Source organism: Amycolatopsis sp. NPDC003731 (assembly GCF_053586895.1).
This window is the reverse complement of record NZ_JBSFNC010000050.1, coordinates 1-56,130: the sequence shown is the minus strand read 5'-3', so window position 1 is coordinate 56,130 and position 56,130 is coordinate 1. Positions and strand designations below refer to the sequence as shown.

57 protein-coding genes and 1 pseudogene (1 of these 58 only partly in view) are annotated in these 56,130 nt (G+C 71.3%); 33 read left to right on the top strand and 25 right to left on the bottom strand.

Translation table 11 applies throughout. The features are described from left to right. Positions 1-211 carry the start of an NCS2 family permease gene (locus ACWDN5_RS22180; RefSeq protein WP_310969659.1) on the bottom strand. 1,259 nt of this gene lie to the left of the window's left edge, so 211 of the gene's 1,470 nt are visible here — the first part of the coding sequence; the start codon lies at positions 209-211; its stop codon lies beyond the left edge, outside the window. 82 nt (positions 212-293) lie between these two features. Here ACWDN5_RS22180 and ACWDN5_RS22175 point away from each other — a divergent pair, with 82 nt between their 5' ends. Then, complete coding sequence (locus ACWDN5_RS22175; protein ID WP_310969660.1) at positions 294-521, top strand: DUF2530 domain-containing protein; 228 nt, start codon at positions 294-296, stop codon at positions 519-521. Here ACWDN5_RS22175 and ACWDN5_RS22170 read toward each other — a convergent pair. Both ACWDN5_RS22170 and ACWDN5_RS22165 read right to left on the bottom strand, forming a co-directional pair. Beyond that, entirely contained in the window at positions 518-3,325 is a 2,808-nt protein-coding gene (locus ACWDN5_RS22170; RefSeq protein WP_449677610.1) for a sacsin N-terminal ATP-binding-like domain-containing protein, read from the bottom strand. The genes ACWDN5_RS22175 and ACWDN5_RS22170 overlap by 4 nt on opposite strands. Beyond that, the gene (locus ACWDN5_RS22165; protein WP_449677609.1) at positions 3,322-5,175 is read right to left on the bottom strand and encodes a DUF3027 domain-containing protein; all 1,854 of its coding nucleotides are present in this window, start codon (positions 5,173-5,175) and stop codon (positions 3,322-3,324) included. Before ACWDN5_RS22165 ends, ACWDN5_RS22170 begins: the two co-directional genes overlap by 4 nt. Positions 5,176-5,226: 51 nt before the next feature. Here ACWDN5_RS22165 and ACWDN5_RS22160 point away from each other — a divergent pair, with 51 nt between their 5' ends. The 3 genes from ACWDN5_RS22160 to ACWDN5_RS22150 are packed head-to-tail and all read left to right on the top strand — an operon-like array spanning position 5,227 to position 8,455. Beyond that, positions 5,227-5,994: a glutaminyl-peptide cyclotransferase gene (locus ACWDN5_RS22160; protein ID WP_449677608.1), complete on the top strand. Its 768-nt coding sequence runs from the start codon at positions 5,227-5,229 to the stop codon at positions 5,992-5,994. 50 nt (positions 5,995-6,044) lie between these two features. Beyond that, positions 6,045-7,967, top strand: coding sequence for an MFS transporter (locus tag ACWDN5_RS22155; RefSeq protein WP_449677607.1), 1,923 nt, complete (start codon positions 6,045-6,047; stop codon positions 7,965-7,967). Positions 7,968-7,978: 11 nt separating this feature from the next. Next, a complete protein-coding gene (locus ACWDN5_RS22150) occupies positions 7,979-8,455 on the top strand; it encodes a DUF2771 family protein (protein ID WP_449677606.1) in 477 nt (158 codons plus the stop codon). On the opposite strand, the gene ACWDN5_RS22145 is transcribed toward ACWDN5_RS22150, so the two are convergent. Beyond that, positions 8,452-8,838 carry a cold-shock protein gene (locus tag ACWDN5_RS22145; protein ID WP_013230216.1) on the bottom strand — a complete coding sequence of 129 codons (387 nt, stop codon included), beginning with the start codon at positions 8,836-8,838 and terminating at the stop codon, positions 8,452-8,454. The two genes, ACWDN5_RS22150 and ACWDN5_RS22145, sit on opposite strands and share 4 nt — an antisense overlap. 131 nt (positions 8,839-8,969) lie before the next feature. Between ACWDN5_RS22145 and ACWDN5_RS22140 the strand changes: the two genes are divergently transcribed. Further along, complete coding sequence (locus ACWDN5_RS22140) at positions 8,970-9,206, top strand: hypothetical protein (protein WP_176174588.1); 237 nt, start codon at positions 8,970-8,972, stop codon at positions 9,204-9,206. Here the strand turns inward: ACWDN5_RS22140 and ACWDN5_RS22135 are convergent. Further along, a pseudogene (locus ACWDN5_RS22135) lies at positions 9,206-9,820 on the bottom strand (HAD family hydrolase); the annotation flags it as partial. The gene ACWDN5_RS22140 and the pseudogene ACWDN5_RS22135 sit on opposite strands and share 1 nt — an antisense overlap. 95 nt (positions 9,821-9,915) lie before the next feature. Here ACWDN5_RS22135 and ACWDN5_RS22130 point away from each other — a divergent pair. After that, on the top strand, positions 9,916-10,515 hold the full coding sequence (locus tag ACWDN5_RS22130) for a TetR family transcriptional regulator (protein ID WP_449677605.1): 600 nt from the start codon (positions 9,916-9,918) through the stop codon (positions 10,513-10,515). Continuing rightward, positions 10,512-11,480, top strand: coding sequence for a R2-like ligand-binding oxidase (locus ACWDN5_RS22125; RefSeq protein WP_310968702.1), 969 nt, complete (start codon positions 10,512-10,514; stop codon positions 11,478-11,480). Before ACWDN5_RS22130 ends, ACWDN5_RS22125 begins: the two co-directional genes overlap by 4 nt. Positions 11,481-11,639: 159 nt before the next feature. On the opposite strand, the gene ACWDN5_RS22120 is transcribed toward ACWDN5_RS22125, so the two are convergent. Together ACWDN5_RS22120 and ACWDN5_RS22115 are read right to left on the bottom strand one after the other, a co-directional pair. After that, positions 11,640-12,779 (bottom strand): hypothetical protein, encoded by a 1,140-nt coding sequence (locus ACWDN5_RS22120; RefSeq protein ID WP_310968703.1) that lies wholly within the window; start codon positions 12,777-12,779, stop codon positions 11,640-11,642. 90 nt (positions 12,780-12,869) lie between these two features. After that, positions 12,870-14,528 (bottom strand): AMP-binding protein, encoded by a 1,659-nt coding sequence (locus ACWDN5_RS22115; RefSeq protein WP_449677604.1) that lies wholly within the window; start codon positions 14,526-14,528, stop codon positions 12,870-12,872. A gap of 102 nt (positions 14,529-14,630) precedes the next feature. Between ACWDN5_RS22115 and ACWDN5_RS22110 the strand changes: the two genes are divergently transcribed. From ACWDN5_RS22110 to ACWDN5_RS22045, 14 genes are all read left to right on the top strand, one after another. Then, positions 14,631-15,530: a hypothetical protein gene (locus tag ACWDN5_RS22110; RefSeq protein WP_449677603.1), complete on the top strand. Its 900-nt coding sequence runs from the start codon at positions 14,631-14,633 to the stop codon at positions 15,528-15,530. Positions 15,531-15,567: 37 nt separating this feature from the next. Continuing rightward, positions 15,568-16,122 carry a hypothetical protein gene (locus ACWDN5_RS22105; protein ID WP_449677602.1) on the top strand — a complete coding sequence of 185 codons (555 nt, stop codon included), beginning with the start codon at positions 15,568-15,570 and terminating at the stop codon, positions 16,120-16,122. Continuing rightward, positions 16,119-17,171 (top strand): AAA family ATPase, encoded by a 1,053-nt coding sequence (locus ACWDN5_RS22100; protein ID WP_449677601.1) that lies wholly within the window; start codon positions 16,119-16,121, stop codon positions 17,169-17,171. The genes ACWDN5_RS22105 and ACWDN5_RS22100 overlap by 4 nt, the downstream gene beginning before the upstream one ends. Next, positions 17,168-17,383 (top strand): DUF2997 domain-containing protein, encoded by a 216-nt coding sequence (locus ACWDN5_RS22095; RefSeq protein ID WP_449677600.1) that lies wholly within the window; start codon positions 17,168-17,170, stop codon positions 17,381-17,383. Before ACWDN5_RS22100 ends, ACWDN5_RS22095 begins: the two co-directional genes overlap by 4 nt. Continuing rightward, entirely contained in the window at positions 17,371-17,946 is a 576-nt protein-coding gene (locus tag ACWDN5_RS22090) for a 4Fe-4S single cluster domain-containing protein (protein WP_449677599.1), read from the top strand. The genes ACWDN5_RS22095 and ACWDN5_RS22090 overlap by 13 nt, the downstream gene beginning before the upstream one ends. Further along, entirely contained in the window at positions 17,943-18,386 is a 444-nt protein-coding gene (locus tag ACWDN5_RS22085; protein ID WP_310968708.1) for a hypothetical protein, read from the top strand. Before ACWDN5_RS22090 ends, ACWDN5_RS22085 begins: the two co-directional genes overlap by 4 nt. Next, a complete protein-coding gene (locus ACWDN5_RS22080; protein ID WP_449677598.1) occupies positions 18,383-19,567 on the top strand; it encodes a ComEA family DNA-binding protein in 1,185 nt (394 codons plus the stop codon). The genes ACWDN5_RS22085 and ACWDN5_RS22080 overlap by 4 nt, the downstream gene beginning before the upstream one ends. A gap of 23 nt (positions 19,568-19,590) precedes the next feature. Then, positions 19,591-20,304, top strand: coding sequence for an ESX secretion-associated protein EspG (locus ACWDN5_RS22075; RefSeq protein ID WP_449677597.1), 714 nt, complete (start codon positions 19,591-19,593; stop codon positions 20,302-20,304). 46 nt (positions 20,305-20,350) lie between these two features. Further along, positions 20,351-20,914 (top strand): DUF3558 family protein, encoded by a 564-nt coding sequence (locus tag ACWDN5_RS22070; protein WP_449677596.1) that lies wholly within the window; start codon positions 20,351-20,353, stop codon positions 20,912-20,914. A gap of 96 nt (positions 20,915-21,010) precedes the next feature. Next, complete coding sequence (locus ACWDN5_RS22065) at positions 21,011-21,493, top strand: hypothetical protein (RefSeq protein ID WP_449677595.1); 483 nt, start codon at positions 21,011-21,013, stop codon at positions 21,491-21,493. Positions 21,494-21,571: 78 nt separating this feature from the next. Next, complete coding sequence (locus tag ACWDN5_RS22060; RefSeq protein ID WP_449677594.1) at positions 21,572-22,081, top strand: DUF3558 family protein; 510 nt, start codon at positions 21,572-21,574, stop codon at positions 22,079-22,081. Between the two features lie 265 nt (positions 22,082-22,346). After that, positions 22,347-23,792 (top strand): hypothetical protein, encoded by a 1,446-nt coding sequence (locus ACWDN5_RS22055; protein WP_449677593.1) that lies wholly within the window; start codon positions 22,347-22,349, stop codon positions 23,790-23,792. A gap of 47 nt (positions 23,793-23,839) precedes the next feature. Next, a complete protein-coding gene (locus ACWDN5_RS22050) occupies positions 23,840-24,586 on the top strand; it encodes a PhzF family phenazine biosynthesis protein (protein WP_449677592.1) in 747 nt (248 codons plus the stop codon). Further along, positions 24,586-24,960, top strand: a complete 375-nt coding sequence (locus ACWDN5_RS22045; RefSeq protein ID WP_310968715.1) for a YccF domain-containing protein — start codon at positions 24,586-24,588, stop codon at positions 24,958-24,960. Before ACWDN5_RS22050 ends, ACWDN5_RS22045 begins: the two co-directional genes overlap by 1 nt. On the opposite strand, the gene ACWDN5_RS22040 is transcribed toward ACWDN5_RS22045, so the two are convergent. After that, positions 24,957-25,757, bottom strand: a complete 801-nt coding sequence (locus tag ACWDN5_RS22040) for a metallophosphoesterase family protein (RefSeq protein ID WP_449677591.1) — start codon at positions 25,755-25,757, stop codon at positions 24,957-24,959. The two genes, ACWDN5_RS22045 and ACWDN5_RS22040, sit on opposite strands and share 4 nt — an antisense overlap. Before the next feature lie 37 nt (positions 25,758-25,794). Beyond that, entirely contained in the window at positions 25,795-26,589 is a 795-nt protein-coding gene (locus ACWDN5_RS22035) for an HAD-IIA family hydrolase (protein WP_310968717.1), read from the bottom strand. 190 nt (positions 26,590-26,779) lie between these two features. Between ACWDN5_RS22035 and ACWDN5_RS22030 the strand changes: the two genes are divergently transcribed. Then, entirely contained in the window at positions 26,780-28,558 is a 1,779-nt protein-coding gene (locus ACWDN5_RS22030) for a multicopper oxidase family protein (protein ID WP_449677590.1), read from the top strand. A 10-nt stretch (positions 28,559-28,568) separates the two neighbouring features. Here ACWDN5_RS22030 and ACWDN5_RS22025 read toward each other — a convergent pair whose 3' ends face one another. The 5 genes from ACWDN5_RS22025 to ACWDN5_RS22005 all read right to left on the bottom strand — a co-directional run bounded on the left by ACWDN5_RS22025 (position 28,569) and on the right by ACWDN5_RS22005 (position 32,182). Then, entirely contained in the window at positions 28,569-29,636 is a 1,068-nt protein-coding gene (locus tag ACWDN5_RS22025; protein ID WP_310968719.1) for a sulfate/molybdate ABC transporter ATP-binding protein, read from the bottom strand. Next, on the bottom strand, positions 29,633-30,397 hold the full coding sequence (locus ACWDN5_RS22020; RefSeq protein WP_310969661.1) for an ABC transporter permease: 765 nt from the start codon (positions 30,395-30,397) through the stop codon (positions 29,633-29,635). The genes ACWDN5_RS22025 and ACWDN5_RS22020 overlap by 4 nt, the downstream gene beginning before the upstream one ends. 61 nt (positions 30,398-30,458) lie before the next feature. Further along, on the bottom strand, positions 30,459-31,268 hold the full coding sequence (gene modA / locus ACWDN5_RS22015; protein ID WP_449677589.1) for a molybdate ABC transporter substrate-binding protein: 810 nt from the start codon (positions 31,266-31,268) through the stop codon (positions 30,459-30,461). Next, positions 31,265-31,669 (bottom strand): TOBE domain-containing protein, encoded by a 405-nt coding sequence (locus ACWDN5_RS22010; RefSeq protein ID WP_310968721.1) that lies wholly within the window; start codon positions 31,667-31,669, stop codon positions 31,265-31,267. The genes modA and ACWDN5_RS22010 overlap by 4 nt, the downstream gene beginning before the upstream one ends. Positions 31,670-31,702: 33 nt before the next feature. Continuing rightward, the gene (locus ACWDN5_RS22005; RefSeq protein ID WP_449677588.1) at positions 31,703-32,182 is read right to left on the bottom strand and encodes a MarR family winged helix-turn-helix transcriptional regulator; all 480 of its coding nucleotides are present in this window, start codon (positions 32,180-32,182) and stop codon (positions 31,703-31,705) included. Positions 32,183-32,319: 137 nt separating this feature from the next. On the opposite strand from ACWDN5_RS22005, the gene moaA reads away from it, so the two are divergent. The 3 genes from moaA to ACWDN5_RS21990 all read left to right on the top strand — a co-directional run bounded on the left by moaA (position 32,320) and on the right by ACWDN5_RS21990 (position 35,197). Continuing rightward, on the top strand, positions 32,320-33,327 hold the full coding sequence (gene moaA, locus ACWDN5_RS22000) for a GTP 3',8-cyclase MoaA (RefSeq protein WP_310968723.1): 1,008 nt from the start codon (positions 32,320-32,322) through the stop codon (positions 33,325-33,327). 10 nt (positions 33,328-33,337) lie between these two features. Further along, the gene (locus ACWDN5_RS21995; protein WP_310968724.1) at positions 33,338-33,589 is read left to right on the top strand and encodes a MoaD/ThiS family protein; all 252 of its coding nucleotides are present in this window, start codon (positions 33,338-33,340) and stop codon (positions 33,587-33,589) included. Positions 33,590-34,561: 972 nt separating this feature from the next. Next, a complete protein-coding gene (locus tag ACWDN5_RS21990) occupies positions 34,562-35,197 on the top strand; it encodes a transglycosylase family protein (RefSeq protein ID WP_449677587.1) in 636 nt (211 codons plus the stop codon). A 393-nt stretch (positions 35,198-35,590) separates the two neighbouring features. On the opposite strand, the gene ACWDN5_RS21985 is transcribed toward ACWDN5_RS21990, so the two are convergent. Then, entirely contained in the window at positions 35,591-36,511 is a 921-nt protein-coding gene (locus ACWDN5_RS21985) for a molybdenum cofactor biosynthesis protein MoaE (RefSeq protein WP_449677586.1), read from the bottom strand. Beyond that, the gene (moaC, locus tag ACWDN5_RS21980) at positions 36,508-36,978 is read right to left on the bottom strand and encodes a cyclic pyranopterin monophosphate synthase MoaC (protein ID WP_310968727.1); all 471 of its coding nucleotides are present in this window, start codon (positions 36,976-36,978) and stop codon (positions 36,508-36,510) included. Before moaC ends, ACWDN5_RS21985 begins: the two co-directional genes overlap by 4 nt. A gap of 80 nt (positions 36,979-37,058) precedes the next feature. On the opposite strand from moaC, the gene ACWDN5_RS21975 reads away from it, so the two are divergent. Further along, entirely contained in the window at positions 37,059-37,325 is a 267-nt protein-coding gene (locus ACWDN5_RS21975; protein ID WP_310968728.1) for a type II toxin-antitoxin system Phd/YefM family antitoxin, read from the top strand. Beyond that, positions 37,313-37,723, top strand: coding sequence for a PIN domain-containing protein (locus ACWDN5_RS21970; RefSeq protein WP_449677585.1), 411 nt, complete (start codon positions 37,313-37,315; stop codon positions 37,721-37,723). Before ACWDN5_RS21975 ends, ACWDN5_RS21970 begins: the two co-directional genes overlap by 13 nt. Positions 37,724-38,386: 663 nt before the next feature. Here ACWDN5_RS21970 and ACWDN5_RS21965 read toward each other — a convergent pair. After that, positions 38,387-39,775, bottom strand: a complete 1,389-nt coding sequence (locus ACWDN5_RS21965; RefSeq protein WP_310968730.1) for an NAD-dependent malic enzyme — start codon at positions 39,773-39,775, stop codon at positions 38,387-38,389. A gap of 105 nt (positions 39,776-39,880) precedes the next feature. After that, complete coding sequence (locus tag ACWDN5_RS21960) at positions 39,881-40,060, bottom strand: hypothetical protein (RefSeq protein WP_176174556.1); 180 nt, start codon at positions 40,058-40,060, stop codon at positions 39,881-39,883. A gap of 89 nt (positions 40,061-40,149) precedes the next feature. Between ACWDN5_RS21960 and ACWDN5_RS21955 the strand changes: the two genes are divergently transcribed. Both ACWDN5_RS21955 and ACWDN5_RS21950 read left to right on the top strand, forming a co-directional pair. Further along, a complete protein-coding gene (locus ACWDN5_RS21955; protein WP_449677584.1) occupies positions 40,150-42,387 on the top strand; it encodes a helicase-associated domain-containing protein in 2,238 nt (745 codons plus the stop codon). Between the two features lie 56 nt (positions 42,388-42,443). Further along, the gene (locus tag ACWDN5_RS21950; RefSeq protein ID WP_449677583.1) at positions 42,444-43,004 is read left to right on the top strand and encodes a hypothetical protein; all 561 of its coding nucleotides are present in this window, start codon (positions 42,444-42,446) and stop codon (positions 43,002-43,004) included. Here the strand turns inward: ACWDN5_RS21950 and ACWDN5_RS21945 are convergent. The 6 genes from ACWDN5_RS21945 to ACWDN5_RS21920 form a co-directional block, all read right to left on the bottom strand. After that, positions 43,001-44,404 (bottom strand): DUF742 domain-containing protein, encoded by a 1,404-nt coding sequence (locus ACWDN5_RS21945; RefSeq protein ID WP_449677582.1) that lies wholly within the window; start codon positions 44,402-44,404, stop codon positions 43,001-43,003. The two genes, ACWDN5_RS21950 and ACWDN5_RS21945, sit on opposite strands and share 4 nt — an antisense overlap. 6 nt (positions 44,405-44,410) lie before the next feature. Next, positions 44,411-44,827 (bottom strand): roadblock/LC7 domain-containing protein, encoded by a 417-nt coding sequence (locus ACWDN5_RS21940; RefSeq protein WP_043776340.1) that lies wholly within the window; start codon positions 44,825-44,827, stop codon positions 44,411-44,413. Positions 44,828-45,193: 366 nt separating this feature from the next. Next, positions 45,194-45,802: a GTP-binding protein gene (locus tag ACWDN5_RS21935; RefSeq protein ID WP_043776338.1), complete on the bottom strand. Its 609-nt coding sequence runs from the start codon at positions 45,800-45,802 to the stop codon at positions 45,194-45,196. Then, positions 45,783-46,562, bottom strand: coding sequence for a DUF742 domain-containing protein (locus ACWDN5_RS21930; protein ID WP_310968734.1), 780 nt, complete (start codon positions 46,560-46,562; stop codon positions 45,783-45,785). The genes ACWDN5_RS21935 and ACWDN5_RS21930 overlap by 20 nt, the downstream gene beginning before the upstream one ends. 25 nt (positions 46,563-46,587) lie before the next feature. After that, the gene (locus ACWDN5_RS21925) at positions 46,588-47,046 is read right to left on the bottom strand and encodes a roadblock/LC7 domain-containing protein (protein WP_310969662.1); all 459 of its coding nucleotides are present in this window, start codon (positions 47,044-47,046) and stop codon (positions 46,588-46,590) included. Between the two features lie 20 nt (positions 47,047-47,066). Further along, positions 47,067-50,210: a sensor histidine kinase gene (locus ACWDN5_RS21920; protein WP_449677581.1), complete on the bottom strand. Its 3,144-nt coding sequence runs from the start codon at positions 50,208-50,210 to the stop codon at positions 47,067-47,069. Between the two features lie 724 nt (positions 50,211-50,934). On the opposite strand from ACWDN5_RS21920, the gene ACWDN5_RS21915 reads away from it, so the two are divergent. Genes ACWDN5_RS21915 through ACWDN5_RS21900 form a run of 4 tightly spaced genes read left to right on the top strand, consistent with a single transcriptional unit; the run spans position 50,935 to position 54,435 of the window. Further along, positions 50,935-51,939 (top strand): ABC transporter substrate-binding protein, encoded by a 1,005-nt coding sequence (locus ACWDN5_RS21915; protein WP_310968736.1) that lies wholly within the window; start codon positions 50,935-50,937, stop codon positions 51,937-51,939. A gap of 10 nt (positions 51,940-51,949) precedes the next feature. After that, on the top strand, positions 51,950-52,720 hold the full coding sequence (locus tag ACWDN5_RS21910) for an ABC transporter permease (protein ID WP_310968737.1): 771 nt from the start codon (positions 51,950-51,952) through the stop codon (positions 52,718-52,720). After that, complete coding sequence (locus ACWDN5_RS21905) at positions 52,717-53,550, top strand: ABC transporter permease (RefSeq protein WP_310968738.1); 834 nt, start codon at positions 52,717-52,719, stop codon at positions 53,548-53,550. Before ACWDN5_RS21910 ends, ACWDN5_RS21905 begins: the two co-directional genes overlap by 4 nt. A gap of 21 nt (positions 53,551-53,571) precedes the next feature. Then, a complete protein-coding gene (locus ACWDN5_RS21900; RefSeq protein WP_449677580.1) occupies positions 53,572-54,435 on the top strand; it encodes an ABC transporter ATP-binding protein in 864 nt (287 codons plus the stop codon). 45 nt (positions 54,436-54,480) lie between these two features. On the opposite strand, the gene mdlC is transcribed toward ACWDN5_RS21900, so the two are convergent. Further along, the gene (gene mdlC / locus ACWDN5_RS21895) at positions 54,481-56,067 is read right to left on the bottom strand and encodes a benzoylformate decarboxylase (RefSeq protein WP_449677612.1); all 1,587 of its coding nucleotides are present in this window, start codon (positions 56,065-56,067) and stop codon (positions 54,481-54,483) included. Positions 56,068-56,130 lie beyond the last annotated feature (63 nt).

Genomic DNA, 56,130 nt, shown 5'->3' with positions numbered 1-56,130 from the left:
GGATGCCGCCGAGGACGTCCTTGTGCGCGCCCGCGTCGTCGGCCGAGAAGCTGCCGATGATCAGCGGGTTCAGCACCACGATGTAGGCCATCGTGACGAAGGTGACCAGGCCGCCGCGCAGCTCGCGCGAGACGGTCGACCCCCGCTCGGTGATCTTGAAGAACCGGTCCAGTGTGGACGTCCCGGTGCGAGTCGTCTCCTGCTCCGCCATTCGCCTGCCCATTCTCTCGCTGCTGCGGAGTACCCTGCACCTCGTGAGTGAACCGATCAATCCACCGGAGGTTACGGGCTCGTTGCGGCACACGCCGGAGCTGCCCAAGAAGCTGACCGACCTGACGCCGGTGGTGATCGTAGGCACCTCGATCTGGGCTGTCGCGCTGGTGGTGCTCTTCTTCACGACTTCGGGGCTGTGGGTGCAGACGGCACTGTCCGGTTTCGCGCTCGGCTTCATCGGCATGGCGATCATCGCCTGGCAGCGCGCCGCCGCCCGCCGCGGCTCCAAGTCGGCCCAGCGCCTCTAACCCAGCATCGTCCTCGGCGAGGGGTCGTCCAGCAGCGCCGTGATCAGGTGCCGGTCGGGCCAGCGCCCGGCCGCCCAGGCGAACGCGCGCGCCAGGCCCTCCGACGTGTCGGCCGCGTGCAGCCGGTCATCGGACCACCACGGGACGTCGTGGTCGGCGTCCTGGATGCGCACGGTGAGCGGGTCGTGCACCAGCACACCGCCGTCCGGGACCCGGATGCCGAGCTGGTCGGCGACGAGCTTCAGCGCGGGCAGCTCGGCCCAGGGCGCGTACTCGCCTTCGCTGACGACCCGGGCTTCCTCCGTGCTGGCGAGCGGCAGGTCGAGCAGGTCGGCAAGCCGCTCCGGGTCCTCGGGGGCGACCACGTACCGGCTGGGTTCGAGCGCCCCGGCGACCCACGGCACGTCCAGCACCAGCGCGTCGTCCACAACAGACCCATCGGCGGCTCGTACGGCCCGCGGCACACCCGGGTCCACTCCGGCCTCGACGACGGCGTCGTAGGCGCGCGTGGTCAACCCGAGCGACACCTCGCGGTCCGGGTCGGCGAGCCGGGCGAGGAGGTCCCTGGCCTCATCCACAGTGGACAGATCGAGGTCTTTGCGCACGCCCGCGATCTCGAGGAGCTCCTCGCTCAGGCCGACGTCGGGAATCTCGTCGAAGAGCCCGGCCAGATCGGCGTCCGGCAGCCGCCACTCGTTCGGCGCGGCTCCCTCGAGCACGGCGTACTGCGCGATCCACCAGGCGGCGTGCCCGTTCGGCGCGCGCAGGGCCTGCCAGGTCTCCGGCCGGGTCGCGAGGAGGCGCAGGGCGGCGGGCCAGGCGTCGTCGGCGACGAGATCGAGGTCCCGGATCGCGACGAGCGTCGACGGCGGTTCCGGCAGCGAATCCCACCAGGCTTCTTCGTCGGGCAGATCGTGGTCGGGTTCGTGCGGTTCGTCGTCGACGACCACGGCGAAGGAGTCGAGCACGCCGGCGGCTTCGAGGGTGCTTTGCGGCCAGTCGCCGGCGAAGTCATCGTCGAGGACGTCCATGGCGCCGTCTTCTTCGAAGACCTCTTCGTCGAAGATGTCGAGGAGCGGCGAGTTCGGGAGGACCAGCTCGTCGGCGCGGCGCCAGGTGTCGGTACCGGGCAGGGCGAGCGCCCCGACCCAGCGCGGGGCATCGTCCCCGCAGTCGGCGATCAGCCGCAACACGGCACCGGCGAGCGTCGTACCGTCCAAACCGGACCGGACGTCCTCGACACTGCGCTCGACAGCGTCCCGCAGCTGGTCGGCGTTGAGCAGCTCCCGGGCATCGGCACGCTTGGCACCCAGCCGTTCCAGCAGCGGATGCGACGCGGCGGGGTGCACCAGCCGCAATCCCGGAATATCCACATCGGACAGCAGGTCGAGCAGTTCGGCCGAGCCTTCGACGAGCAGGCAGCCCCGAGCACCCGGCAGCGTCCGCCCGTCGGACAGAGGGACGGGAAGCCCGTCCAGCCGTTCCCCGGCCAGAGCGTGCGACTCGACGGCGATCGCCAGTGCGGCGTAGAGGTCCCGCCACCAGCCCGGATCCCGGGTGACGCCGGTCAGCGTGTCCAGCACCTCTTCGATGCCGATCACCTGCACCGCAACGACTTTGAGAACCTGCGCAGGCCCGTCGATCAGCCCCGGCACGAGGTCCTTCAGAAGCGCGGACAGCCCCGGCACCTCAACGTCGAGCACCCGAGCCTGACGACCGGAAACCTCTTTGCCGTCCTCAGTAGACAGCCACGGTTCCACGCTGAGCGTCGCCAACACTTCGTCGCGAAGCTTGTTATCCACAGTGGACTTCGGAAACCCGGGGGCCGGAACAAGCGCGAACCGCTGTTCGGGCGGCAGCAACCGCACGAGCCCGACGTACTCTTTCGCGGCCGCCTCGAGCGCTTGCGCCAGTTCGGGTCCAGGAAGCGCGCGCCGCCGCGACGGTTCGACCGGAACGGAGGCAAGCAGCCGAGCGGGCAGCGACAGCCCGTCATCGGTGGGCGTCGGGGCGCGCAGAACGTCCTCGCGAAGCGGCTGGGGAACCCCCTCGGAGTCGACCGGAACGGCCCACACGACGTCACCGCGATGAGTCAGCCAGCGCGTTTCCCGTTCCGGGCCGCGGATTACGACGAAGTCACCGTCGGCTTCACGTGTCCAAACGCGATCGTCTACTTCGAACTCTGCCAGCCAGGGCAGGGCGAGCAGCAGATCGGCGACGTCCCGCGCAAGGTCGTCGAGAAGGGCACGCCCGTCGACACCATCCCGAAGGGGCAGGCGGACTTCGGTGTCGAACCCGGGCGGCACATCGGCCGGGACGGGCCACGGAAGCCGAAGGACGGGAACGTCGCCGGCGATCCCGGCGGCTTCCCGGGTGCGCTGGGCGGAGAAGGCGACCCCGCCGGTGCCGGAGACAACGCGGGGTTCATCGGAAACGGTCCGCACGGCGGCGAACCCGACACCGAAGCGCCCGACGGTTTCGCCGGTCTTGCCGGAGGCCCGCAGCGAGGCGAGCGAGGCGACACCCCGGGCGTCGAGCGGAGCGCCGGTGTTGGCGAACCGCAGTTCGTTGTCCACAAGAGACACCCGGACCCGCCCGGGCTTCCCACCGGCCATGGCGGCATCGGCGGCGTTCTGCGCAAGTTCGACGAAGAGCCGATCCCGGTAGGCCCCGACCCGAAGATCGCGTTCGACGTTGGTGTCTTCGGTGAGCCGGGTGGGCGAGTCCCGCCAGGACCGCAGGGTGGCTTCACGAAGCCGGGCGGTCCCGAAGGGATCGCCCGATTCAGGGGTGTCGCCGATCACCGTTCGGGAGAGCCGTCGACCTGAGCCTGAGCTTCATCACCGGCGGCCTCGGTGGCGACGGCATCGGTCACCTCAGCCTGGGTGGGCTCCGCTTCGGAGGGCTCCGGCACATCGGTCACCGCGGGCTCATCAGCGGGTGCTTCGGGAACCACGGGCTCAGCCTCCGCGACAACCGAAGCCTCGGCGGGCGTGGCGATGTGATCGGCCGCCGGCTCAGGTCCTTCGCCTGGCTCGGCCACCGCAGCAGCCGGATCAACGGCGCCCACAGCATCCACCTCGGACGCACCCTCAACCGGCGCCGCGACGGCCTCGACCACGTGCTCCGGCGCATCGGCCACGGCCCCCGCCGCCGACTCGATCGCCGCTGGTTCCTCCGCCGCCACCGGCTCGGCTGCCTCGGCCACCGCCGCATCCCCCGGCTCGGCAATCTCGTCGGCCGCAACCGGCTCTGCCGCACCTTCAGCCGCCGCCTCAACCGGCTCCGCCACCGCCGCGGCCGCTTCGGCCGCGGGCTCGCCCTGCGCGACCTCTGGCTCAACAGTCACCTGGATCTGCGCCAGCTCCGGCTCCACTTCCGCCGGCGATAGGTCCGACTCCGCTATCCCCGTCGCAGCCTCCGCCGCCGGCGACTCCACCTCAGCCGCCTCTGGCTCCGCCTCGGTAGTTGCCACCGCCAGCTCGGGCTCTCCCGCCTGAGACTCCGCGGCCTCCGGCTCAGTGGCCTCCGCCTCAGCTGCCACCGGCTCCGCAGCCTGCGGCTTCTCCTCGGCCGCTTCCGGCTCGGATTCCACCGCAGCTTGCGGCTTTGCCTCGGCAGTCGCTTCGACCGCGGCCGCCTCCGGCTCCCCCACCGCTACCGGCTCCGCGGCCTGCGGCTCCGCCTCGGCTGCCTTCGCGGCTTCCGTCTCCGCCCCGGCCTGCGGCTCCGCGGCCTGCGGCTTCGCCTCCGCCTCTGGGCGCTGCGGGGCCGTGGGATCGTCATGCGCCCCGGCTTCCGGCTTCGCCTCCGGCTTACCGACCTCCGGCTCCGCGACCTCCGGCTTCGCCTCTGCCTCAGCTCCCGCCTCCGGCTTCGCCTCAGCCTCCACCTCCGCCACCGGCTCAAAGTCCAGCAGCGAGTCGTCGTACACCAGCTCCGCCACCGGGACCGACGACGTCACCTCGACCTCGACCTCCGAGTGCGCTCCGCACCCGTACTCCACGTCCACCACGTGGCCGTCCGCTGGGGCGATGTCGTTGGTGCACACCCCGAACACTCCGCGCAGCGAACCCGCCAGCGGCACGAAGAACCCGCACGTCCCGCACACGTCCGGCGCGCTTCGGGCCATGTCGGACCTCGGTCCGAACTCGCCCGCGTGCCAGCGGGCCGCCGCCTCCGTGCGGCCGAAGCGGGACAGCGTGTGGACTCGGCCCAAGCCGATCTCCCGGGCCGTCTCCTCCACCGCCGGGTCGTCCGATTGCATGTATGCCGGGGCCAGGCGGGGGTCGTCCTCCGCCGTGGGGAAGATGTCGCCCACTCCGAGGTCGCCCGCTCGGACTCGGCGCTCCCACGGCACCCAGGCCGGGGCCACCAGCGCCGAGGGGCCCGGGACCAGGACCACTTCGCTGACCGTCACCGGCTCGTCGTCGCCCGCCAGGGCCACCGTGACCGACCAGCGCCAGCCTCCGTAGCCCGGGACCTGGGCCTCGAACAGGTGACTTGCCGTGACCGCGTCCTCGCGGGTGACACCCACGTGGGCGCCGAGCTGCTCCTCGGGTGCGTCCTCCAGCACCGCAGCTCGCGCGAACTCCACCGCGTCGGCGAGTTTGCGCTGCACGGAACCGTCGTCCAGGGTCAGCAGCAAAGTCATGCGGCCAATTGTGCCGCACGCATCCGCGGCGCCCGTGCCAGGCTGTTCATCGTGCGCACGCCGATCGTCACCGTCCTGCTGCTGGCCGCCGCCCTCGGTGGCTGCGCCAGCGCTCCAGCGCAAGAACCCGGGCCGGAACGGCTCACCGTCCAGGTCCTCGCGACCCTGCCGCACGATCCCGCCGCCTTCACCGAAGGCCTCGAGTTCGCCGGTGACACGCTGTACGAGAGCACCGGGCTCGCCGGGAAGTCCACGCTCACCGCGGGCCCCGCCGGCGGGCCGCCGCGGACCACGGCCACGCTGCCGTCGCCGATGTTCGGCGAGGGCGTCACCGTCCTCGGGCCGACGCTGTGGCAGCTCACCTGGCAGGACGGCGTCGCCATCGAACGGGACGCCACCACCCTCGCCGAGCTGCGGCGGGTCCCCTTCCAGGGTGAGGGCTGGGGCCTGTGCCACCAGGCCGACGGCCGCCTGGTCATGAGCAACGGCTCCGCGCAGCTCACCTTCCGGGACCCGAAGACCTTCGCCGTCACCGGGAGCGTCGATGTCGGGCGCGACCAGCTCAACGAGCTCGAATGCGTTGGCGGGGACGTCTACGCAAACGTTTGGCACACCGACACCGTGCTGCGGATCGACGCCGCCACCGGGCGCGTCACCGGGACGATCGACGCAGGTCAGCTGCGTGCGAAGGTGAACGCGACCGGCGCCGAAGACGTGCTCAACGGTATCGCCGCCGTCCCGGGCACCGGCGATTTCCTGCTCACCGGGAAGCAGTGGCCGACCACGTTCCGGGTGAGGTTCGTCCCGGCTCCGGCTTGAAAGCACGGATGAGCAGGCGGAACCGACCCCCGGTAAGGCAGGATTGACACGTGGCACTCTTCGGCTCCCGCTCCGACGGCTCCGGCTCGCAGCAGCGCGGCCGGAAGTCCAAGCGGCGCTGGACGCCCGAGCCGGGCGCCGCCCAGGCCCGGTCCTGGCGGGACGCCGCCGCGCCGCGCGCCGAGCACGGCAGCCCGCCGCCCCCCACCCGCGTCCAGCGGCCCGTGGCGCAGGGCGGCCCGCCGCCCACCCGCGTCCAGCGCCCCGTCGAGCACGGCAATCCGCCGCCCCCGCGCGCCGGGTTCCACGACGGCCGCGTGCCCAACGCCGACGAAGCACCCACCGCGGCCGCGCCGATGAATCACCGGCCGCCGCCGCGCGGGGCCCGGCCCTACGACCCGCACCGCACCGAGCCCGTGCGCCGCGAGCCGCCCGGCGGCTTCTACCAGGGCGAACGCCACCCCGGCAGCGGTGAGTACGAGCACTACGACACCGGCGGCTACGCGGGCGAACCGCGGCCGCCGGAGCCGGGGCCGCCGCCGCGGGAAGAGCCGCGCACGCCGGGCGGCACGCCGAAGCTGCCGAAGAAGATCACCGTCACGCGGGTGGCGGCGATGCGCAGCCGGCAGCTGACCGGCCAGGCCGTCGACGCCTTCCAGCGCGCGACGAAGGCCGACGGCGCCGAGAAGTCCGGCCTCACCTCGCTGACCTACGCCGTGATGCTCAATTACGCCAGCGACGCGGCCATGGCGATCGCGCTGGCCAACACGCTCTTCTTCGCCGCGACCAGCGGCGAGAGCAAGGGCAAGGTCGCGCTCTACCTGCTCATCACGATCGCGCCGTTCGCGCTGGTCGCGCCGGTGATCGGGCCCGCGCTCGACAAGGTGCAGCGCGGCCGGCGGCTGGCGATGTGCGCCTCCTCGATCGGCCAGGGCCTGATGGCCGTCGTGATGGCGCTGCACTTCGACGACTGGCTGCTCTACCCGGCCGCGCTCGGGATGATGGTGCTGTCGAAGTCGTTCACCGTGCTCAAGGCCGCGGTGACACCGCGGGTGCTGCCGTCGGAGATCACGCTCTCCAAGACGAACGCCCGGCTGACCACGTTCGGCCTGGTCGCGGCGGGTGTGTTCGGCGCGCTGGCCAGCGGCGTCAACGCGATCACCGGCTCGGCGGGCGCGCTGTGGTTCACGGCGCTGATCTGCGTCGCCGCCGCCGTGCAGTCGATGCGGATCCCGGCCTGGGTGGAGGCGACCGAGGGCGAGGTGCCGACGTCCCTGTCGGCGCACCCGAAGGAGAAGAAGCGCCGTCAGCCGCTGGGCCGCCACATCGTCGTCGCGCTCTGGGGCAACGGCTCGGTGCGCGTGCTCACCGGCTTCCTCATGATGTTCGCCGCGTTCGCGGTCAAGGCGCAGACCGAGGGCAGCGGGCAGACGCCGTTCATGCAGCTGCTGCTGCTCGGCGTGATCGGCGCCGCGGCGGGCGCCGGCGGGTTCCTCGGCAACGCGCTGGGTTCGCGCCTGCACTTCGGCAGCCCCGACCAGGTGATCGTCGGCTGCGTGGCGGGCTGCGTGCTCGCCGCGCTGGTCGCGACGCTCCTGCCCGGCCTGGCCACGGCCGCGATCGTCGGCCTGATCGGTGCGACGGCCAGCGCGCTGGCCAAGATCAGCCTCGACGCCGTCATCCAAGAGGACCTGCCCGAGGAGTCGCGCGCGTCGGCGTTCGGCCGGTCGGAAACCGTGCTGCAGCTGGCCTGGTGCCTCGGCGGGGCGGTCGGCCTGCTGCTGCCGCCGACGTACTGGATCGGCTTCCTGGTGATCAGCATCCTGCTGGCGGTCGGCCTGACCCAGACGTACCTGGTGCGCCGCGGCGGGTCGCTCGTGCCGGGCCTCGGCGGCGACCGGCCGCTGCGCCCCGAGCCGACCGGCAGCTTCCCGGCCCAGGGCCTGCCCCGGGACCCGACGGCCCGCCGGTAGGGTCTGGGGCCATGCGACGTTCCCGGGTGGTGGCCCTGCTTGCGGCCGGTGGGTTCGCGGTGGCCGGCTGCTCGGCGCCCGGCCCGGCCGAGGTCACCTTCTACGCCGACGGCCACACGATCAACACGACGCCGGTGCTCTCGTGCGACTACTCCCGGCAGCTCGCGCAGCCGTGCAGCGCCACGGGCGACACGCAAACGTTGAAGGTGCGCCCGGGCAAGCCGGTGCAGATCTCGGTGCCCGGCGAGGTCGCGGACGCGCCGTGGCAGATCGTCTACGAGTACGTCACCCCGCAGGGCGAGTACAAGCAGAGCGACCCGATCCCGTTCACGTCGCTGGACCGCTACGCCTACACGGTGATGCCCCCGACGCCCGCCGACCGCATTTCGGCGGTGGACGTGCAGAAGTACACCGCCGTGCTCAACTCGAGCACCGGTGAATCGGGCCTGCTGCCCAGCGACGTCTGGGGTCTCCGGCTGGAGGCTTAGGGGTCGATGTCCCGGGCGACCGCGCGCATGATTTCGGCGATCTGCTTGGTGTGCTTGCGGTCCGGGTAGCGGTTGCGCCGCAGGTCCGGCTGCACCTTGAGCTCCAGGAGCTTGATCATGTCCTCGATCAGGCCGTGCAGCTCCTCGGCCGGGCGACGGCGCGCTTCGGCGACGGACGGCGGCGGGTCGAGCAGCCGGACGGAGAGCGCCTGCGGCCCGCGGCGGCCGTCGGCGACGCCGAACTCCAGCCGCTGTCCGGCCTTCAGCCCCTCGACGCCCTGCGGCAGCGCGGCCTTGCGAATGTAGACGTCGGCGCCACCGTCCTGCGTGACGAACCCGAACCCCTTCTCCGCGTCGTACCACTTGACCTTGCCGGTCGGCACTTCCCTCACCAGTCCTTCTGCTGTCCGCTCACGACGAACGCGCCCGGGGCGTACCCAGGGCGCGCTGGGTAAAGGGTATCTCGCCACAGCCCCTGGGGAGAAGTCGATACCGGCGGATACCCTCATGCGTCATGAAGAGCACGACGAAGGAGGCCGGTGTGGCCGCTCCCGGCAAACCGTTCCTGATGCGCGTCGGCATCGGGCTTTTCGGCCTCGGCATGCTCGCCGTGCTGGCGGTGTTCATCATGTTCGCCGCCGGCCTGGAGAACCTGCCGATCTGGCTGTCGGTCGCCGCCGGGGTCATCACGCCGCTGGGCCTGCTCCTCGGCCTGATCGCCCTGGTGATCGAGGCGCGCGCCAAGAACTAGGGCACCGCCGCGAACGTCTTCTCGAACCACGCCGGGAACTCCGTCAGCGACTCGAACACCACCTCCGCTCCTTCGCTCAGCAGCAGCGTGCGATCACACGGCCCGGTGGTGACGCCGACGGCGATCGCCCCGGCGGCGAGAGCACCTCGGACATCGCCCGCGTGATCTCCGACATACACCCGCGCGTCGTGGGCCAGCAGCGCCTCGGCCTTCTGCGTCGACCACAGCTCGCCGATGACTTCGTCGACTTCGAGGCCGAGCGCGTCCACGTGCAGCTGCGCGTTGGGCCCGTACTTCCCGGTGACGACCAGCGTGCGCCCGCCCGCGGCGTGCACCGCGCGGAGTGACTCGGCCGCGCCCGGCAGCGCGACCGCGCTCGGCACGACCACTTCCGGGTACATCGCGCGGAACCGGTCGACGAGCCCCGGGATGCGTTCCTCGGGCGCTTCGAAGCCGCGCAGGATGTCGTCGAGCGGCGGCCCCAGGTTGGCCGCGAACGCCTCGCCGTCCAGCGGCAGGCCGGATTCGGCGCCCAGCGCGTTCATCGCCGCGGCCATGCCCGGCCGGGCGTCGATCAGTGTCATGTCGAGGTCGAACCCCACGGTGATGCCCACGATCAACACGGTAACCCGAGACACCGACAGTTTTACACGTGAGCCGATCATGTACAGCGCCTTGACAGCGGAGTGATCTGTGTCAAGGTGGAGGTGTGACCAGCTTCACCGAGCGGACGAAGGCGTCACTGCGCGAAGCCCTGTTGGACGCCGCCGCCGACCTGCTGCCGGACCGTGGCCACGCGGGCCTGCGGATGGCCGACGTCGCCGCGAAAGCCGGCGTGAGCAGGCAAACGGTCTACAACGAGTTCGGGAACAAGGCGGCGCTGACCCAGGCGGTGGCGCTGCGCACCGCGTCGGAGTTCCTCGACGGGATCCGGCAGCGGTTCGAAACGGCGGACGGGCTCCTGGCGGGCATCCACCACGCCGTCGTCTACACGATCGAGCACGCGCGGGAGAACCGCCTGGTCGCGGCGGCGCTCGGCACCGAAGCCGGCGAGGACCTGCTGCCACTGCTCACCACCAGGGGTGAGCCGATCCTCACCGCGGCCGCGGACCTCGCCGCCGAGCAGTACCGCGAGTTCGAGCCCGGGCTCTCCGCCGAGGCCGCGGCCCTGCTCGCGGAGACCGTCGTCCGGCTTTCCCTGTCCCACCTGGTGCTTTCCACGCACTCGGCGACCGAGGCGGCCGACGCCGTCACCGCGGTCCTGGAACCCGCCATCCGCCAATTCGTCCACAATGGAGTGAAACGATGACCGACACGCTCCCGGAGCTCCGGACCGGCTTTTCCTCACTGCGCAAGGGCGGGCTGAACTGGGATTCCTTCCCGCTGCGGCTGTTCGTCAAGGGCAACAAGAAGTTCTGGAACCCGGCCGACATCGACTTCAGCCGCGAGCGCGAAGGCTGGGACACGCTCAACGACGAGCAGAAACGCAGCACGACGTACCTGGTCGCGCAGTTCATCGCCGGCGAAGAGGCCGTCACCGAGGACATCCAGCCGTTCATGCGGGCGATGTCGGCGACCGGCCGGTTCGGCGACGAGATGTACCTGACGCAGTTCTGCTTCGAGGAAGCCAAGCACACGGAGGTGTTCCGGCGCTGGATGGACGCCGTCGGGCTGACCCAGGACCTCCACCCGTTCGTCGCCGAGAACCCGCACTACCGCAAGCTGTTCTACGAAGAGCTGCCGCAGTCGCTGCGGGCGCTGGAGGACGATCCCAGCCCGCTCAACCAGATCCGCGCGAGCGTCACGTACAACCACGTCATCGAGGGCAGCCTGGCGCTCACCGGCTACTACTCGTGGCAGCTGATCTGCACCCAGCACGACATCCTGCCGGGCATGCAGGAACTGGTCCGCCGCATCGGCGACGACGAGCGCCGCCACATGGCCTGGGGCACCTTCACCTGCCGTCGGCACGTCGCCGCGGACGACTCCCTGTGGGACGCGGTGCAGCAGCGGATGGGCGAGCTGCTGCCGCACGCGTTGAACATGATCCAGTGGGTGCAGGACCAGTTCGAGGAGATCCCGTTCGACAACGACCCGCAGGAGATCATCCAGTACGCGGCCGACCGGGCGCAGCGGCGGCTGGGCGCGATCGAGTCGGCGCGCGGGATGCCGGTGGAGCAGATCGACGTCGACTATTCGCCGGAGCAGCTCGAAGAAACCTTCGGCGAAGAGGACGCGAAGGCGATCGCGGAAGCCGCTGCCGCGGTGGGCTGAGGACGCCCCCGGCGTGGGGCACCTCGACCGAGGTGCCCCACCCGGATCTTCACCAGTCCCAGCTCAGGATGATCATCGGACGCCTCCTTCCGCGGAATCGCGCAGGAACACGCCTGGCCGCCCGGAGCGGTTTAGCCGTACTTCGCGGACACCGGTCCGTCAGCTCGCCGGCCAGTAGACGGCGTGCCAGCCGAAGGACAGGTCGGACCGGCCGATGATCGTCCCGTCGGCGGAGATCCCGGTCGCCCAGCTGTAGCCACCGCCGGGCAAGGCGCCGAGGATCGTTTCCGTGCCGTCCGCGGCCCAGCGGGCCGCCACCGATTCGACGTTGCCGACGGCCGTGCCGGAGTCGTTGAGCGCCACCGCCTCGGACCGCCGGGCGGGCTCCAGCACGGTGGCCCCGCGCGCGCTCCAGCGCACCGCCCGGTCCTGGGCGAAGTCGACGGACCCGTTGCCCACGACCACCCCGGCGCGGTTGATCGCGCGCGGCGTCGCGGACGCCGGTGCCGCCGGCCAGTCGAGCCGGATCCGCTGCCCGTCCCGCTTCCAGGCCACCGGGGCCCGCGAGCCCGCCTCGGTGACGCTCCCGGCGATCACGCCGAAGTCGTTGATCGCGGCCGCCGTGGCGCCCGGGTTGCCCACGTTGCCCGGCGAGAGGTCGGTGATCGCGCCCGTGGCCGTCCAGCGGACGGCGTGCTCGTTGCCGGCGGCGTCCGAGGCGCTTCCGCTGATCAGCGAGCCGTCCGCGGTGATCCCGGTGACGACGCCCTGCCCGCCGCCGGGCAGCGAAGCGAGCTGGGTGACCGAGCCGTCCGGGGCCCAGCGCAGCGCGACGTACGTCCCCTGCGGGGTGCTGCCGCTTCCGGCGACCACGCCGGACCGGCTGATGGCTTTCGCCTCGGAGGACCCCGCCCACGGCAACGCGGTGACGGAACCGTCCGGGGCCCAGCGGACCGCGTGCTCCGCACCGCTCGCGTCCTGGGCCCAGCCCACGGCCACCCCGGCGTCGTCGACCGCGACCGCCCGGCCCTGTTCGCCGCCCAGCGTCGGCAGGGCGCTGATCCGGCCCTGGCTGTCCCACTTCACCGGGTGGAAGCGCATCCGCACGTCGTACGGGAGCGACTCGCCGACCATGGTGCCGGTGGCGTTGATCGCCGCCACGGTGCTGAACGCGTCACCCGGCAGGGTGCCCAGGTCGACCGGCGCGACGCCGGCCGCGGCCGCCACGCCCGGCAGGCCCAGCGCGGCCGCCGCGAGCAGCGTTCCCACGGTGATCGGTTTCTTCAGGCAGGACAGCACGACTCCCCCTCCGCCGGCGGTTCCCGTCGCTCCCGTGCCGGAAGCGCCCCCTCCGCCGCGAAGGAGCAACGCCCAGCCCGGCCGTCCGGTTTAGGCGTGTTTCGTCGAGGCGGCCTGTTCCAGTCCCAACAGGCTGATCGACTTCTCGCGCATCTCGACCTTGCGGACCTTCCCGGTCACCGTCATCGGGAACTCCTCGACGACGTGCACGTACCGCGGGACCTTGTAGTGCGCCAGCTTGCCGCTGCAGAACTCGCGCACCTTCTCCGCCGTCAGCGGTTCCGCGCCCTCGCGCATCCGCACCCAGGCCATCAGCTCTTCGCCGTACTTCTCGTCCGGGACGCCGATCACCTGCGCGTCGAGGATGTCCGGGTGCGTGTAGAGGAACTCCTCGATCTCGCGCGGGTACAGGTTTTCGCCGCCGCGGATGACCATGTCCTTGATGCGGCCGGTGATGTTGAGGTAGCTGTCACCGTCCATCACCGCCAGGTCGCCGGTGTGCATCCAGCGGGCCGCGTCGATCGCTTCGGCCGTCTTGTCCGGCTGCTCCCAGTACCCGAGCATCACCGAGTAGCCGCGGGTGCACAGCTCGCCCGGCTCGCCGCGCGGGACCGTCAGGCCGGTTTCCGGGTCGACGACCTTGACCTCCAGGTGCGGCCCGACCCGCCCGACCGTCGACACGCGACGCTCGATCGAGTCGTCCGCGCGGGTCTGCGTCGACACCGGGGACGTTTCGGTCATGCCGTAGCAGATGGACACCTCCGCCATCCCCATCCGGTCGATGACCTGCTTCATCACCTCGACCGGGCAGGGCGAGCCGGCCATGATCCCGGTGCGCAGGCTGGACAGGTCGAAGCTCTCGAAATCCGGGTGGTTCAGCTCGGCGATGAACATCGTCGGCACGCCGTAGAGCGACGTGCACCGCTCGGCCGCGACCGCTTCGAGGGTGGCCTCCGGATCGAACGCGGGGGCCGGGATGACCATGCAGGCGCCGTGGCTGGTGCAGGCCAGGTTGCCCATCACCATGCCGAAGCAGTGGTAGAAGGGCACCGGGATGCAGACCTTGTCCGCTTCCGTGTAGTTGCAGAGCTCGCCGACGAAGTAGCCGTTGTTCAGGATGTTGTGGTGGGACAGCGTGGCGCCTTTGGGAAAGCCCGTGGTCCCGGACGTGTACTGGATGTTGATCGGGTCGTCGGCCGACAGCCCGGCCTGCAGGTGCGCCAGCTGCGCCGGGTCACCGCCGCGGCCGGCGTCCAGCAGCGCGTCCCAGTCCCCGCCGCCGAGGACGACGACCTGTTCGAGCGCCGCGCACTTCCGGCGCACCTCCTCGGCCATCGCGGGGTAGTCCGACGTCTTGAACTTGTCCGACGCCACCAGCAGCCGGATGCCGGCCTGGTCGAGGACGTACTGGAGCTCGTGCACGCGGTAGGCCGGGTTGATGTTGACCAGGATGGCGCCGATCTTCGCCGTCGCGTACTGGAGGAACGTCCACTCCGCCCGGTTCGGCGACCAGATCCCGACCCGGTCGCCCTTGCCGATGCCCTGCGCGACCAGCCCCAGCGCCAGCGCGTCCACTTCGGCGGCCAGCTCCCGGTAGGTCCACCGCTTGCCCGCGGCCCGGTCGACGAGGGCGTCCCGGTCCCCGAACGCGGCCACCGTCCGGTCGAAGTTGTCGCCGATGGTGTCCCCGAGCAGCGGGACCTCCGAGATTCCGGAGGCGTAGCTCGGCATGGCGGGCGCGTCAGGCATGGTGCCTCCTGAAGTCGGCGGTGACTGGGGCCGAGTCTAGGAATCAGCTGCCGGGTCGGCCAGCACGGTGGCAGGATCCCCCTGGGAAGAGGGAGGGAACCGATGCGAAGAATCCTGGCTCTGGTGTCCGCTGTCCTGCTGCTCGCGGTGGCGACCCCGGCGTCGGCGGCGACGAAGGTGATCGTGCTGCCCGGCGCCACGTCCGCCGAGGGGATCACCGCCGCCGGCGGCGGCACCTACTACACCGGCGACCTCATCGCCGGCACGATCTTCCGCGAGGACGTCCGGCGCGGCACGGCCGAGCGCTTCATCGAGGTACCGCCCGGCACCATGGCGGCCGGAGTGGACTTCGACCGGCGCCACGACCTGCTGTTCGTCGCCGGCGCGATCGGCGGCAAGGCCTACGTCTACGACGTCCGCACCAAGGCGAAGGTCGCGGACTACACCTTCGGCGACCCGCAGACGTCCTACGTCAACGACGTGGTGGTGACCCCGCGGGGCGCGTGGTTCACCGACTCCTACCACCCGCAGCTGTTCTTCGTGCCGTTCGTGGCCGGCGGGCTCGGCACCCCGCGCACCCTGGCGCTGAGCGGGCCGGGCGCGGGCGGCTCACCCGGCGACTTCTTCATGAACGACATCATCGCCACACCGTCCGGCGACACCCTGCTCGTGGCCGCCACGATTCCCGGCAAGGTCTTCACGATCGATCCGCGCACCGGGGCCAGCGACGAGATCGCGGGCGTGAACGCGCCCAGCGTCGCCAGTCTCGTGCTTGAAGGGAACCGGCTCTGGGCCGTGCAGCTCGACGACAAGATCACCCGTTGGTGTCTAGCTGGCGACCTGAGCCACGGCACCTCGGCCGGCACGATCACCGACCCGCTGTTCGACCAGCCGGTCTCGGCCATCAAGATCGGCAACCACCTCGCCGTGGTCAACTCCCACATCTACAGCGGCTACCCGCCCACCAGCCCGACGTACGAGATCCTCGTCGTCGGCGCCTGAGTTGGTAGGGTCCGAACGGACTTCGAGGGGGCGATCGATGGCCGGGTTCCGCGACGAACTGACCCAGCTGCTGCAGGCGCGCTACCCGCTGCTCGTCGTCGAAACGCACGAAGAGCAGCGGGTGCTGCGGGAGATCCGCGCGGTCGCGGAGGACGCCCACCGGCTGCGGACCCCGCGGCGCGTCTACGTCTGGTCGTCGACCACCGGGCTGGCCCCCGCGGGCGGCCCGCCGATCAGCGAGACGCGCACCGCGGCCGCCGCGCTCGAGCGCGTCTACGGCTGGGGTGAGCCCGCCGTCTTCGTGTTCGCCGACCTGCACCCGTCGCTGGTGTCCGAGGGCGGGCACCGGCCCGATCCCGACGTCGTGCGCCGGCTGCGGGAGCTCGCGGCCGCGTTCAAGACCCGGCCGGTGCCGCTGAGCCTGATCCTCGTGTCGCCGTCGCTGCCCGTGCCGCCGGAGCTGGAGCACGACGCGACCGTCGTCGACTTCCCGCTGCCCGACCAGCGCCAGATCGGCGAGCTGCTGGACAGCATGGTCGCCGCGCACCGGCAGAACGTCCGGATCACATCGACCGGGACGACCGGGACATGATCGTCGCCGCCGCGCGCGGCCTCACGCTGCCCGAGGCCGAAAACGCGTTCGCCAGGGCCCTGGTCGAAGGCGGCGGGCTCGATCCGAGCGACCTGGAGCTGATCCTCGCCGAGAAGCGCCAGGCCGTGCGGCGGTCCGGGATGCTCGACATCGTGCCGGCGGAGACGAGCTTCGACGCCGTCGGCGGCCTCGACCGGCTCAAGCGCTGGCTGACCAAGCGCACCGGCACGTGGACGCCCGCGGCGTCGGCGTACAACCTCGCGGCGCCGAAGGGGCTGCTGCTCACCGGCGTCCCCGGCTGCGGCAAGAGCCTGTCCGCGGTGTGCGTCGCGAACATGTGGCGGCTGCCGTTGCTGCGTCTGGACCTCGGGCGCGTCTTCGCCGGGCTCGTGGGTTCCAGCGAAAAGAACATCCGCACGGTCATCCACACCGCGGAAGGCATCGCGCCGTGCGTGCTGTGGGTCGACGAGATCGAGAAGGGCCTCGCCGGCGCGGGCGGCGGGGGCGACGGCGGCACCGCGCGGCGCGTCTTCGGCACGTTCCTGTCCTGGATGCAGGAGAAGTCGGCGCCGGTGTTCGTGATGGCGACGGCGAACCAGGTCGGCTCGCTGCCGCCGGAGTTCCTGCGCAAGGGCCGGTTCGACGAGATCTTCTTCGTCGACCTGCCCTCGGCGCCCGAGCGCGCCGCGATCTGGCGGATCCACCTGCGCAAGCGCGTCACCGATCCGTTCGTGGGCAGCGAACTGGGGCTCGACGACGCGCTGTTCGCCGAGCTCGCCGACGTCAGCGCGGGCTACAGCGGCGCCGAGATCGAGCAGGCCGTGCTGTCCGGGTTGGTCGACGCGTTCGCCGAGAAGCGGCCGCTGCGCCGCGACGACCTGGTGCGGGCGGTGAAGTCGACCGTGCCGCTGTCGGTCACCCAGGCCGACGAGATCCTGGCCATCCGGAACTGGGCGGAGACCAGGGCCGTGGCCGCCACGGACACCGGCGATCCCGAGCCCGTCGCGCCGCCACCGGCGTCACCGAGTGGGAGGACGATCGACGTATGACGCATCGCGTGACCGTGACGATCGGCAAGGACGGCTCGATCAGCGCCGAGACCCACGGCGTGACCGGGTCGAAGTGCCTCGACTACATCCCGCTGCTGGAGGACCTGCTCGGCGCGGAGACCGAGACGTCGGAGTTCACCGAGGACTACCGGCGCACGTCCGCTTCGGCGGAAGACACCGCTTCGCAGCAGCAGTCGCAATGGAACTCCTGAACCTGCACCGGATCGTCGACGTCACCCTCGCCGAAGGCCCGGGTGCGCGGTGTGCCGTGTGGACGCAGGGGTGTTCGGTCCGCTGCCCGGGGTGTTTCAACCCGCAGACGTGGACGACCCGCGGCGGGTTTTCCCTGTCGTGGCCGGAGTTGGCCGCCCGGGTGCTGGCTGTCTCGGGGATCGAAGGCGTCACGCTGCTCGGCGGTGAACCGTTCGACCAGGCCGAGCCGCTGGGTCGGTTCGCCGCGGCGGTCCGGGCCGAGGGGTTGTCGGTGATGACCTTCACCGGACACGTCCTGGAGGGCCTGCCGCCGTCACTGCTGCTGGAGTCGACGGATCTGCTGGTGGACGGGCCGTTCCTGGCGGACCGGCCCGAGCCGTCCCGGCCGTGGGCGGGCTCGGCGAACCAGCGGTTCCACTTCCTGACCGACCGCTACGACGAGTCGATCTTCAGCACCCCGAACCGCCTGGAACTGACGATCGCCCCCGATGGCGCGATCGAGCTGAACGGGTTCGCCACCACCGAAGTACTCGAAGCGCTGCTCGAAGGGGAACGCCGATGAGTGTCACGCTCAAGCTGCGCAGTGCGGCACTGGCCCAGCTCGACGCCGCCACGATCGCCGCGCACGCGCAGGCGCGGCCGGGGGTCGTCACCGTGCGGACGCGGATGCGCCACCGGGATCTCCTCGCGCGCGCTTTGGCCGGGCTGCGAGCCCAGGTGACCGACGACGGCACCACCGTCATCGCCGCCTGGGAAGGGCGGCGGATCACGTTCGGCTACGGCCCCGAAGGCGTCCAGGTGGCGCACGTCGACGGGCCTGGCCTGGTGCCTGCGGAAGCTTCGCGGCTGGTGTTGTCGGTCGACGAGGCGTACGCGGCCGAAGTGCAGCGGGCGGTGCTGGCCCGGCTGAAGGAGCGGGCGGGGCAGGCGGGGATGCGCGTCGAGTCCGAGCGGGTCAACGCCGACCAGTCGATCAGCGTCACGCTGGCCGCCACGTCGTGACCGAGACCAGGGTCGGGCTGATCGAGTTCGGCAAGGCGATCCACGACTCGGTCACCGTCCCCGGCCTCGGCGAGCTGCCCGGAGGGCAGGTGAGCACGGGGCGCGCGGTCCGCGGCGCCCGCGCGCGGCTGGTGCGCGGTGACCGGGTGCTGGAGGACAACCTGCGCCTGGGGATCATGGTGCGGAAGAAGTTCTTCTCCAGCGAAGTCGAACCGGTGACCGACGCCGGGTTCCTGAAGGACGTGTTCGTCGCCGTCGGGCGGCGGGACCTCGGCAACGGCGACGCGCTGGAGCTGTACACGGACGACGTCGTCGGGCCGGACCTGAGCCGCCCGGAGGGGGTGGCGACGGTGGTGGCGCCGGCTTTCGAGCCGCTGACGGGGTTCCACGCGCAGGTGGCCGTCCGGGAGGGCGTCCTGCGGTTCGGTGCGCTGTGTGCGTCGTCGCGCGGCGGCCAGCCGATGCGGGTGCTCGGGCTGTTCGGGCCGGCGGGACCGCTCGACGAACTGCGGCCGGGCCGGCCGGCGACGGTGTTGCTGGGCTTCCAATGCGACGTACCGCCGTTGGCCGGGGACACGCTGACGGCGTTCCCGGCCGGTGACGCCGGGGAGCAGCGCGCCGGGACCGCGGTGGTGCACGGCGTCACCGACCTCGGTACCGGCGCACAGGTGGCGGCGGTCGAGGTGCCGGAGGGGCGGAGCGCGGCGTTCACGGTGGGGATCGGGGTCCGGGTCCTGCGCCCGATCGGGACGACGTTCAACGAGCGGCACACGCTCATCGCTTCGGGGCTGCCGGTGCTTTCGCTGGCACGGGACGGGATCGCGGTTGCGTCGTCGGCGGGGTCGCGGGTGTTCACGGTGGGGCTGGGGACGCGGGAGCTGCGGCAGAACGACGTCCTCGAGGCTTATGAGCTGCCGTTGGCGCCTCCTCCGGCTCCTCCGGCTCCTTCGGTGGACGTCAATGTGGCCTCGGAGCCGGATCTGGCGGGCCTGCCGGGGATGACTCCGGAACGCGCGGCTTCGGCGGTGGAGCTGCGCCGGCGGCAGGGCGGCTTCCCGAGCGTGGAGGCGTTCGGAGTGGCGATCGGCTTGCAGCCACACGAAATAGTCCGCCTCCGCGGACGGGCGACGGCCGGCCGGGTGACGTTCCGCGAGACGGGCGTTCGTCAGCTCGACATCTGAGGAGTTCCGCTACGCTCGCGGACGTGCCGGAGGAATTCTCGCTGGGCTTGACGGAGGTCGCCGCCGCGATCCGGCGCACGGGCCTCCCGGCGAACTGGCACCCGTTCGAGATCCGCAGCCCGGGCCACACGCTGGAGGAGAACGAGCGCATCCTGGCAGCGGCGTGGGACGCAATGCGCGAGCGCGGCCTGGCGGGGCCGGAGAAGCTGGACATCGAGGTCGAGCAGACGCTCCGGGCGTGGACCCAGCCGGACGTGCTGATCATCGTCCGAGCGGCCGAGGTGACGGACGCCCGCCAGGTGTTCTACCGAGCGACGATCGGCCACGGCCTGGGCGTGTACTCGGAACTGGTGCCGGAGGGGATCAACTTCGTCCAGATCCGCCCCGACCACCTGGTCGACGCCCTGATCGGCATCCTCCCCCGGTACGGGCCGCTGCCGGTGGCCCCGGTGACGTCGACGGTGGGCCCGAACCGGCCACCGGACACCGAAGCGTTGCGCGACTACGCACAGTGGGCCCCGCACCGCCACGGCACGTTCGAGCTGTCGACCCGAATGGGCCAGGGCAACCTCCGCCCGGTGGGCACGGTGACATTCGTCGACACCGACGGCGGCCGGTATTTGACGTTTACGGAGCCGTTGTCCGGTGGCGAGTCCCGCCTCAGGTTCGTCCCGTCGGACGGAGGACACCTGAGAGGGTGGTTGCACGAGCGCATCGAGGAGACGACCCACCGGTGACGTGCGTCCTCGCCCCGGTGCGTGATCTACCCGTAGTGTTCAGGTCGTGACCCGAGCAGTTCGCCTTCGCGCCACCGTCCTCGCCTTGGCCGCATCGGCGCTCGCGCTGAGCGCCTGCGACAGCAAGGTCGGAGGTACGCCACAAGCCGCGGACACGCCTTCGAGCAGCTCGTCGGCAACCCAACCAAGCGGAGCGACCGCGGATAACCCGTTCGGGGCCATGAAGCCGTGTCCCACGCTCGACCAGGCGCTCAGCGGTCAGGGCTATCCCGCAGCCGCGCCTACCACTGCCGATGCGGCGCGCAGTTGCACGACCGAGAAGAAGGTCGGCGACGAGACGATCGGCGTGACCCTCTCCTTGCACGCCGGTCAGACGATCAACGAAAACATCGCAGACCCCAGCAAGGCCTCGACCGGCACGGTCAACGACCGCCCAGCCGTTCAGGAGCGGGAACCCATCGGCGCCAAAGGTCAGTGCGCCATCGCGATGGAGGTCAAACCGAAGTCACGGGCTGCCGTATCGGTGACCCTGAGTTTCGGCACCACGGAGCAGGCTTGTTCGGACGTCAACGACGTCGCGACCAAGGTCGAGCCGCTCCTGCCGAAATAGCGACTCAGCGAACAGTGACACGAAGCGCAGTCACTACTACAGTACTAGGTCGACACAGAGGGTGATCAGAGATCGACCACGCCTTGGGAGGGCGCGATGGCATCAGGAGCGCAGTTCGGAGGGCCACCTCCCACGCCACCAGCCGGCGACGCCGGGAACAACTTCCTGTCGAACCTCCTCGACGTTCCGCTCGATGCAGAGGGCGCGAAGCGGGTGAATGAAGGCGCCCAGCAGTTCAAAGCACTTGCCGAGAGCGGCGGATTCACCATCAACGAGGCAGGTCTTGAGCATTATCGGAAGGTGTGTGACACCTTCATCGACGGGTACAACAGCATCCGTCGCGACCTGCACGTACTCAGCCTTGCAGCGCAGATGGGCGGCAGCGACTACGCCGGTCAGGTCGCCAACTTCAACGTGAAGGTCGCGGCGGGCGATCCCGAGTCGCTCGTCCCCAACCTCGAGCTGCTCTCCGAGGGGTTCAAGCAGGTCCGCGAAGCGCTCGAGATCGCGCGCAAGAACTACCGCGAAACCGAAGACGCGCACAGCCAGACCTTCGCCAAGCTTCGCGAGGGCGAGTGACCATGGCTCCCGGCGCGTGACCTACCCATGGTGTTCGGGGTCATGACTCGAGCAGTCACCGCCCTGACCTTGGTCACCGTGACGATCGCGCTGAGCGCCTGCGGCAGCGAAGTGGCGGGTACGCCGCAAGCTGCGGGCACCTCTTCGAGCAGCGCGTCCACGACCGAACCGAGCGGTGGCAGTGGTGACAATCCGTTCACGCGTTTGCACCCCTGCACGATCGTCGACCAGGTCCTGGCGGACGACGGGTTCCCGGCTGCCACCCCGGGGACCGTCGACCGCGAGCGAAGCTGCGCTTCGAACAAACCAGGCGACGCCAATGTCGGCGTGGCGCTCCAAGACAACGCCGGTTACGACCAGAACATCCCGGCCCCCTCGAAAGCATCACGAGGCCACGTCGGGCCCCGAAACGCAATCATCGAACGCGAAGGCATCGGCGCCACGGGCCAGTGCACCATCTCCATCGAGGTCAAGCCGAACTCACGGGCGCTCGTCTCCCTTTCCGGCCACGGCACGACGCAGGAGGCGTGCGACCGTGTGACGGCGATCGCGATCAAGGTCGAGAAACTGCTCCCTCCCGACTCCTGAGGACACCCACGCCCTCGCACCGGCACGGGGACTAACCCATAGTGCGACGCTCTGGGTGGCACCGGTTCCTATGCCGTTTCCATGGCGGTGAAACCGAAGTCGCGGGCCACGAAGTGGCCAACGACGTTTCGACCGAGATCGAACCCGTTCCCTCGAACGGCTGAGACCTTCCGCTGACAGGTCGCCGACGTCACTGATCTGCTGACATGGCCAATCGCCACTACTACAGTTGACCTGGGTACGCACGGTGTCGAGAGGGGTGACCATGGCTCGCGAGCACGCCGAACATCGCCAGTACGAAGGCGACTTCTACGCGCAGACACAACAGAAGCTGCAGCAGAACGTGCACCACTACGGCGCCGAGGACCAAGGGGACGCCCGCGCCGGGGTGACGCCGCAAACCGAGAATCAGGCCGCGCAGTACTCGGTCGAGCAAGGCAAACAGCTGCTGCACAACCAAGCCACCCGCGGCGATGCGCCCGCACCGGGGCAGAACTACGCCTCCAGCACGCATGAAGAGCTGTACGGCATGGTCCACGACAACATGCGGCCGCAGGACCTCGATGACCGGGGCCGGGTGGCCAACAAACTCGGCAACTGGCTGGCCGACGTCTCCAACGCGGCGACCGACGCCGTCAACTCGAGCGAGATCCAGTGGCAGGGTTCCGGCGCCGCGCAGGCGCACAACTTCTTCCAGAACACCGCCACCTACACGGGTGACACCGCGAACGCCGCCCAGCTCAGTTCCAACCGGTATTCGCAGCAGGCGGCCGCTGCCGATTATGCGCAGAAGAACATGCCCGAACCCACCGGGTTCAACCAGCAGACCGAAATCGACAAAGCCACCAAGCAGTACCTGGCCGGTGACGTCACCGGGGCGACGCAGACCATGAACAACGTCGCCGCCAAGCAGCAGCAGGCCGATGCCGCTCATCAGCAAGCCGTTCAGGTCCTGCAAGGTCTTGACTCCACCTACCACGAGACCGCCAGTACCCAGCCCACCTACACCCCGCCTCCTCAGCTCGGGCAAGGTGACTCCACCTCGGTCAGCGGGTTCCACGGCACCAGCAGCACCGGCTTCACCGGCACCCCCACCATCGGCGGCGGGACCGGCGGGACGACCGGCACCTTCGTCCCCGGCGGACCGGCCGGCACCGGCGGGGCAGGAGTGCCGGGAGGGCCGGGCGGCCCGGCACCCACCCCACCGCCCACCTACGTGCCCCCCGGGAGCAGCAGCGGCACCGGCACCTTCAGCGGCAACACCAACTTCCGCGCCGCCCCCGCGGCCGGCACCTTCGGCCGGGTCACGCCCGACGGGCTCGCCATGCCCGGGACCACCGCCGGCGGTGGGTCGACGACCAGCGGGGACACCGTCCGCGGGAAGAGCACCGGGCGGGCCGGCTCCGGGTTCGCCGGGTCGCGGGTGTCCGGGAGCGCCGGCAGCCCCGGCAGCTCAGACAGTGCCAAAGAAGGCGCCAAAACCGGCAGCAAGACCGGTGAACGGCTCGAGCGCGGGGCGACCGCGGCCGCCGCGGCCAAGGGCAAAAGCGGCACCGGGGCCGCCGCTCCGGGGGCGGCCGGGAAAAAGAAGGAAGACGACAAAGAACACAAGAACAAGTACGCCGTCGACGACGAGGTCTTCGATCTCAAGCCCGAACGCGGGCCCGACGGCGAAAAGGTCGTCAAGCCGACCATCGGGGAGACTACCTAAGGGACAGACCCGAGGGAAACCCGAAATAGCCCGGCTACATTGGTGACATGCGCTTCTTCATCGTCGACGCCTTCACCGATCGCGCCTTCTCCGGGAACTCCGCCGGGGTCGTCCTGCTGGACGAGCCCGCCGACCCCGCCTGGATGCAGGCCGTCGCCGCCGAGATGAAGCACGCCGAGACCGCTTTCTTCGTCAGAAAGACGAAGTCGCTCCGGTGGTTCACCCCCGCCGTCGAGGTGGCCCTCTGCGGACACGCCACCCTCGCCGTCACGCACGTTCTCGGCGGGGAACAGACCTACGTCACCAAAAGCGGCGAGCTGCGCGCCAAAGCCGAAAACGGCTGGGTCGAGCTGGACTTCCCCTCCGACCCGCCGCGCCCCACCGACGACGACCTGTCCGAGATCCTGCCCCGAACCGAGCTCATGTACACCGGCCGCGGCGTCGAGAACCTCTTCGCCGTCGTGAAAGACGCCGAGACGGTCCGCGCCCTTGAACCCGACCTCGGCCGGCTCAAGGACACCTGGACCGGACGGCTCCTGGTGACCGCGCAAGGCGACGAAACGGACTACGTGAGCCGCTTCTTCGCCCCCGGCGTCGGCATCGACGAAGACCCCGTCACCGGCTCCGCGCACTGCATCCTCTCGCCCTACTGGTCCGAACGGCTGAGCCAGAAGGAACTCACCGGCGAGCAAGCCTCCTCCCGCGGCGGCATCGTGAAAACCCGCCAGGACGGCGACCGCGTCCACCTCGCCGGCCAGGCCGTCACCGTCCTGAGCGGGGAGCTGCACGTCTGATGCGCACGCTGCTGAACATCATCTGGCTCGTCCTGTGCGGCTTCTGGATGGCCGTCGGCTACCTGATCGCCGGCGTCATCTGCTGCATCCTGATCGTCACCATCCCGTTCGGGCTGGCGTCGTTCCGGATCGCGCGCTACGCCTTCTGGCCGTTCGGCCGCACCATCGTCGACCGCCGGGACGCCGGCGCGGCGTCGTGCGTCGGGAACGTCGTCTGGTTCGTCTTCGCCGGGTGGTGGCTGGCGCTCGGGCACGTCTTCACCGGCATCGCGCTCTGCATCACGATCGTCGGCATCCCGCTCGGCATCGCGAACTTCAAGCTGATCCCGGTGTCGCTCGTGCCCCTCGGCAAGGAGATCGTCGAGATCGCCTAGGACTCCGGCGAGAACGGCAGCTCGACCACCAGGCACGGCCCGCCGACGAACAGGCCGCCGTCGACGCCCAGCGCCTTGCCGCCCGCGTACAGGAACGGGCCCTCGATCTGGGTCGGGTGGATGCCCAGCTGGTCGGCGATGACGCTGTGCCCGTGCACGATCCGCGTGCCGCCGAGGGCGTCCATCAGCTTCTGGGCGTTTTCCTCGCCGTCCGGGCCGCGGAAGGCGTAGCGCGTCGTCATCCGGCGCCAGACGTCCCACCACGCCTCGATGTCGCTGCCCTCGAGGATGTCGCGAGCCGCCTCGTTGATCTCGTCGACCGACGAGCCCCAGTCGAGGTACTCCAGCGTGTCCGAGTGCAGGAGCAGGTGATCGGCGGCGACGGCGGCCAGCGGGCGCGCGGTCAGCCACTCGATGTGCTCGGGGGTCAGCCGGTCCTGGTCCGAGAGCAGGCCGCCGTTGATCTCCCAGCTGCGGGCGAAGCTGCGCGGGCCGAAGTCCGACGGGACCGGCTCGTCGCCGAAGTGGTACATCCCCAGCGCGAGGATCTCGTGGTTGCCCAGCAGCGTCTGGACCTGGCCGCCGGCCTCGGCCGCCTGCGCCTCGAGCCGCATGACCAGGTCGATCGCGCCGACGCCGTCCGGGCCGCGGTCGACGAAGTCGCCGAGGAACCACAGCTGGTCCTCGCCGCCGGACCAGTTGCCCTCCTCGTCGACCAGGCCTTCGGATCTCAGCGCGTCGGCGAGTTCGTCACGGTGGCCGTGGACGTCGCCGACGACGTACGTCGACTTGCTCATCCGCTGACGATATGCCCTGTGGCCAGCCGCCTCGCGGTCAGCCTTCGCCGAACGGGTCCTGGGTTCGCCCGATCAGGTCGGCGATCGAGTCGATCACCAGCGTGGGCCGGTACGGATAGCGTTCGGCCGACTCCGGGGTGGATATGCCGGTGAGCACCAGGATGGTCTGCAGGCCGGCCTCGATGCCCGAGTGCACGTCGGTGTCCATCCGGTCGCCGATCATCAGCGTCGACTCCGAGTGCGCGCCCAGCCGCCGCAGCGCCGAGCGCATCATCAGCGGGTTCGGCTTGCCGACGTAGTACGGCGAGCGGCCGGTGGCCTTCTCGATCAGCGCCGCGACGGACCCGGTGGCCGGCATCGAGCCCTCCAGGCTGGGGCCGGTCGCGTCGGGGTTGGTCGCGATGAACTTCGCGCCGCCCTCGATCAGCCGGATCGCGCGCGTGATGGCGCTGAAGCTGTACGTGCGGGTCTCGCCCAGCACGACGTAGTCGGGGTCGCGCTCGGTCAGCACGTAGCCGACCTCGTGCAGCGCCGTGGTGAGGCCCGCTTCGCCGATGACGTACGCCGAGCCGTTCGGCCGCTGCGACGAGAGGAACTTCGCGGTCGCCAGGGCCGAGGTCCAGATCGACTCCTCGGGGATGTCGAGCCCGGTGCGCTCCAGCCGCGCCCGCAGGTCGCGCGGGGTGTAGATCGAGTTGTTCGTCAGCACCAGGAAGTCGATGCCGTTCGCCTTCAGCTCGGCGAGGAACTCGTCGGCCCCCGGGACGAGGTGCTCCTCCTTCACCAGGACGCCGTCCATGTCGGAGAGGTACGTCCAGCGGCGTTCGCTCATGGTGCGGAACCTATCACGCGCGCGAGACACCTGCGTGATACGCCGAAAAGGGCTACAGTTGGAATTGCCGGTATCGCGAGGGGAGTCGCGTTGCCGGTCACCGAGGGGGTTCGGGGGAATACTTTTCGACGTCGACGGCGTGCGCGCCGCCGCGCAATTCTTCCTGCCCCCGTTCCGAAGGGGGAGAATCATGACCGAAATCATCGAGCGCCCGGCGGCGGCCGAGCCGATCACCGGGCCGAACTGGGGACTCACCAAGTTCCTCGACCCACTCCGCATTCCACCAGTGTTCCGGCCACGCGGCCGGGAAACGATCACCATTCCGATGGTGACCAAGCGGCAGCGGCTGCACTCGGAATTGCCCGAAAGTACGTTGTGGACGTACGCGGGACATTTCCCGGGTCCGACGATCGAAGTGCGCAGCGGCCGGCAGCTGCGGATTTCGTGGTCGAACGAAATCGACGGCGCGTTCCCGCTCGTCGCCGTTCAGGGCCCGTTGGCGAGCGCGCCGACCAGCCGTCCGGGCCGCGAACTGGACAAGGAGGGCTATTCGATCGTCGAGGGCGTCGCCGACCTGCCCGCGTGGACGGTCGTCCACCTCCACGGCGCGCGCACCAACGCCGGCAACGACGGCTGGGCGCACAACGCCGGCCTCGAAGGGACGTCCCAGCTGGCCGAGTACCCGAACCGCCAGCCGGCGATGCCGCTCTGGTACCACGACCACGCCATGGCGATCACGCGCTTCAACGTCCACACGGGCCTGGCCGGGCTGTACCTCATCCGCGACGACGAGGAGGACGCGCTCGGCCTGCCGCACGGCGACCGCGAGATCCCGCTGATCATCACCGACCGGAACCTCGACACCGACCCGGCGACCGGCGCGCTCACCGGACAGCTGCTGTTCAAGTTCCCGGTCATCCCCGGCGGCCCGGCGATCCCGTTCTCGGGCCCGTTCAACCTGGTCAACGGCGTGATCTGGCCGCACCTGGACGTCGACCCGCGGTGGTACCGCTTCCGGCTGCTCAACGCGGCCAACTCGCGGTTCTACACGCTGAACCTGGTCGACGAGGACAACAACCCGGTGAACGACGCCGTCCGCCTGATCGGCACCGACGGCGGCCTGCTGCCCGCACCGGCGCCGCTGCCCACCGGCGGCCTGACCGTCGCCCCGGCCGAGCGCTTCGACGTCCTCATCGACTTCAGCCGCTTCCCGGGGCGGAAGCTCAAGCTGCGCAACGCCGACCCGCGGCTGGGCGGCGTCGAGCCGGACCTGATGGAGTTCCGGGTCGACGGCCGGCCCCGGCACGACCCGTTCACGCTGCCGGAGAAGATCTCGACGTCGTACGTCCGGCTGCAGCACGGCACGACGCTGCCCGAGGACCACGACCACGTCTGGGTCGCGCTGCTGCTCAACCAGGCGGGCCACCCGGAGATGTGGGACCTCGAGCAGGTCGAGGCGGACCCGGGCGGCGAGGGGATCATCCAGCTCCAGGACCCGAACGGCGGCCTGAAGACGTTCCGGATGGTGGGGCGGATCTTCGACGACACCACCGGCGTCTTCATCGACCACGACCGGTGGGCGGTGTGGAACATCCTGCACGTGGCGAACGGCGGGCCGGCCCACCCGATCCACATCCACCTGACGGAGTTCCAGGCGCTGTTCCGGCGGCGCTTCACGACGACGTTCGACCAGGCCGGCGCGCGGACGACGGCGCCGATCGACGGCTTCACCGACGTCCCGCTGGAGAAGTACGAGGAGGGCTGGAAGGACACGATCATCGTGAACCCCGGCCAGTGGGTGAGCGTCGCCGGGCAGTTCGGCGGTGGCACCGGCGAGTTCATGTACCACTGCCACATCCTCGACCACGAGGACGAGGGCATGATGCGGCCGTTCGTCGTGCACCCGCCGGCGGTGGCCAAGTTCCACGTCCACCCCGGCGGCGGCCACCACCACGACGACGCGGCCTGATCCCCGCCGGTCAGGAGGCCGCGGCCGGGTGGATCGCCACGGTCGCGGCCTTCACCGAGAGCGTCACCGCCGAGCCGGGCTCCAGGGCGAGCTCGGCGACGGCGGCCGGGGTGAGGTCGGCGGTGAGGCCGTGGGCCCAGCCGCCGGCCTCGGCCCGGACCCGGATCACCGGCCCGTGCGGCTCCAGGGCCGCGACGACGGCGTCGGCGGTGTTGCGCGGGCTGCCGCGGTGCTCGCCGTCGTGCGGGTAGACGGCGACGGCGTTCGGCGCGAACACCGCCACCGCGGGCTCGCCCGGCACCACGTCGGCCGCCGGGAGGCCGCTGACGACCTCGCCGGACGCCGTCCGCAGCCCTTCGGTCACCGCGGTCCCGGCCACGAGGTTCAGGCCGGCGATCCGCGCGGTGAACGCCGTCCGCGGGGCCGAAAGCACCTCCCGGGTCGGGCCGCGTTCGACGATCCGGCCGTCGTTCAGCACCGCGACGTGGTCGGCGAGCGCGAGCGCGTCCAGCGGGTCGTGCGTGACGAGCACGGTCGTCGGCCCGGTCTTGAGCACCCGCCGCAGCAGGCCGCGGATCGCCGGCGCGGCGTCGACGTCGAGGGCGGCGAAGGGCTCGTCGAGCAGCAGGAGATCCGGTTCGGCGGCCAGGGCCCTGGCGATCGCGACGCGCTGGGCCTGCCCGCCCGACAGCTGTCCCGGCCGCCGGTCGGCCAGCGCGACGGCGTCCACTTCGGCCAGCCAGTAGAAGGCGCGCTCGCGGGCGGCGCGGCGGCCGGCGCCGGTCGAGCGCGGCGAGAAGGCGACGTTGTCCGCCGCCGAAAGGTGCGGGAAGAGCAGGGCGTCCTGGGAAAGCAGGCCGATCCCGCGGCGATGCGGCGCGACGCCGGCCAGCGCGCGGCCGGCCACAGTGATTTCCGCCGCCGCCGGCGTGATCAGCCCGGCCAGGCAGCCCAGCACCGTCGACTTCCCCGAGCCGTTGGGGCCGAGCAGGGCCAGCACGGTTCCGGCGGGCACGTCGAGGTCGACGTCCAGCGAAAACGAGCCGCGGACGGCGGCGATCCGGGCGGTCAGGCTCACCGGAGGCCGCCTTCCCACGAGCGCGGCCGCGCGACGGCGATCACGACCACCGCCACGACGATGAGCAGCAGCGAGAGCGCGACGGCGCTGTCGATGTCCACTTCGGCCTGCGTGTAGACCTCGAGCGGCAGCGTGCGCGTGACGTCTTCGAGGCTGCCGGCGAAGGTGATCGTGGCGCCGAACTCGCCGAGCGCGCGGGCGAAGCTGAGGACGACGCCGGAGCCGAGCGCGGGCAGCAGCAGCGGCAGCGTGACGCGCCGGAAGACGGTCCACGGGCGCGCGCCGAGGGTCGCGGCGACCTGCTCGTAGCGGTCGCCGGAGCCGCGCAGCGCGCCTTCGAGGCTGACGACCAGGAACGGCATCGCGACGAACGTCTGCGCGATGACGACGGCGGTCGTGGTGAACGGGACGGACTCCCCGGTCAGCGCGGTGATCAGCGCGCCGAGGAAGCCCTTGCGGCCGAGCAGGTAGAGCAGCGCGAGGCCGCCGACGACCGGCGGCAGGACCAGCGGCAGCAGCACGATCGAGCGCAGCAGCCGGACCCCGCGGAAGCGGGCCCTGGCCAGCACGACGGCCAGCGGCACGCCGAGCAGCACACAGGCCAGTGTGGACAACGCGGCCGTGAGCAGCGACAGCCGCAGCGCGTGCCACGACGACGGCGTGGCGATCAGCGACGGCAGCCGCGTCAGGTCCGAGCGGACCAGGAGCCCGACGACCGGGAGGACGACGAGGGCCAGCGCGAGGGTGGCCGGGACGGCCAGGACCCACGGGACGCGCGAACGGCCGGCCGGGACGGATCCCGGCCGGCCGTCGGAGGACCGCTTACTGCGCAGGGCCGAACCCGACCTTGCCCAGCTCGGTCTTGCCTTCGGCCCCGAGGACGAAGTCGTCGAACTCCTTGGCCAGCGCGCTCTGGCCGCCCTTGACCACGGCGATCGGGTAGCTGTTGACCGCCTGGGCCGCCTCGGGGAAGTCGACCTTGTCGACCTTGCCCGCGGCCGACGTCGTGTCGGTGACGTAGACCAGGCCCGCGTCGGCGTCACCGGAAGCGACCTTGTTCAGCACCTGCTTGACGTCCTGCTCTTCGCTCTTCGGCTTGAGCGTGACGCCGGTCGCCGTCTCGACCTTCTTGGTCGCCGAACCGCACGGCACCTGCGGGGCGCAGGTGATCACGGTCAGGCCGGCCTTGTTCAGGTCCGCGAAGGACTTGATCCCCTTGGGGTTGCCCGGGGCGACCGCGATGGCGAGCTTGTTGGTCGCGAAGACCGTCGGCCGGCCGTCGATCACGCCGCCCTGGACGGCCTTGTCCATGTTGGCCTGGTCGGCCGAGGCGAAGACGTCGGCCTTGGCGCCGTTGGTCAGCTGCTGGACCAGGCCGGACGAGCCCGCGAAGCTGAACTTCACGGTGGTGCCGGGGTGCTTGGCTTCGAACGCCTTGCCGAGCGCGGTGAACGACTCGGTGAGCGACGCGGCGGCGAACACGGTCAGCGTGCCACCGCCGGCGTTCGCGGCCCCCTTCGGCGCGGGCGCGGTGACGGACGACCCGCCGGTCTGCGTGCTGGGCTCGTCCGAGCTGCTGCACGCGCCCGCGAACAGGGCGACGGCGGCCACAGCGAGGGCAAGTTTCTTCATCGACTTCCTTCCGGTGTTTCCACCACGACAGTGGTCGCCTTGACCACCGCGACCGCGAGCACGCCGGGGCGCAGGCCCAGCTCGCGGACGGCTTCCGTACTCATCAGGGACACCACGCGGTGCGCCCCGCACTGCAGTTCCACCTGGGCCATCACCTTGTCGGCGATCACCTCGGTGACCAGCCCCACGAACCTATTGCGGGCGGACCGGCCGACCGCGGACGGGTCGTCGGGCGCGGCGGCCTGCGCCCGGGCGAACCCGGCGAGCTGGGCGCCGTCCACGACCTTGCGGCCGGCGGCGTCGTCGGTCGCGGTCAGCTGCCCCGCGCGCACCCACCTCCGGACGGTGTCGTCGCTGACGCCGAGCAGGCGCGCGGCCTCGGACAACCGAAATTGCGGCATGCCGCAGACATTATCTCCGCAGTTGAGGAAAAGCTATGCGGGGCGCGAATTGCCCATGACTTCGGCGCGCAGCTGTTCGAGGATGACATTCTGGTAACGCTCGATGGCTTTTCGCTCGGCCGGGGAGAACTGCGCGAGCGTCTCGCGGAGGGTGTCGAAGGCCGACTCGAAGAGCGGCGCGAAGCGCTCCTCCGCTCCCGGCACCACCTCGACGAGCACCTTGCGGCGGTCTTCGGGGTCCCGCACGCGGCGGACCAGGCCGACCTTCTCCAGCCGGTCGACGACCCCGGTGACCGCGCCGGTGGACAGGCCGGTCAGCCCGGCGATCCGGCCGGCGGTGAGCGGTCCGCCGGCCTGGATGACCAGGTCGAACGTCTTGTGGTCGGTGCCGGACAGGCCCATCCGCTCGGCGATCCTGGCGTGCCGCAGGACGGTGAAGGTGCTGCCTTGCCTGCCCAATTCCGCGAAGCGGAAGAGTTCCTCTTCGGCGACCGGGTAAGTCTTTTCCGTCACGAGCCCTCGTTAGTTCGTCCACTGAACCACTCACTGCGCAAAGTATCCTAGTCGGCGTTCGGAGAGCTACTCTGTGCGTAATGACAGCAGTGGATCTCGGGTTTCCTCGCGTCCCCGGTACACGAGGGTCATCTCGCGTGCCCAGGCCCGAGAACCCCCATCTCATCGACACCTTCGGCCGGGTGGCCACCGATCTGCGGGTTTCCCTGACGGATCGGTGCAACCTGCGCTGCACCTACTGCATGCCCGCGGAAGGCCTCGACTGGATGCCGGGCGAACAGGTGCTGACCGACGACGAACTGGTCCGGCTGATGCGGATCGCCGTCGAGCTGCTCGGCGTCACCGACATCCGGCTCACCGGCGGGGAACCGTTGCTCCGGCCGGGCCTCGAGGACCTCGTCGCGCGGATCACGGCGTTGTCGCCCCGGCCGCGGTTGTCCATGACCACCAACGGGATCGGGCTGGCCCGCCGCGCCGCGGGCCTCGCCGAGGCGGGGCTGGACCGGATCAACGTCTCGCTCGACACGGTCGACCCCGAGCTGTTCAAGACGATCACCCGCCGCGACCGGCTCTCGCACGTGCTCGCGGGCCTCGCGGCGGCGCGAGACGCCGGGATGTCGCCGGTGAAGGTCAACGCCGTGCTGATCCGCGGGCTCAACGAGACCGAAGCCGTGCCGCTGCTGAAGTTCTGCCTCGACGAGGGCTACCACCTCCGGTTCATCGAGCAGATGCCGCTGGACGCCCAGCACGGCTGGAACCGCGGCGAGATGATCACCGCGGCCGAGATCCTCTCGATGCTGGCGTCGTCGTTCGAGCTGACGCCGGCCTCGGAGGCGCGCGGCGGGGCGCCCGCCGAGCGCTGGCTGGTCGACGGCGGCCCCGGCGACGTCGGCGTGATCGCGTCGGTGACCCGGCCGTTCTGCTCGGCCTGCGAGCGGACGCGGCTGACGGCCGACGGCGCGGTGCGCTCCTGCCTGTTCAGCAACGACGAGACGGATCTGCGGTCCCTCGTGCGCGCGGGCGCGCGCGATGAGGAGGTGGCGGACGCCTGGCGGGCGACGATGTGGGGCAAGCTCGCCGGGCACGAGATCAACGACGCCGGGTTCGCGCAGCCGATCCGGCCGATGAGCGCGATCGGCGGTTGAGGTGGCGACGGTGACCATCGTGGTGCGGTACTTCGCTTCGGCGCGGGCCGCGGCGGGCGTGGACGAGGAGAAGGTCCAGCTGCCGGACGGGGCGTCGGTCGCCGACGCGGTGGCCGAGCTGGCCCGCCTGCACCCTTCTTCCCTGCCGCGGATCCTCGACGCGGTCAGCTACCTCCTGGACGGCATCGCGGTCCGCGACCTCACCCGCCCCCTGCGGGACGGCGCCGAGCTGGACGTCCTCCCTCCCTTCGCCGGCGGCTGACCCACCCGCGAACCCGCGTGATCGCAGGGTCGGCACGCGTGATCGAGCAGCCGACACGCGTGATTGAAGGGTCGACACGGCGCAGGCAGGCCGCCACGGCGTGTCGTCCCCCTGATCACGCGTGTCGTCCCTCTGATCACGCGTGTCGACTCTCCAAGCACGCGAGCCGGGGGTTGGTCCATCCGGCGGAGGTCCGCGGACTTCGGCTTCCCTGTAAAACGGCGACCGCTCGGGTACGGCGGCCGACCGCTCGGCGACCGGCTTTCCGGCGCCCGGCGTGGCGCGTCACCGATTCCGGGCGTTCGCGAGAAGCTGACCGCGACCGGTCACCACGCCTTCCGGTGACCTGTTTCACCTGGTCCGTCGCCCTGCGTCGGCGTCGGCTCGGGGGTGTGGCGGCCGTCACCGCTCCGACCGGGTCGGGAAACCCCACGAACAGGTGGGACTGCTGTGACTCTTGGGGCAACTGAGGCAGGATTGTCAAGTCTGGCGACCTGCCGGTCAGGCCCATAAGATGCGCGCTCCAATCGCGATCCGGGCGGCGCGAATGGCCCATTCGCTGCCCGAAACACGTGATGCAAGCCTCACGATCCGTGTTTTATCTCGGGGAGGAAACGGGCAGATAACGGCCGCCTGACCTGCACAAACAGGCATATCGACAGGGGTTGCGTGCCGTTACTGTGACGTAGGTCACGCCCCGAATAATTTCCGATCACGGCCATCGTTACGTACCGTCGCTTTTCGGTTGGCCCCGACCGACCGAAGCAAGACCGGGAATCCGTAGCGCCTAGCCCTGTCCGACGGATCCCCGGACCCATACCCCGAGCGAAAGCATTTCCGGACAGGGACGAGGGGACGACGAAGACGCGCCGTGCGTCGGACTCGCCTGCCGGCCTGGGATGGCCGGCGCCAGGACCCCGATCCTGACCCTCACACCGGTTCGTAGGCGCTGGGAAACCGAGAAGCATCCAAATGTCTTACCGAGGCAAGCACCGCAAGATGTCCGCTGCCACCCGCACCGTCGCTCGCGTCGCCATCGCGGGCATCGCGGTCGGCGCTCCCCTCGCGATCGCCGCGACCCCCGCGTCGGCGACCAACTGGGACGCCATCGCGCAGTGCGAGAGCAGCGGCAACTGGAGCACCAACACCGGCAACGGCTACTACGGCGGCCTGCAGTTCTCGCAGAGCACCTGGAAGGCCTACGGCGGCACCGGCAGCGCGGCGAACGCTTCCCGCGAGCAGCAGATCGCCGTGGCCGAGCGCGTCCTGCAGGGTCAGGGCATCGGCGCCTGGCCGGTCTGCGGCAAGAAGGGCGGCAGCGGCTCGTCGGCCCCCAAGGCCACCGGCAAGGTCACCAAGAAGGTGACCCCGAAGAAGAGCACCTCCGCGCCCGCCCCGAAGAAGGCGGCCCCGGCTGCCCCCGCGGCGACCGGCGTGAGCAGCTCCAACCCGGCCGGTGACTACACCGTCGTGGCGGGCGACACCCTGTCCAAGATCGCCAAGCAGTTCAACGTCCAGGGCGGCTACCAGAAGCTGCAGGACCTGAACGCGAAGTACATCCCGAACGCGGACCTGATCCTCGTCGGGCAGAAGATCGCCACCAAGTGACGATCACGCAGTGATGCGCGAGTCCGGCCTCGAGCCGTGACCTGAAAGGGCTCCCACCGCCGATCCCCCGGGCGGTGGGAGCCCTTCACGCGTTTCCGGGGCACCGGAACTGTCGGTCCCCGCCGGTAAGCTGGATACCGGGGGCCGGAGGCCAAGCCCGCTGTCACGCAGGCGCCCCGCCGCGGACAACTCGCTGGGTCAAGCCGGCTGCCGCAGGGTCGCCCCGACGCGGACAGGCTCGCCCCCGCACAGCCGCCTCAGCGCTTTCCGCTTTCAGACTGGCCGGGAACCCTTCAAGGCGCTCAGCGCCCTCTCAGCGCCTCTCAAGGGCGCGCAAACCGGCCTCAGCCCGGCGAACCGGACAGGACCAAAGGCGCCCTCAGCGCGTCCGGATCACGGCGAGTTGACCCACTCGTCCGTGCCGTCGGTGAAGTGCTGGTGCTTCCACACCGGCAGCCGCGCCTTGACCTCGTCGACGAGCTCCGAACACGCCGAGAACGCCTGCCCGCGGTGCTCCGCCGCCACGGCGCAGGCCAGCGCGACGTCGCCGATCGTCAGCGCCCCCAGCCGGTGGCTCACGGCCACCGCGCGGACGCCGGTCCAGCGCGCCGACAGGTCCGCGACGACGTCGGCGATCACCTGGCTCGCGCTCGGGTGGCCCTCGTACGTCAGGTCTCGGACGCCCTTGCCGCCGTCGTGGTCGCGGACCACGCCCGCGAACGTCACCACCGCGCCCGCCGCGTCGTCCTCGACCAGGCGGGCGTGCTCCTCGACCGACAGCGTCTCCTCGGTCACCAGCGCCCGCGCGACCCGCACCTCGGGCGCCGGAGCGGAGGTGCGCGGGTGGTCGCCGCCCGCCAGCTGGTCGACGGCGTGCTCGAGGATGCCGTCCAGCACGCCCAAGCCGTCCTTGACGCCGCCGCTGGAGCCCGGGAGGTTCACCACCAGGGTCCGGCCCGCCACGCCCGCCAGGCCGCGCGAGAGCACCGCCGTCGGGACCTTCGGCAGGCCCGCCGCGCGGATCGCGTCCGCGACGCCCGGCAGCTCGTGGTCGAGGACCGCGCGGGTGACGTCCGGGGTGCGGTCGGTCGGCGAGATGCCGGTGCCGCCGGTGGTGAGGACCACGGCGACGCCGTCGGCCAGCGCCGCCCGCAGCGCGACGCCCACCGGGTCGCCGTCCTCGACGACGACCGGCGCCGGCACGTCGTACCCGCGGTCGGCCAGCCAGGCGGCGATCACCGGGCCGGTCTTGTCCTCGTAGACGCCCTTCGCGGCGCGGTTGGACGCCACGATCACGCGCGCGCTGCGCTTCACGGCCGCTCCCAGGTTCCGGTCTTGCCGCCGTCCTTGCGGAGCAGGCGGACCTCGTCCAGCGTCGCCGCCGGGTCGACGGCCTTGATCATGTCGTGCAGCGTCAGCCCGGCGACGGCGACCGCGGTCAGCGCCTCCATCTCGACGCCGGTGACGTCGGTGGTCTTCGCCGTCGCGCGGATGCCGACCTCGGCCTCGCCGAGGACGAACTCGACCTTGACCCCGGACAGCGCGATCTGGTGGCACAGCGGGATGAGGTCGGGGACGCGCTTGGCGCCCATGATCCCGGCGATGCGCGCGGTGGCGAGGGCGTCGCCCTTGGGGAGGCCGTCGGTGGCCAGCAGCCGCAGCACCTCGGCGGTGGTCCGCACGGTGCCGGCGGCGAGCGCGGTGCGCGCGGAGGCGGTCTTGCCGGAGACGTCGACCATGCGGGCGGCGCCGGTCTCGTCGACGTGGCTGAGTTCACTCACGAGCCGAGGCTACTTCCACCATCGGGGGACAATGCGGCGGCGGCGGTGTTCAGAACCCCGGAATCTGATAATCTGATTCCGTGATCGAACTGACGGCATCGGAAGCTTCCCGGTCGTTCTCCGCGGTGCTCGACGAAGCGGAGAAGGGCGAAACGGTCGTCGTCACCCGCAACGGCAGGCGGGTGGCGCTGATCGTGCCCGCGCCGCGCGCGAACGGCGCCGAGGTGTGCGCGGTGTTCCACCGCTGGGCGGGAAAGCTCGAGGTCGGCGGCGAGTTCGAGGAGAACGTGACGAAGGTCCGCGAGACGGCGTCGGCGGAGCTGGACGGTGACCCGTGGCGCGACTGATCCTCGACACCGGCATCCTCGTCGACGCCGCACGGCAACGGCTGCCCGCGGGAGCGATCGGCGACGAGGACGACGTCGCCGTACCGGCCCTGGCGATCACCGAATACGAGGTGGGGCTGCGGCTCGACCCGAACCCGGCCCGCCGGGCGGCGCACAGTGCGTTCCTGGCGGAGTTCTTGGCGGTGACGCCGGTGGTGGACTACACGACGAGCGTCGTCGAGCACCACGCCGAGCTGCTGACCCACCTCCAGCGCACGGGGCAGGCTCGCGGCGCCCACGACCTGATCATCGCGGCGACCGCCCGGGCCACCGGCCGCACGCTGGTGACCACGGACGGCCAGGCCCGGTTCGAGGAACTTCCGGAGGTCGAGGTGAGGCTGTTGGAGCGGATCAGCTGAGGCTCGGCGCTCCGCGAGTGCGGCGTCCCCGGGGGACGTTCGCCGGTCAGCGACGGCGGGTGCGGGTTCGCGGCGGTCAACGCTCGGCGGGCACGGCCGCCGGGAGGGCGCGCGCCCGGTGGGGCATCCGCCGAAACGCACGCGCCCAGGCCCCGCGGCGGCTGGCCCACCACCAGGTGACGACCGCGGCAGCCTGCCCACCGACGGCCAGCCCGCCGCCGGGGACGCCACCTCCGGCAGCCGCCCACCACCGTGCAGCGGCCGCCGCCTGCCGCCGAGCAGCGACAGCCGCCCACCACCGTGCAGCGACAGCCGCCTGCCGCCGAGCAGCCGGAGCCGCCCACCGGCGGCAACCGGAGCCGCCCACCGGCGTGCCGCGGCAGCCGCCAACGGGCGGCAACCGGAACCTTCTGCCGGGAGCCGCCAACGCAGCAGCCGCCCCGACGCCAGGCAGCCGCCACCACCGTGCAGCGGCAGCCGCCCCGATGCCAGGCAGCCACCACCGTGCAGCGGCAGCCGCCCATCGTCGGCAACCGGAGCCGTCTGTCGGCGGGCAGCCACGCAGCAGCCGTCCCGATGCCGGGCAGCCGCCACCGCCGAGCAGCCGGAGTTGGCAGCCGCCCGATGTCGGGCCGCCGCCGCGGGCGCGGATCACCCCGAGGCTCAGCGCTCCGCGAGCACAGCCTTCCGGACCGCCTCGGCCACCGCGGGCGCCACCGCGCTGTCGAACACGCTCGGCACGATGAACGACGCGTTCAGCTTGCCGTTGTCCACCACGTCCGCGATCGCGTCCGCCGCGGCCAGCAGCATCGAGTCGTCGATGTTGTGCGCGTTGGCGTCCAGCAAGCCGCGGAAGACGCCCGGGAACGCCAGGACGTTGTTGATCTGGTTCGGGAAGTCGCTGCGGCCCGTCGCCACCACCGCGGCGTGCTTCTGGGCCTCCAGCGGGTCGATCTCCGGGTCCGGGTTGGCCAGGGCGAAGACCACCGCGTCCGGCTTCATCGTCGCCACCTGCTCGGCTCCGAACAGGTTGGGGGCCGACACGCCGATGAACACGTCGGCGCCCACCAGTGCCTCGTGCAGGGTGCCGCTGACCTGCTCCTTGTTCGTGTGCGACGCGATCCAGGCCAGGTTGTCGTCGAGGTTGCCGCGCGCCGGATGCACGATGCCGTCGATGTCCGCCGCGACGATGTCGCCCGGGTTCTTCTGCAGCAGCAGGCGGATGATCGCCGAGCCGGCCGCGCCGACGCCGCTGACCACGATCTTGCAGTCCTCGATGCTCTTGCCCACCACGCGCAAGGCGTTGCGCAGCGCCGCGACGACCACGATCGCCGTCCCGTGCTGGTCGTCGTGGAACACCGGGATGTCCAGCTGCTCGCGCAGGCGCTTCTCGATCTCGAAGCAGCGCGGGGCCGCGATGTCCTCGAGGTTGATGCCCGCGTACACCGGGGCCAGCGCCTTGGCGATCAGGATGATCTCCTCGGTGTCCTGGGTGTCCAGGCACACCGGCCACGCGTCGACGTCGGCGAACTTCTTGAACAGCGCCGCCTTGCCCTCCATCACCGGAAGCGCCGCGGCCGGGCCGATGTTGCCGAGGCCGAGCACCGCCGAGCCGTCCGTCAGCACCGCGACGGTGTTGCGCTTGATGGTCAGCCGGCGGGCGTCCTCGGGGTTGGCGGCGATCGCCTGGCAGACGCGGGCCACCCCCGGGGTGTAGGCGCGGGAGAGGTCGTCACGGTTGCGGAGCGCGACCTTCGGCGTGACCTCGATCTTGCCGCCGAGGTGGATCAGGAACGTCCGGTCCGAAACCTTGCGGACGCGGACGCCGGGCAGCGAGTCGAGCGTCTGGGTGATGTCGTTCGCGTGGTTCTCCGACAGCGCGTTGGCGCTGATGTCGACCACGATCGAGTCGGAGTGGGACTCCACGACGTCGAACGCGGTCAGCACGCCCCCGACGCGCCCGACGGCCGCGGTCAGGTCACCGGCCGCCGTGACCGAGGCCGGGGCCTCCACCCGGACGGTGATCGAATATCCGGGACCGGGAACCGGCATGGCACTACCCCCGTGGTGGGAAAGGTGGGCTGGGACGGGAGGAAACCTACTCCCGTGACCGCCCTCACGAGGGGCCGATACCGGTACTGACCAGTAACTATGCGGTCAGCGGTTGATCTCGGTCTCCGGGTGCACGTAGGGCACCGTGTCGAGGGGAAAGGTGATGTCGCCGAACGGCGACAGCGCGCCCTGGCGGTCGGACGCGAGCTCGGTCACCGGGTGCTCGCCGGCCTCGCCCGGCCAGGTCGGGTCGACGCCCTTGTGCTTCTTCTCACCCTTGGCCACAACGTCCTCCACAGCCGATGACGGTCTTACGCAGACAGTCTGCCTGAGGCCCGGCAGCGAAGCGCAACCGCCCGGTACCCTGGTCTTCTATGCCCGCGACCTCTTTGGCGGACTGGCTGCGTGCGGAGTCCGACGACGCACTCGCAGAGCTGCTCCGCACGCGGCGCGACCTGTCCACGCCCCCGCCCTCCGACAGCACGGTGCTGGCCACCCGGGCCGGCACGCCGGGCTCGGTCGCGCGCGCCTGCGAGGACCTCGACACCTTCACCCTCGCCGTGCTCGAAGCCTGCCTGCTCGCCGGCGCGGACCGCGACCCGGTGCCGGTCGAAGACGTCGCCAAGCTCGTCGGCGCCGACATCGCCGCGCCGCTGGCGTGCCTGCGCGCGCGGGCGCTGACCTGGGGACCCGACGACGCCCTGCGCGTGCCGCCCGCGGCCCGGGAGGCGCTCGGGCCGTTCCCGGCCGGGCTGGGCACCTCTTCGCCGGCGCTGGCCGGTGAGGACCTCGGCGCGCGGCTCGCCGAGCTGTCCGACGACGAACGCGGCGTGCTGACCGCCCTCGCCGCCGGCCCGCCGATCGGCCGCACCCGCGACGCCGGCCTCGACCTCTCGCTGGAGAAGGCCGAGACGCCGGTGCAGAAGCTGCTCGCCCGCGGCCTGCTGCTGCGGCGCGACGACCAGACCGTCGAGCTGCCGCGCGAACTCGGCATGGCGGTGCGCGGCGGGGCGTTCGCGCCCGGCACGCTCACCGAGCCCGAGCTGCCGGTCCACCCGCACCAGCCGTCCACTTTGGACGAGGCGGCGGCCGGTGAGGCGATGGAGTTCCTGCGCCACACCGAAGCCCTGCTGCGCGCGTGGTCGGCCGCGCCGCCGCCGGTGCTCAAGTCCGGCGGCCTGGGCGTGCGCGAGCTGAAGAAGCTCGCCAAGGACCTCGAGATCGAAGACACGCAGGCGATCCTGGTGGCCGAGCTGGCCGTGGGCGCCGGGCTCGTCGCCGACAGCGAAGCGTCCGTCCCCGAGTGGGTGCCGACGACGCTGACCGACTCGTGGCTCGCGTCGCCGACCGCGCAGCGGTGGATGACGCTCGCCCAGGCGTGGCTGGAGCTGCCGCGGCTACCCGGGATGGCCGGCGGCCGCGACGCCAAGGACAAGCCGATCGCGCCGCTGTCGGAGGACCTGCGCCGCCCGCTGGCGCCGGTCGCGCGGCGGCGGATCCTCTCCGCGCTGGCCGACCTGCCCCGGGGCGCCGGCGTGAAGAGCGTCGACGAACTGGTCGCCGTGCTGGCCTGGCGGGCGCCGCGCCGGGGCGGGCGGCTGCGGGACGAGACCGTCCGCTGGACGATGGCCGAAGCGAGCGCGCTGGGGATCGTCGGGCTCGGCGGCGTCACGACGGCGACGCGCGCGCTGCTCGCCGAGGACCGGCCGGGCGCGGTCGAGGCGATCCTGGACGCGCTGCCCGCGCCGGTGGACCGCGTGCTGCTGCAGGCCGACCTGACGGTCGTCGCGCCCGGGCCACTGGAACCGGAGCTGGCGGCGGAAATCTCCGCCACCGCCGACGTCGAATCGGCCGGGCACGCGACGGTCTACCGGATCACCGAGGCGTCGGTGCGGCGCGCGCTGGACACCGGCCGCACCGCCGACGAGCTGCACGCGCTGTTCAAGACGAAGTCGGCGACGCCGGTACCGCAGGGGCTGAGCTACCTGATCGACGACGTCGCCCGGCGGCACGGACGGCTGCGCGGCGGCGTCGCGGCGTCCTTCCTGCGCTGCGACGACGAGGCGCTGCTGGCCGAGGTGCTGGCCCACCCGGTCGCGGCGGAACACGCGCTGCGGCTGATCGCGCCGACCGTCGTGATCAGCCCGGACCCGCTGCACGAGGTCCTCGCCGCGCTGCGCGGCGCCGGGTTCGCCCCGGCGGCGGAAGGCCCGGACGGCCGCGTGGTCGACATCCGGCCCGGCGGCCGCCGCCTGCCGGCCAAGGCCCGGGCGGCCCGCCGCAGCCCCGGCGAGCAGGCGGTGCTGACCGAGGACCAAGCGGCCCGGATCGTGTCCAACCTCCGGGCGGGCGACGCGGCTTCGGCCCGCCGCCGCGGTTCCGCGGTGCGCGCGCCGGTCGGCGGCGGCGCGGACACGTCGGCGACGCTCGAACTGCTGTCCCGGGCGACGCTGGAGCGCCGCGAGGTGTGGATCGGGTTCGTGGACTCCCGGGGCACGGCGAGCCAGCGCGTGGTCCGGCCGGTGCGCGTCGGCGGCGGGGTCCTCGAAGGCGAGAACAACGAGCGCTACTCGCTGCACCGGATCACGTCCGCGGCGCTCGTGGAGGACTGACGCCGGATCCGGTGAATCCCCCGCCGGACCGTCCGGGCCGGTGGTAGGCCTGGATCATGAAGCAGGGAACGCGGGTCACGGCGCTGGTGGCCGCGGCGGTGGTGAGCGGCACGGGCTTCGCCGTGGCGGGCCACTCGGCGTACACCGTCCGCGGGACCACGCACATCGCGAAGCCGGACGTCGATCTCGAGCTCGGGCCGGGCCGCGCCGAGCTGGACACCGGGCCCGGCACCTTCTCCGGGACGATCACGCTGCCGCCGGTCGAGGTGACCCGGTCGCTGCCCGGCGTCGGCCGGGTCAGCGGAACCGTCACGCTCGGCCCCGGCCACGCCGAGGGCTCACTCTCCGGCGGCTTCTCCGGCGCGGCAACCTGGCCGGTGGCGCTCTCCGACGTCCGCGTCGGCGGCGTGGCCTACGACGTCGGCGACGAGTGCCGGACGGCCGAGCCGCTCACGACCGAACTGACGTCGGACGACTTCGCGGTCGGCACGGGCGGGCGTCTCGAAGCGACCTACGCGATCGGGGCCTTCGAGACCTGCGGCTCGGCAACGCCGATGATCAACGCCGTCATCCCGGGTCCGGGCAACACCCTGGTCCTGGACCTCGCCGGCGGTTAGAGGGCGCGCAGGCCGGCCAGGACGCGTTCCATGAACTCGCGGGACGACCGGTCGCCGAGGATCAGCTCGGTCTGGTGGATCAGCACCAGGCCGATGTCGGCCATGTCGCCGACCAGTACCTTCACCACGCCGAGGGGCAGCCGCAGGTGCGCGGCGATCTCGGCGACGGACCGGGTGTCCAGGCACAAGTCGCAGATCCGGCGGTGCTCGACCGAGCGGACCCCGCGGTAGCGGCGCCCGTCATCGGACGTCGAGACGAGGGCCTCCAGCGCCAGGTTGTGGTCGGACCGGGTGCGGCCGCCGGTGCGGGTGTACGGGCGGACCCGCGATCCGGGGGACGCGACGGGCACCGGGCTCACCACCCGGGCCGGCTCGTTCCAGGCCGGGTCCTCCCACGGTTCCGGGTTCGGGATCCAGCGGGTCTCCGGGTCCGGCGGCGGCGTCCAGTCGGCGGGCGGCGGGGCCCACGCGGGCGGGGGTGCCGCCTGCCGCGACACCGGCGGGGCCACCGGGTGCGGCCGCGAGACCGGGGCCGGTGGCCGCGGCGCGGGCGGGCGGGGTGCGGGCGGCCGCGGGCCCGACCGCTGGTGGCTCGGCGGAGCGGGCGGGCGGGCGCCGCGCGGCGGAGTCCACGCGGGCTCCAGCGGCGGGGGTTCCGGTTCGAACCGCTCGTCGTCCTGCCACTCGGGCTCGACGGGGTCGTAGCCGTCATCGGCCACGACGGGCGAGTGGGTGCCCTGGTAGCCGAAGGGGTCCGGAAGGGGCGGCTCGTCGCCGGACTCCGGCGCGCGGCGATTCTGGTAGCCCCCGAACGCCGGGCGGGCGGGCTCGTCGCCGGAGAAGTCGGGCGCGCGCCGGCCCGGGAGGCCACCGGGGTCCCGGCGGTCGTGCTCATCGCCGGTGTAGTCCGGCGAGCGCCGGGTCGGGAAGCCGCCGGACTCCGGAGCGCGCCGGGTCGGGAACCCGCCGGACTCCGGGCGGGCGTAGTCCTCGCCGACCTCCGGCGAGCGCCGGCTCGGGAAGCCGCCAGGCTCCGGGCGGGCGTAGTCCTCGCCGGCCTCCGGAGAGCGCTTGCCGTGGTAGCCCGTGGGGTCGCGGCGGTCGTCCTCACCCGCGTACGAGCGCGAACGCCTGGCCCGCCGCGCCGTGGGCTCGTCTTCGACAGGTTCGGGGGCGACGTACTCTTCCTCGTCGTCGGCCGAGGAGCCCCACTCGCGGGTGTCCTCGTCCGTGTAACCCTCCGCGTCCGGCTGTGGGCGCGACGGCTTGCGCTTCGGCATGATCATCGACAGCGTCGACATGTCGAACTTGCTGGGCGAATCGAAACCCTCGCGCTCGGTGCCGCGGTGCAGTGCGTCCCAGCCGCTGGAGTCCGGATCGTCGAATCCCGAAATCCTCATCTCGCCCTACCCACGCACGCCACCCTGCAGCTGGGCGCGCAGCTCGGGGGTGATCTGCTGGCCGACCCGCTCCACGAGCAGAGTCATCTCGTACGCGACCGTGCCGATGTCGCACGTCGGCGCGGCCAGCACGGCCAGCGACGAACCGTCCGAAACGGACATCAGGAACAAGTAGCCGCGCTCCATCTCCACCACGGTCTGGTTGACGCCGCCCGCTTCGAAGCAGCGCGCGGCCCCCGCGGTCAGGCTGATCAGCCCGGACGCCACCGCCGACAGCTGTTCGGCGCGTTCCTGGGGCAGCCCTTCCGACGGCGCCAGCAGCAACCCGTCCGCGGACACCAGAACGGCGTGCGCGGCACCGGGTACCCGGCGGACGAAGTCCGTGATGAGCCAGCCGAACGAACCCTGGCCGGAAGCCGTCACTCCTGCTCCTCCTTGCTCGTGCGGCGTCGCCCGCCGCACCCCGGAGCGCCCGGCACGGCCGGTCGGCGACGCCACGGTAAAGCGTATTCGCACCGCCGGTGGTGTCGAGTCCGCCACCGGCCGGCCGCTGCGCACCCTACGTGTGCACCCGGCCGAGTTCGGCGGCAGCCCGCCCCGCCTCCCCCGTCCGGGGGACACCCCACGGCTCGCACCCGTGCGGCATCGACGCAGGTCAGACCCAGCGCGGCCGGAAGGCCGGGGCCTGGACCGGCCGGCTGCTCCTGCGGACGGTGACGGCGCTCCCCGAAGTGGGTGAAGCCCGCGGAGTTCACTCCAACGGCCGCATCCGGATCGGGGCGTCATGGGCTATCCCGCGCGCAACGCCGAATCGTGCGCGATCGCGTGCTGGACGACCGAGATCAGCACCTGCTTCGCGGACTCGCGCTCGCGCGCGTCGCACGCCATGATCGGGACCGACGGCGCGATGGTCAGCGCGTGCCGGACGTCCTCGATCTGGTGGTGCAGCAGCCGGTCGAAGCAGTTGATGGCCACGACGTAGGGCAGCTTCCGGTTCTCGAAGAAGTCGATCGACGGGAACGCGTCGGCCAGCCGCCGCGTGTCGACCAGCACGACCGCGCCGATGGCGCCGACCGCGAGGTCGTCCCACATGAACCAGAACCGGTGCTGACCCGGGGTGCCGAACACGTACAGCACCAGGTCCGAGTCCAGCGAGATGCGCCCGAAGTCCATCGCCACGGTGGTGGTGGTCTTGTTGGGCGTGGCCGAGGTGTCGTCGTGCCCGACGCTGGCCTCGGTCATCATGGCCTCGGTGGTCAGCGGGTCGATCTCGGAGATCGCCCCGACCAACGTTGTCTTCCCCGAACCGAACCCGCCGGCGACCACGATCTTGGCCGACGAGGTCGGACCCGTCACCTGCGGCGCGTTCGCGTCGGAGTCAAATTCTCCGAAGCCCACTGAGCACCCTTTCCATGAACTCGATACTCGGGCGGTCGCCCACGGTCGGGCTGCTGGAGTGCACCAGCACCAGCCCGAGGCCCGCCACGTCACCAATCAACACCCGCACCACGCCGAGGGGCAGGCGCAGCAGCGCCGCCACCTCGGCCACCGACCTGGTGTCGAGGCACAGGTCGCAGATCGACCGGTGCTCGGGCACCCGGACCCGGTCGAGCATCCGGCCCTGTTCGCTGGTCGAGATCAACGCCTCGATGGCCAGGTCGAGCGTCGCCTTCGTCCGGCCCCGGGTCCGGAAGTACGGCCGGACCAGGCCGGACGTCTCCATCTCCGTCGCCGGCGGCGTGTCCACGTACTCCTGGTGGGCCTGCTGCGGCAGGGCCGCGGCGAACTCACTGGAGTCCGGTCCCGACGAGAAGTCCCGTTCGGCGCTGTACGCGGCGAACTCGTGCGCGTCGTACAGCGGCCCGCTCGAACCACCGAACAGCTCCGCGCCCGGACCGCCGAGGAGGCGGTCGCGGTACTCGGTGCCGCCGGCGATCGGCCGCAGCGGTTCCTGCCCGGCATTGCTGTCGGTCAGCCAGTTCGGCGGCTCCCGCACGGGGTCGCTGTCGGAGGCCTGCACCCGCCGCGCGCGCCACTCGCGGTCGACGCGATCCCGGAACGACTGCCAATCCTCGCGGCTTTCGTCCGATTGGTCGGACCACCCGCCGGAGAAGTCGTCACCGAGCCGGCCATCACCCCTCAAGCGCCCGTCGTCCACGGCTCTCTCCTCGGTTCCCAGGTCCTCAGCGGCGGACGGCCGCACCCTGCAGTTGGGCCCGCATCTCCGGAGTCAGCTGCTGGCCGACCCGCTCCACCAGCAAGGTCATCTCGTAGACGACCAGGCCGATGTCACTCTCCGGCGACCCCAGAACCGCCAGGCACGAACCGTCGGAAACCGACATGAGGAAGAGGAAACCGTTGGCCATCTCGACCACGGTCTGCGCCACCGTGCCGCCCTCGAACACCTTGGCCGCGCCGCGCGCGAGGCTGGTGAGCCCCGAAGCCACGGCCGCCAGCTGGTCCGCCCGGTCCTTCGGCAGGCCTCGCGAGGCCGCCAGGAGCAGGCCGTCGGCCGAAACCACGACCGCGTGGGCCGCGCCGGGCACCCGGTGCACGAAATCCGTGATCAGCCAAGCGAAGCTGCCGGCATTGTTCGCCTTGGCATGCGCCTGGCCGTTCGGCACGGAGCCACCCGGCTGCATTGCACCCGCCCGTGTCACTTTCACTCCTCACTGCTGTCTGTGGTGTTGCCACGCCCCGGAACCCTGCTGTCCTGCAGCTGCTCTTCGGCCGGGAGTTCCTTCAAGGCGTGCCGTCCCGAGGTGTAGCCCCGTTGGAAGCTTGCCATCCGGCTCCGCGCCGCGGACGCCGAGCGGGTGATCGCACCCGTTCCGGGCATGCCCGCCGTGTTGTCCGCGAAGCTGTTCTGGGGCGGCGCGTCGACCGAAGGACTGCTGATCGACCCCGGCACCAGGTAGGCGTTCGGGACGCGCTTGGGCAGCCCGGCCGGGGTGATCTCCTCGTTCTTGGACTCCAGCAGCGACTGCGCCGCCTGCCAGCCGTCGTCGGAGGCACTGTGCCAGCCGTCGTCGGCGGGGAGCAGCGGGTGCCGGGTCGCCGCGGTCGGCTGGAGCTCGTCGCGGGACGGCTCGGCCGGCACGGGTGCCGCGGGCGGCTCGCCACTACCGGTGAGCGGCGGCAGGTTGGGGTCTTCGCCCTCACTGCCCTGCGGCGGCACCGGGTCGGCGGCCGAGTCGTCACCCTCACTGAACCAGCGTGACAGCACCGACTGGTAGATGGGCAACCGCCGGGTGGGTACATCGTCCTCGAGCGCCGACGAACCGACCTCGGCCGCGGGCGGCGGTGCCGGTGGCGGCTCCTCCGGCGGCACGTACTTCGGCTCGCGCTTGGGCAGCACCAGCGGCGCGAACTGCGTGTCGGCGGCCCGCGAGCTGGCCCCGTCGCCGTTCGACGACGGCGTCAGCGGCGCCAGGTCCTCGGCGGTCGGCCAGGCCGGCGTCTCGGGCTTGGGCAGTTCCGGCGAGAGGAACGGGCCCGCCGCGCGGCCGCCGCTGACCAGGTCGTCCAGGCTGATCGGCTGGTCGAGCGGCACCAGGCCGCCCTGGTTCGCCATGGGCTCGTGCACCGGCGGCGGCGGTGGGGGCGGCGGTGCCGAGGGTGCCGGCGGCGTCTGCGCGAACGACTGCGTCTGGTCGAAGTCCGAGCGCGCCGCCGGGATCGGGATGCTCGGCATCGACATGGACGTCTCGGAGCGGTTCGCCGGCGGCGGCGTCTGCCGCTGCATGCCCGGGCGGAGCTGGGTGAGCAGCTCGGCCGGGACGACGACCCGGGCGATCACGCCGCCTTCGATGTCCTCGTTCTCGCGCAGCCGGACCTCGATGCCGTGGCGCTTGGCCAGCCGCGAAACCACGTACAGACCCATTCGCCGGGTCACCGACACGTCCAGGTCCGGCGGGTCGGCCAGGCGCGCGTTGACCTCGGCCAGCCGCTCCTCGCTCATGCCGACACCGTGGTCGGTGACCTGGATGGCGAGCGCCTTGCGGCGGGTCACCACGGCCCGCACGATGACCTTCGTTTCCGGCTCGGAGAAGTAGGTTGCGTTGTCGAGCAGCTCCGCGAGGACGTGCACGAGGTCGTGGATCGCGAGGCCCTGGACCGCGACGTCGGGCACGATGCCGACCTCGATCCGGGCGTACTGCTCGATCTCGGACACCGCGGCGCCGATGACGTCGGCGGCGGGCACCGGCTTGGGCACCGACTTCGCCAGGCCGGCGCCGGAGAGCACCAGCAGGGACTCACCGTTGCGCCGCAGCCGCGTCGCGAGGTGGTCGAGCTCGAACAGGCTGGCCAAGTGGTCCGGGTCCTGCTCGTCGGCTTCCAGCCGGTCGATGACACCGAGCTGGCGTTCCACCAGCCGCTGCGACCGGCGGGACAGGTTCACGAAGATGCCGTTGACGTTCTCGCGCAGGAGGGCCTGCTCGGCGGCCATCTTGACGGCTTGTTCGTGGACGATGTCGAACGACCGCGCGACCTCGCCGATCTCGTCGCGGGAGGTGACGGGCACCGGCTGGACGGCCTTCTTGGAGGCGCCGACCGGGTCCGGGTCGTCCAGGATCGCCTGCACGGTTTCCGGCAGCCGGGTGTAGGCGACGTCCAGCGCGCTCTTCCGCAGCACCCGCAGCGGGCGCAGCATCAGGCGGGCGACGATGAGCATCAGCACGACCGCGAGCGCCAGCGCGGCGAGCACCACGGCACCGCCGATCCACGCCGAGTTGACCGCCTGCGTGGCGAGGTCGTCGGCGCGGGTCTTTAGCTGGGCCAGCAGGTTCGACTCGACCGCGTGCAGCTTGTCGGCCGACACGGTGCTGTCCTTGCCGAGCGCGGTGGTGTCGATGTTCGGCGGGTCACCCAGCTGGGCGAAGGAGAACGCCGAGGTCTGGATCCGCCGGCGGTCGTCGACCTCCGGGCCGGAGTAGGTGTCGTTGTAGAGCTGGCGCTGGTCGTCGTCGGCGTTCGCGAGGAAGGCCGCGACCGAGGCGTCGGCACTGGACGCCGACGCGCGCGTCTGGTCCAGCAGGTCGCCGGGGAAGTTGCCGCGGAACGCCGCGATCTGCAGTTCGGCGTCGGAGCGGGTGGTGAACTCCTTGGCCTCGCTGATCGCCTGCGTGCTCGTGCCGAGGCGCAGCACGTCCCGGTCGGTGACCGCGGTGGTGACCTCGCGGCCGAGCTCGATGAGCGAGTCGATGACGCCCGAGTAGGCGGTCAGCACCGTGATGTCGGGCAGGCTGTTCTGGGTGTTGAACGCCGCCCGCAGCGGACGCAGGGCGTCCAGGCGCTGGAGACCGCGGGTGTAGCGGTCGTTGGTCGCCTGGTCGTCGTAGTCGAGGTTCTGCTTCGCGGCGCGCAGGTCCTGGACCTCGCGGTCGACCTTGGCGATCTGCGCGTCGAGCCCGGTCTGCAGCAGCTGGTTCTGCGAGGAGATCCGGGCGACCGCCAGCGACCGCTCGTTCTGCAGCTCGTGCACCACTGTGGTGACCTTGACGGCGAACGCGACCTGGTCGGCGGTGCGCTGGAACTCGGCCGCCTCGCGGGCGTCGTCGATCACGCGTACCGCGCCCAGTGCGAGCGCCGTGAGTGTCGGGATGATCAGGACCGCGGCCAGCTTGGACCGCAGCCGCCAGTCGCGCATGCCGGAGAACAGCCCGGCCTTCCGGCCCGGATCCGCTCCGGGCGACTGCGCGGGGGCCCCTCCCACCCCCGCGGCGTCTTCGTTCGGCACCGCCGCTCCACCATCATCGTTCGTGCTCGGGAAACCCTGGTCGGTCCAGCGCCCGCCAGGGCGCATCGCGTTCTCCTCAGCCACTCGTCTGCACGCTCCCGGCCTTCCGGCGCTCCGGCCCATCGGAAGGAGCCCAGCGCCAGACGCTACCCGTACGGGTGAAAAGATCGTCTTCAGTGTCGCCACTGGGGGTTCCTGAACCCCGTCCGTGCGGACGGAATCGGTTCAGCTCGAGCATCACGGTCGGGTCCCTGCGCTGGTCCTGCATCGGTCTGTTGGTCGGCCTAACCCACCGGCGCGGCGGTTGTGCCCGGCCAGGCAGTGGTCTTCGCGGGGAAGATTCTCTCAGGAAAAGCACAGTGTGTGCTGGTACACCGAAGTGGAACTTCTTGATCGGCCATCCAGGCACTCTCTCTCACTACATCGGAGGTTGATACCTCCCCGCAGGTGCAGAGGGTAGCGAACGGCAGGGGAAGATGTAACCCTCCCGACAGGACCCGCTCAATCTTGCACAGCGTTCGCTCAGTCGACGCACAGCGGACGTCGCCGATTCAAGAACCTCACCCTACGCTGGGTGAACGGCTACGGCGAGTGGAGCAGTGGGTCTAGACCAGAGGCCGAAAGAGTGACGTGCGCCACTCGGTTAGGTAGTGATTCCACCCATTGTGAGCAAGCTGTCACGTTCTCTACAGTGGCCCGGGTGGTTCCGAGAATGAGTCACGCACTTCCATCGGAATCGGTTCCTCAACCGTCACTTTTCTTCAAGGAGCAGGCCTTGCTTGGAAACGCCATGAGCAGTGGCCGGGTTCGCACTCGCCGCGCCGCGCTCGGGCTCGCCCTCACCGTCGCAGCAGCCACAGCCCTCACGGGCTGCAGTGCGCTCGGCGCGGACGGCTCGAACGCCTCGTCGAACGGGGGCAGCCTGGAGAAGTCGAAGATCAAGGTCTCGATCATGCCGACCACGGACCTCGGCCCCTTCTGGCTGGCGCTCGACGGCGGCTACTTCAAGGCCGAGGGCCTCGAGGTCGAGCAGGTCGTCGCCAAGAGCGGCCAGGAGTCGATGCAGAAAGCGATCTCCGGCGAGGTCGACATCGCCCTCTCGACGTACACCCCGTTCTTCGTCGCCAAGAGCAAGGGCGAGGACATCCAGCTGGTCGCCGACGGCACGTCGGTGAACGCGAAGAGCAACGCCATCGTCACGGTGCCGAACTCGCCGGTCAAGACGGTCAACGACCTGAAGGACAAGCGGATCGCGATCACGGCCAAGAACACCGCGTCCGACATCCTCACCAAGTCCGTCATGAAGGACCACGGCGTCGACTTCAACGGCGTCAACTGGGTGCTGGTCCCGCTGCCGAACATGGCGGCGGCGCTGAAGGACAACCAGGTCGACGCGGCCTACATGCCGGAACCGATGCTCACGCAGGCGGCCAAGACCGTCGGCGCGACGCCGGTCATCGACATCAACACCGGCGCCAGCCAGGACTTCCCGCTGACCGGCTACGGCTCGACGACGAAGTGGGTGCAGGGCAACCCGAAGACCCTCGCGGCCTTCCAGCGGGCGATGAAGAAGGCCACCAGCGACGCGATCAACGACCGCTCGAAGGTCGAGCCGCTGCTCGTCAAGTACGCGAAGATCGACGAGGACACGGCCAAGCTGCTCACCCTGCCCGGCTACGGCTCCGTCCTGGACGCCCGGCGCCTGCAGCGGGTGCCCGACCTGCTGCTGCAGATGGGCGTCATCACCAGCAAGGTCGACGCCGCGCCGATGATCGCCCCGCAGGCGACCAGCTGACGCGCTCACCGTGAAAAAACTGCTCCGCGGCCTGGTCGGCCTGGCCGGCTTCCTCCTGCTCTGGGAGGTCGTCGTCCAGGTCGGCCTGGTCGATAAAACGTTCACCCCGCCGCCCAGCGTCGTGCTGGGCACCGTCGGGAACCTGCTGGGCGACCCCGAGTTCATCCGGGACATCATCGCCACGATGCTGGCCTGGGTGATCGCCATCGTCGTCGCGATCGCGATCGGCGTACCCGCCGGGCTCCTGCTGGGCAGCATCCCGGCGTTGCGCACGGCCACCGCCGCGATCGTGGAGTTCCTGCGGCCGATCCCGGTCACCGCGCTGGTTCCCCTGGTGCTGCTGGTGATCGGCTCCGGCCCCGACGCGAAGATCACCCTCGCCGCCTACGCCTCGCTGTGGCCGATCATGTTCAACACGATCTACGGCATGGGCGAGATCGACCCGGTGCTGATGGAGACCGCCCGGGCGTGCGGGACCAGCCGGTTCCGCATCCTGTCGTCGGTCGCGCTGCCGCAGACCGCGCCGTTCGTCTTCACCGGAGTCCGGCTGTCGGCGACCATCGCGCTGATCGCCGTGGTCAGCGTCGAGTTCCTGGCCGGTTCCCAGCTCGGGCTCGGCAGCTTCATCATCGTCGCCAGCACCGGTTCGGTCCGGTTCGACCTGGTCCTGGCGGGCACGGTGGTCGCCGGGACACTGGGCTACCTGATCAACGAGGGGCTCGAACAGCTCGGCAAGCGGCTGTTCCGGTGGAGCACGGTGGACCGGGAGGCGATCGCGTGACGGCGGCGACCCTCTCGGGCCGGGTGGGCCGGCGCGCGGCGCGCGGCGCCACCGCGGTCCTGCGCAACTGGCTGCTGTTCGCGATCCTGGTGGTCGTGTGGGAGTTCGCCGCCCGGGCCGGCGGCAGCAAGTACTTCCCGCCGCCCACGGAGATCGCGGCCACGGCGGCGAAGCTGTGGTTCACCGGGCCCGCGTCCCACCTGTTCCTCACCGACGCGGTGTTCGACAACGTCTTCCCCAGCCTCGGCCGCACGCTCGGCGGCTGGGGAGCGGCCGCGGTCGTCGGCATCGTCCTCGGCGTGCTGCTCGGCCGGTCGGCGACGGCGATGGACTACGTCGGCCCGCTCTTCGCGTTCTTCCGCTCGATCCCGCCGCCGACGCTGATCCCGGTGTTCGCGGTGCTGTTCGGGCTGAGCTCGGGCATGCAGATCGGGTCGATCGTCTTCGGCGTGGTGTGGCCGGTGCTGCTCAACGCGGTCGACGGGGCGCGCTCGGTCGACCAGGTGAAGGAGGAGACCGCGCGGTCGTTCCGGACGCCCAAGGCGTACTGGCTCGGCATGGTCGTGCTGCCGGCGGCGGCGCCGAAGATCTTCGCCGGGCTGCGGGTCAGCCTGTCGATCTCGCTGCTGCTGATGGTCGTCTCCGAGCTCGTCGGGGCGTACAACGGCATCGGGCGGTCGCTGCTGAACGCCCAGCAGGACTTCGAATTCCCGACCATGTGGTCGTGGCTGGTGCTGCTGGGCATCCTCGGCTACGTCTTCAACACGATCTTCCTGGCCGCGGAGCGGCGGGTGCTGGCCTGGCAGCCGGCCCGCCTCGGCCGCGACTGACGCTTCGAAAGGCCTCTCCCCATGTCCACCATGCTCGAAGTGTCCGGCCTCAGCCACACCTACGGCGCCGGCGCGAAGGCGCACACCGCGGTGAACAACCTTTCGTTCACCGTCGAGGCCGGGCAGCTGGCCAGCATCGTCGGCCCGTCGGGCTGCGGGAAGTCGACGCTGCTGCGCTGCATCGCCGGGCTGACCCGGCCGACCGCCGGCACGGTCAGCCTGCACGGCGACCGCGTCTCCGGCGTGCCGGACGACCTGGCCGTCGTGTTCCAGGACTACAGCCGCTCGCTGTTCCCCTGGCTTTCGGTGCAGAAGAACGTCGAGTTCCCGTTGCGGTGGCGGCCGATCTCGAAGGCCGAACGACGTGCGCGGGCGGCCGAGGCGCTCGAGCAGGTCGGCCTGTCCGGCGTCGGCGGCAAGTACCCGTGGCAGCTGTCCGGCGGCATGCAGCAGCGGGTGTCGATCGCCCGCGCGCTGGCCAGCCGCCCGGCCCTGCTGCTGATGGACGAGCCGTTCGCCTCGGTCGACGCCCAGACCCGCTTCGAGCTCGAGGACCTGACCCGGCGCGTGCAGCGGGAGCAGGGCAGCACGGTCCTGGTCGTCACGCACGACATCGACGAGAGCGTGTACCTGTCCGACCGCGTCCTGGTGCTGTCGAAGTCACCGGCGTCGATCGTGGCGGACCTGCCGGTGGGCCTGCCCGCCGCGCGGGACCAGATCACCACGCGCGAGTCGGCGGAGTTCGTGACCCTGCGCGGCGAAGTGGCCCGGCTGCTGCACGGCGGTTCGCCGGAAGAGGCCGCCACGGCCGCGTCCGACGCCGCGGAGTGGGAACTGGCCGAGCGGGCGTCCGACGACGTCCGGGAGAGCAAGACCCGCAGCTGACCACCGGTGGTCCACAGTGGATGTCCACTGTGGACCACCAACGGTTCAGTACAGCGACTTCGACGACGCCGCCACCCGGACGTGGACCAGCGTCGGGCGCTGGTCGGCCAGTGCCGCCGTGAGGCCCGGGGCCAGCTCTGACGGCTCGGTGATCGTCACGCCGTGGCAGCCCATGCTCTCCGCCAAGGCCGCGAAGCCGATGCCGCCCAGTTCGGTGCCCGGCAGCTTCGCGCCGCCGATGGCGTCGCCCAGGATGCGGACCGCCGCGTACTCGGAGTTGTCCAGGATCACGAACGTCACCGGCAGTTCTTCGCGGGCCGCCGTCCAGAGGGCCTGGATGCCGTACATGCTCGAGCCGTCGCCGATCACGCCGACGACCTTGCGGTCCGGGCGGGCGAGCGCCGCCCCGACCACGCCGGGGACGCCGTAGCCGAGCGTGCCGGAGGCCATCGTCAGGAAGCCGGTGTCGGTGGCCGTGATCGGCAGGTGGTCGTGCAGGATCCCGCGGTGGCTGGGTGCCTCTTCGACGACCAGGGCGTTGTCCGGCAACAGTTCCGCGAGCGTCGAGTAGACGAGTTCGCCGGTCAGCGCGTCACCGCTCGGCTTGGCCGGGCGCTGCCGCGGGGCCGGCGCGGGCCGGGTGCTGCGCTCGACGACGTTGAGCAGCGCGCGGATGCCCAGCTTCGGCGTGGCGCGGATGCCGGTGCCTTCGAAGGCACGGGCGAGGACCTGCTCGTCGTCGCTGACGATGAACAGCGGCGGCAGCGGAGCTTCCCCGCGCCCGCGGTCGACGTGGTAGGTGAAGGCGGGCGCCCCGAGCACGACGACGAGGTCGTACGGCGCGAGCGTGTCGGCGACGGCCCCGCGTTCGGGATCGAGGAACCCTTGGAACAGCGGGTGGTCTTCGGGGAACGAGCAGCGGTAGGACATCGGCGCGACCCACACGGCGGCGTTGAGCCGCTCGGCGAGCGCGACGGCTTCGACGACGGCACCGTCCTGGTCGACGGCTCCCCCGACGACGATGGCCGGCCGTTCGGCGGCTTCCAGCGCGGTGTGGAGCTCGTCGACGGCTTCGGGATCGGGGGCGTAGCCGCGGATCCGGGGCCGCGAGACGATCGGCCGTTCGGTGGCGACGGACCAGTCGTCGGCGGGAACGGACACGAAAACCGGGCCGGACGGCGCCTGCGTGGCCACGTGGTAGGCCCGCGCGAGCGCGGCCGGGACGTCCTCGGCAGAGGCGGGCTCGATCGACCACTTCACGTACGGCTTCGGGAATTCGGGCGCTTCCAGGGCCCCGAGGAAGGGCTCGTGCGGGATGAGCGACCGGATCTGCTGCCCGGCGACGACGATCATCGGCGTCCGGTTGCGGTAGGCGTTGAAGAGGCTGCCGAGGCCGTGCCCGACCCCGCCCGCGGAGTGCAGGTTGACCAGCACCGCCTGGCGGGTGGCCTGCGCGTAGGCGTCGGCCATCGCCACGACGGCGGATTCCTGCAGGCCCAGGACGTAGTCGAAGTCGTCGGGCCAGTCGGTGAGGAAGGGCACCTCGGTGGTGCCGGGGTTGCCGAACACCGTGGTGAGGCCCAGTTCGCGGAGGAGTTCACGGGTGGCGTCCAGCACCGTGCGCTTGATCATGCCGCCCAGGTTCCGGGTCGTCGCCCGCGGCGGCCATGTCGGCGAGCGCGTCCCGCAGCGCTT

Coding starts and splice junctions, on each gene's coding strand:
- ACWDN5_RS22165 (WP_449677609.1), bottom strand. CDS start 5,175: ATGACTTTGCTGCTGACCCTGGACGACGGTTCCGTGCAGCGCAAACTC.
- ACWDN5_RS22150 (WP_449677606.1), top strand. CDS start 7,979: ATGCGACGTTCCCGGGTGGTGGCCCTGCTTGCGGCCGGTGGGTTCGCG.
- ACWDN5_RS22140 (WP_176174588.1), top strand. CDS start 8,970: ATGAAGAGCACGACGAAGGAGGCCGGTGTGGCCGCTCCCGGCAAACCG.
- ACWDN5_RS22125 (WP_310968702.1), top strand. CDS start 10,512: ATGACCGACACGCTCCCGGAGCTCCGGACCGGCTTTTCCTCACTGCGC.
- ACWDN5_RS22115 (WP_449677604.1), bottom strand. CDS start 14,528: ATGCCTGACGCGCCCGCCATGCCGAGCTACGCCTCCGGAATCTCGGAG.
- ACWDN5_RS22110 (WP_449677603.1), top strand. CDS start 14,631: ATGCGAAGAATCCTGGCTCTGGTGTCCGCTGTCCTGCTGCTCGCGGTG.
- ACWDN5_RS22105 (WP_449677602.1), top strand. CDS start 15,568: ATGGCCGGGTTCCGCGACGAACTGACCCAGCTGCTGCAGGCGCGCTAC.
- ACWDN5_RS22100 (WP_449677601.1), top strand. CDS start 16,119: ATGATCGTCGCCGCCGCGCGCGGCCTCACGCTGCCCGAGGCCGAAAAC.
- ACWDN5_RS22095 (WP_449677600.1), top strand. CDS start 17,168: ATGACGCATCGCGTGACCGTGACGATCGGCAAGGACGGCTCGATCAGC.
- ACWDN5_RS22090 (WP_449677599.1), top strand. CDS start 17,371: ATGGAACTCCTGAACCTGCACCGGATCGTCGACGTCACCCTCGCCGAA.
- ACWDN5_RS22085 (WP_310968708.1), top strand. CDS start 17,943: ATGAGTGTCACGCTCAAGCTGCGCAGTGCGGCACTGGCCCAGCTCGAC.
- ACWDN5_RS22065 (WP_449677595.1), top strand. CDS start 21,011: ATGGCATCAGGAGCGCAGTTCGGAGGGCCACCTCCCACGCCACCAGCC.
- ACWDN5_RS22055 (WP_449677593.1), top strand. CDS start 22,347: ATGGCTCGCGAGCACGCCGAACATCGCCAGTACGAAGGCGACTTCTAC.
- ACWDN5_RS22050 (WP_449677592.1), top strand. CDS start 23,840: ATGCGCTTCTTCATCGTCGACGCCTTCACCGATCGCGCCTTCTCCGGG.
- ACWDN5_RS22045 (WP_310968715.1), top strand. CDS start 24,586: ATGCGCACGCTGCTGAACATCATCTGGCTCGTCCTGTGCGGCTTCTGG.
- ACWDN5_RS22040 (WP_449677591.1), bottom strand. CDS start 25,757: ATGAGCAAGTCGACGTACGTCGTCGGCGACGTCCACGGCCACCGTGAC.
- ACWDN5_RS22035 (WP_310968717.1), bottom strand. CDS start 26,589: ATGAGCGAACGCCGCTGGACGTACCTCTCCGACATGGACGGCGTCCTG.
- ACWDN5_RS22030 (WP_449677590.1), top strand. CDS start 26,780: ATGACCGAAATCATCGAGCGCCCGGCGGCGGCCGAGCCGATCACCGGG.
- modA (WP_449677589.1), bottom strand. CDS start 31,268: ATGAAGAAACTTGCCCTCGCTGTGGCCGCCGTCGCCCTGTTCGCGGGC.
- ACWDN5_RS22010 (WP_310968721.1), bottom strand. CDS start 31,669: ATGCCGCAATTTCGGTTGTCCGAGGCCGCGCGCCTGCTCGGCGTCAGC.
- ACWDN5_RS21990 (WP_449677587.1), top strand. CDS start 34,562: ATGTCTTACCGAGGCAAGCACCGCAAGATGTCCGCTGCCACCCGCACC.
- ACWDN5_RS21965 (WP_310968730.1), bottom strand. CDS start 39,775: ATGCCGGTTCCCGGTCCCGGATATTCGATCACCGTCCGGGTGGAGGCC.
- ACWDN5_RS21955 (WP_449677584.1), top strand. CDS start 40,150: ATGCCCGCGACCTCTTTGGCGGACTGGCTGCGTGCGGAGTCCGACGAC.
- ACWDN5_RS21950 (WP_449677583.1), top strand. CDS start 42,444: ATGAAGCAGGGAACGCGGGTCACGGCGCTGGTGGCCGCGGCGGTGGTG.
- ACWDN5_RS21945 (WP_449677582.1), bottom strand. CDS start 44,404: ATGAGGATTTCGGGATTCGACGATCCGGACTCCAGCGGCTGGGACGCA.
- ACWDN5_RS21925 (WP_310969662.1), bottom strand. CDS start 47,046: ATGCAGCCGGGTGGCTCCGTGCCGAACGGCCAGGCGCATGCCAAGGCG.
- ACWDN5_RS21920 (WP_449677581.1), bottom strand. CDS start 50,210: ATGCGCCCTGGCGGGCGCTGGACCGACCAGGGTTTCCCGAGCACGAAC.
- ACWDN5_RS21915 (WP_310968736.1), top strand. CDS start 50,935: ATGAGCAGTGGCCGGGTTCGCACTCGCCGCGCCGCGCTCGGGCTCGCC.
- ACWDN5_RS21900 (WP_449677580.1), top strand. CDS start 53,572: ATGTCCACCATGCTCGAAGTGTCCGGCCTCAGCCACACCTACGGCGCC.
- mdlC (WP_449677612.1), bottom strand. CDS start 56,067: ATGATCAAGCGCACGGTGCTGGACGCCACCCGTGAACTCCTCCGCGAA.